Raw genomic sequence first — 57,671 nt, 5'->3', positions numbered from 1 at the left:
AGAAAAAATTGTAAACCGAAGATTGGTAACGTTTGGTTTGTTAATTGCCTTTTGTGGAGGAATTTGGGTAACCACCAAAAGTTTACCAGGAGGGTTTATTCCAGCGGAAGATCAGGGAATGATTTATGCTATTATTCAGACACCTCCAGGATCTACTTTAGAACGTACCAATGATATTGCTAGAGAGCTACAAGAAATAGCAGAACATGTAGAGGGTATTCAATCGGTATCTGCTTTAGCAGGGTATGAAGTACTTACAGAAGGTAGAGGGTCTAATGCAGGTACGTGTTTAATTAACCTTAAAAACTGGGATGATAGAAAACATACGGCAGTTCAAATTATTGAAGAACTTGAAGAGAAAGCAGGAGAGATACCAGGGGCTACTATAGAATTTTTTCAACCACCGGCAGTACCTGGTTATGGAGCAGCAGGAGGTTTTAGTTTACGTTTGTTAGATAAAACTAACTCTGGCGATTACAAAGCTTTTGAGAAAGTAAACGATAACTTCATGGATGCTTTGAGAGAAAGAAAAGAGTTATCAGGTTTATTTACCTTCTTTGCTGCAGATTACCCTCAGTACGAATTAGAGATTGACAACCAAGCTGCCATGCAAAAAGGGGTATCTATTGCCAAAGCAATGGACAACCTTTCTATTTTAATAGGTAGTACCTACGAGCTCGGTTTTATAAAATTTGGTAGTTTTTATAAAGTATATGTGCAGGCTGCACCAGAATACAGAAGGCTGCCAGATGATATTATGAAGCTATATGTTAAGAATGCTCATGATGAAATGGTACCTTATTCTGCCTTTATGAAAATTCATAAAACACAAGGATTAAATGAGATTACACGCTATAATATGTATACCTCTTCCGCTATTAATGGTTCTCCTTCTGAAGGATACAGTAGTGGTGAGGCTATTAAGGTAATACAGGAAGTGGCAGAGCAAACTTTACCTAGAGGATATGATATAGACTGGTTAGGATTGTCTAAAGATGAAGTTTCTCGTGGTAATGAAGCTATTTACATTTTCTTAATTGTATTAGGCTTTGTTTATATCGTATTGGCAGCACAGTATGAAAGCTTTATACTTCCTTTAGCGGTTATATGTTCATTACCTGCGGGTATTTTTGGATCGTTTTTGTTGCTTAAAATTATGGGCTTAGCTAATGATATTTATGCGCAAGTAGGTTTGGTAATGCTCGTTGGGTTGTTAGGTAAAAATGCAGTTTTAATTGTTGAGTTTGCTGTGCAAAAACGGCAAGAAGGATTATCTATTTTAGAAGCTGCTGTAGAAGGTGCAAAAGTAAGATTTAGACCTATTTTAATGACTTCATTTGCTTTTATTGCCGGATTAATTCCATTAGTAATAGCAACAGGTCCTGGAGCTATTGGTAATAAAACCATTGGAGCTTCTGCAGCAGGAGGGATGTTATTAGGAACCCTATTTGGAGTAATTATAGTACCAGGCTTATATTACATTTTTGGTAGTATAGCAGATGGTAGACATTTAATTAAAGATGAACACGAAAGTCCATTAACTGAAGAAAAAGAATATGAAAACAACTAAAAGATTATATACATACCTTTTTATTCTTGGGGTTGCTACACAATTTACTTCTTGTAAGTTACCGGAAGTAGTTCAAAGAGAAGAGCAAATAAACTTGCCAGAGCAATATGCTGGTAATACTTCAGATACAACAAATGCCTCTGTAGTAAATTGGAAAGATTATTTTAAAGACCCTGATTTAGCAGCTTTAATAAATGTAGCTCTTGAAAATAATCAGGAACTTAATATGACTTTGCAAGAAATTAGAATTGCACAGAGTGAGGTAAAAGCGAAAAAAGGTGAATATTTACCATTTGTTGGTTTGAAAGCTGGAGCAGGGGTAGATAAAAAAGCTAGATATACTAGCCTTGGTGCAAGCGAGGCTACAACTGACATAAGACCTGGAGAAGAAATGCCAGAACCTTTACAAGATTATATGTTTGGTGCGTATGCCTCTTGGGAAGTTGATATTTGGAAAAAATTGAGAAATTCTAAAAAAGCCGCGGTAAGCAGATACTTAGGTTCTGTAGAAGGTAAAAACTTTGTAGTGACTAATTTAATTGCGGAGATAGCTAACTCTTATTATGAATTGTTGGCGTTAGATAATCAATTAGATATTGTAAATCAGAACATATCAATTCAGTCTAATGCTTTGCGCATTGTAAAATTACAAAAAGAAGCGGCTCAGGTTACTGAGTTAGCAGTGCAAAAATTTGAGGCCGAATTGTTAAATAGTAAAAGCTTACAATTTGCTATTAAGCAGTCTATTGTAGAAACCGAAAATAAGATTAATTATTTATTGGGTAGATATCCGCAACACATTCAAAGAAATTCGGATATGTTTTTAGCTTCAGTTCCAGAAACTTTACAGAAAGGAGTTCCGTCTGATTTATTACAAAATCGTCCGGATGTAAGACAAGCAGAGTTTGAGTTGGCAGCATCAAAATTAGATGTAAAAGTAGCTAAAGCTCGTTTTTATCCTTCTTTAGGAATTTCAGCTGGGATAGGTTATCAGGCTTTTAATACGAAGTATCTCTTAAATACACCAGAGTCTCTACTGTATTCTATAGGAGGTGATATTTTAGCTCCGTTAATTAATAGAAATGAGATAAAAGCTACCTATAGTGCTGCAAATGCAAAGCAATTACAAGCAGTTTATAATTATGAGCAAACGGTTTTAAACGCTTACATAGAGGTGGCAAATCAGCTTTCCAAAATTGATAATTTAGAGCAGCGTTATAATTTGAAATCTCAACAAGTAGCTGCATTGACTAAGTCCATTAAAATTTCCAATGATTTATTTAAATCGGCTAGGGCAGATTATATGGAGGTTTTAATGACGCAACGTGATGCCTTAGAGACAAAATTAGAACTTGTTGAAACCAAAATGCAACAATTAAACGCTTCTGTAAACGTATATAGAGCACTAGGAGGGGGATGGCAATAAAAGTTTAAAAGTTAAGTTGTAGTAGTAATATGTAAAGTGGGGCTGTTATCTTATGATAGCAGTCCCACTTTTTTAATTAAATAATTTAAAATAAATAAGTGTGTAATATACATTTATAAAATAATTATTAAATTGCAACTTATTAGCTAATCAAATTTTAATAAATGAAAAAAATAGTATCAGTTATTTTTTTATTTGCAGTATCTCTTGCTATTCTAAGTTGTAATGAAACTGCCAAAAAAGTACAATCAGAAGAATTGAAATATAGTGGTAACCCATTATTTAAAAGTCCACTAACAGCTGACCCTTGTGTAATGGCTTATAAGGACACTTTGTATCTTTTTGCGGGAAGTGACCAAACGCCAGAGGGAAAAGAAGGTTTTAAAATGCATGATTGGTATATTTTTTCTACTACAGATATGGTTAATTGGACGAATCATGGTGTAAAACTCTCAGTAGACAGTTTTGATTGGGCTTCACATAATGCATTTGCTGGTCATTGTGTAGAAAATCATGGTAAATTTTGGTGGTATGTACCAATGGTTCATAAAGATTCTTTAACACGAGTTCATGAGGGGTTTGCAATTGGTGTTGCTGTTGCAGATCATCCTTTAGGACCGTATTCTGATCCCATAGGTAAAGCCATTGTAGTTGATAGCACTAAAAATACAATACCTTTAGATATAGATCCTGCTGTATATGTAGATGATGATGGTGAAGTATATATGTTTTGGGGTTCGTGGGGAGAAGTTAGAATGGTTAAGTTAAAAGATAATATGGTTGAATTAGATGGTCCTATTGAAAATGTAGAAGGATTAACCAATTTCTTTGAAGCACCATTTATTCATAAAAAAGGAGATACTTATTATATGTCATATGCGGCAGCTTATCCATCTAGAACAGATTATGCTACAGCTAAAAGTATAAAAGGCCCATGGACCTATAGGGGAGTTTTAAATGATACATTACCCAATTCTCCTACAAACCACCAGGCTATAGTTAACTTTAAAGGAAACGATTACTTTTTTTATCATAATGCAGGATTGCCTAATGGAGGTCCTTTTAGAAGAAGTGTTTGTGTAGATAAATTGGAATATGATGAAAATGGATTACTAAAAAAAGTAGTAAGAACTGAAAAAGGAGTACCTCAGATTCAATAAACAAATTTAGAGTCGTACATTAAAGCCTTCTTACCAGCGTAAGAAGGCTTTTTTAATTTTTGAATAAGTAAAATTTTGTTAAATTATAAGCTTAAACAACTTGTGGATATGAAATTTTTTTATTTTTACAAATAATTGGAGTTTAGTTATTTATGAAATCGGTTTATTTATCTATATTATTTTTACTTGTATGTATTTCTGTATCAGTTGCTCAGGTAACTGATGGTACTAAGTCTGGTAATTTAAATATTAAAGCTGAAGAGAATACCACTACAACTACAACAGTGGCCCCTAAAGTCAATTTGTCTTTGTTACCTGGCAAACAGCCCACTACACAATCTAATTTTGGAGAAGAAAAGAAGGAAATTTCAATGCTTCCACAAGAAGAGTTTTTAAAAAATACGGGAGATAAGGTAGTAAATAAAGTAAACAAGTCTTTAACAGAAGGCAACGTTGATTTATCGCAGTTTAAAAGAGACCAGTTTTTAGGAGATGTGAGAACTAGTGCTAAAAAACTTAAAATAGTTTGTAGAGACTATCAATACGTTGATGGCGATAGAATAGAAATAGCTTTAAACGATACTGTTGTAAATGCTAATATGCTTTTAGAAGGTAAGTTTAAAGGAGTAGTAGTAGATTTACCTGTTGGTTTAAATAGAATTGATTTTACTGCACTTAATATGGGGTCATCATTTCCTAATACAGCAGAATTGATAATTTTTGATGATAATGAGAATGTACTCTCATCAACCCAATGGAATTTGTACACAGGTTTTAAGGCAACCATTGTTGTTGTTAAAGATTAAACTTGTAAGCATTTTTATTTGAATTGATATTAAATAGGTAGACATTAATTATAATTTTTGCAAAATTAAAGGTTTATAATTACTTTTAAACAAATAAAACAGATAGCATTATCACCCAGTGTTATTTTATTCGATACCCTAATTATATATGCAAAAAAAGCTTGATCAAATTGTGGTGGCACTAGGTGCCAGTGCAGGAGGTTTAGAGTCTTTAAATTCTTTTTTTTCAAACATTGATGATGAATGTCCGTTTACTTTTATAGTCATTCAGCATCTTTCTCCAGATCACAAGAGCTTAATGAATGAGCTTCTTGCCAAAAACACCAATATTCCAATTAAAGAAATTGAAAATAGTACGGCAGTAGAGGTTAATACAATTTATTTAATACCACCAAAGAATAATTTAATTATTGAAGATGGTTTCTTTAAATTGATTGATAAGCCTGAAACGCATGGCGTAAACTTGCCTATAGATATGCTTTTTGAGTCGGCATCAGCTTATTATAAAAATAGATTTGTTGGTGTTATTTTAAGTGGTACTGGAGCAGACGGGTCTAAAGGAATTGTATCGGTAAAAAAACATGGTGGTTTAGTGGTGGCGCAGCAACCTGCACAGGCTAAGTTTGATGGAATGCCTCAAAGTGCCATTAATACTGGGTTAGTAGATTTTATTTTACCTACCGAAGAAATAAGTAAAGAAATTGATGATTATTTCAATACTCAAGATTGTGATAGTCCAGATGTTCATCAAATTTTAGATAGTAATGTTTTATCAGAGATTACGAGTCTTCTAAAAAATTCTACAGACCTTGATTTTGAACTTTATAAGAAGCCTACACTTATTCGTAGAATTAATAAAAGAATTAATATTCTTAAATTTCATACGATAGAGGAGTATTATGATTATATTCTAAAAAATCCAAGAGAGATACCTATTCTTTATGAAGAAATATTGATAGGGGTAACTAAATTTTTTAGAGATGAAAATGCTTGGCAAACCATAGAACATAAAGTTATTCCAGAAATTGTTTCTTCTAAATCAGATGGTGATATTATAAAAATTTGGGATGTAGGCTGTAGTACCGGAGAAGAGACCTACAGCTTAGCAATGCTGTTTTATGAAGAAATTGAAAGACAAAATAAAGAGATAGACCTTAAAATATTTGCTACCGATATATCTTTAAACCATATTGATATTGCGAGTAAGGGAGAATATAGTAATGCAATTACTAATGATATACCGTCTGATAAATTGCATAAATATTTTCAAGATATCGGGAATGGATTTAAGGTAAAGGAGTTCTTAAGATCTAATGTCATTTTTTCAAGACACAACATTATTAAAGATCCTCCTTTTAAGGGTATCGATTTAGCAGTATGTAGAAATTTATTAATTTACTTGCAAAGTTTAGTGCAACAAAGGGCTCTTCATGTGCTACATTATTCATTAACGGAAAGAGGTGTACTATTTTTAGGAAGTAGTGAGAATTTAGGATTGGTTGGAGATAATTTTGAAGAAATTGATAGAAAATGGAAAATCTTTAGAAATATTCAAACTTCTAACCGATTGAAAACGGAGGTTTTAAAATCTACAAGTGATAGAAATATGGTATATCACGAATTAAAGAATTCAAATAAAATAGAAACAAAAAGAATAGAAAATAACAAGTTTACAGATATTATAGGAGCGGCTATATTAGAACAGTTTGGTGCTGCAAGTGTTCATGTAAATAGTCAGTATAATATAATAGAAGCACAGGGGGAACTTAAGAAGTATGTAGAGCTTCCTGATAGAGGTTTTACTACAAACCTTTTAAAAATGTTACCGGAAGAACTCAAAATTCCAGTAACTACCTCTGTAAATAAGTCAAAAAGATCTCAAGAAAAATTTTCATACCAAAATATATTATATCAGAAGGGAGATGAGTCTTTATTAGTTTCATTAATAATCAAACCAATAGAGAAAGGCGATGATTATGAATATATTATCACTTTTGTAGATACTGAACCTTCTGAAAGTACTATTACAGAAATAGCATCGGTGTCTGAAAGTGCTGCCAAGCGCATCAAAGATTTAGAAGAGGAGCTTGACGAAACTAAACAACATCTTAAAAAATCGATTGAAGAAACTGAAACTAGCAATGAAGAATTACAAGCTACTAACGAAGAATTATTAGCAGCAAATGAAGAGTTACAAAGTACCAATGAAGAACTGCAGAGTGTTAATGAAGAGTTACATACTGTAAATTCTGAAAATCTTCAGAAAATGGAGGACTTGGCATTATTAAATGCTGATATTAATAACTTATTGAATAGTACTAATATTGGTTCTTTGTTTTTGGATAAAGATTTGAATATAAGGAAGTTTACGCCGTCTATTAAAGAGCATTTTAACTTATTACCTCAAGATTTAGGTAGACATATAAGCAACTTTATTTCTAATTTTAATGAGGAGCAAGATTTCATAGTAAAAAATGCTAAGGTAGTTATGGAATCTTCTAAAGTATTTGAAAGAAATGTTGTTAGTAGAAGTGGAAAACATTTTATAAAAAGAATTTCACCTTTTATTTCTTTAAAAGATAGTATTGAAGGGGTGGTAATTAGTTTTATTGATGTTGAAAAAATGTATCAGTCTCAATTAAAGCTGAAACGAAGCGAAGAAAAATTTAAGTCGTTTTATAATGATGACCCTGTAATGCACGTAAGTGTTAATATAGATACAGGTATTATTATGGAATGTAATAAGTTGTTTTTATTTAGAATGGGCTTTGCTTCTAAAGAAGAGGCTATAGGTTCACCAATACTAGATTTATATCCTGATAATCAAAAAATTGTAGGGATAAAGTTAATGGATGAACTTAGAAAAGAGAAAAAGTTACGTAATGTTGAGGTTACCTATAAAACCAAAAAAGGTACAGAGATTCAAACCATTTTAAATACTAATTTGGTAGAGGATGAGATGTCTAATTTAACGTTGTCTAAATCTACTTTACTAGATGTTACAGAGCTAAAATTAGTTCAGAAACAATTAAATGTTGAGAAAGAGAATTTGCAACAAGCTAATAAAGAGTTAGAACAATTTGTATCTATTTGTTCTCATGACTTACAAGAACCACTGGGAACCATAAGATTTGGTAGTGAATTAATATTAAAGAAATTCAGCGACAATTTAGAAGATAAGGGGAAAGAGTATCTAGAATACATTTTTGATGCTGCTGGGCGTTTAAGTAAGCAAATTAGAGCTCTTTTAGAGCATAGTAGAATTGGACAGAATAAGGTAAAGGAAAATGTTAATGTTAAGGAGCTGGTAAATGTAGTATTATACGATTTAAGTAAAAGAATTAGAGAGTGTGATGCAACCGTGCATGTAGGACAAATGCCAAAGATAGATGCATATAAAACAGAACTTCGTTTATTGTTCCAAAACCTTATTGGTAATGCACTGAAATATAGAAAGAAAAATGAGAAACCTATCATAAAGGTTTCTTCCTTTAGAGATGATGATTACTATGTGTTTTCTATAGCAGATAATGGTATAGGTATTAAAGAAGAAGATATAGATTCTATTTTCACAATTTTCAAGAGAGTACCAACAGAAGAGAAATATGAGGGGACAGGTGTTGGATTAGCACATTGCGAGAAAATTGTAAAATTACACGAAGGTAAGTTATGGGTAGATTCACAATACGGATACGGAAGTACCTTTTATTTTAAAATAAAAATAGATGAGTAATGGCAACACCTTCTAATTTATATCCGCAAAAAGTAGACCTTACAAATTGCGATAAGGAACCAATACATAAGTTAAATAGAGTTCAGTTATTTGGTTTTATTCTTGTAGTAGATATTAAGAATTTCACCATTTCACAATACAGTACTAATATATCTGATTTTATAAGTTTTGATAAAACCTATTTAAATGAAGATGTTAGTGCTATTATAGGAGAAAAGCTTTCTAATTTAATTATGGAAGGTCTTAATAATAACGATTTAGGACCTTATGAATATGTTAGTGAGAAGGGGGAACATTTTTTAATAAATCCGAATGTTTCTAACGAACATTTGATTTTAGAATTTGAGCCCATTAAAGAAAGTATAGATGCTATAGCTCAGCAACAACAGCTTACACAGATTATTACCAAGCTTGATAATGCAAAGGATGAAATGGAGATGTGCGACATGACAGCACAGATGGTTAAAGATTTTCTTGGTTATGATAGGGTAATGATTTATCAATTTGATGAAAACTGGAATGGTCAAGTTGTTTCTGAAGCCAGAGAACCTCATTTAGAAAGTTGGTTAGGATTGCATTATCCTGCTACAGATATACCTCAGCAAGCTCGAAAGCTATTTATGAGTCAAGGGGTGAGGCTTATTTCTGAAGTTACAAGAGAAGCTGCTACCTTTGAGCCAGAATTATCTCCTTTGTCCAATGATATTCTTGATATGTCTAAAAGTGAATTAAGAGCACCTTCTTTAATTCACGTGGAATATTTAGAGAATATGAAAGTAAAAGGTACACTAACTGCTGCAATTGTATATAACAATACGTTATGGGGGCTTATTGCTTGTCATCATTATTCTCCAAAAATTTTAAGTTATCATAAGCGACTTTCTGTAAAGTTTTTAACACAGGTATTTTCTACTCAATTAGGGTTAAGATCATTCAATAGCTCTTTAAAAAAGGTTAATGAATCGTCTATTATCAGGTCTAAGTTGGTAAAGCAAATGAGTATCAACTGGAATATAGTAGAAGGGTTATCTGGATATGATACTAATTTAATTGGGTTAACAGAAGCTAAGGGTGCGGCAATTATAATGGATGGAGAAACTACCTTAATAGGGCAAACGCCTTCTGTTATCCAAATTGAAAATTTAAAGCAATGGCTTTTAAGTGAAATTTCTGAAAATGATATTTTTTATACCAATAAACTTTCAAGTATGTATGCTGAAGGTTTTGAGTATAAAGAAGTGGCTTCTGGTGTTTTAGCTTTGTTACTAAATAAAGGTACTAATGCTTTATTTTGGTTTAAACCAGAACAATTACAGGTGGTAGATTGGGGAGGAAACCCTAACAAACCAGCGGAGATAGGTAGTGAAGCAAGGTTGTCACCTCGTAAGTCTTTTGAAAAGTGGTCAGAAAATGTTGAGGGAGAATCTTTACCGTGGTTAGACTATGAAATTTCTGCCGCTAAAGCATTAAAAGATAGTATTTCTGAAATTATTATTCAGAAGTATGACGAAGTAATGCGTTTAAATCAAAAATTAGAGAAAGCTTATAAAGAGTTAGAATCATTTAGTTATAGTGTATCTCATGATTTACGAGCACCATTAAGAGGTATTGATGGATTTGCTCAGATTATTAAGGAAGATTATTATGATTCATTAGATGATTTTGGAAAATCTGCACTCGAAACTATTATTACCTCTACGGAGAAAATGAATGTTTTGATAGATGATATTCTTAATTTTTCAGGATTACACCAAAAGGAATTAAGAGCGGGAGAAATAGATGTTAACTTAATGATTAACGAAATAATGAAGCTTAATCGAGTTGCAACATTTTATCCAGATACAAAAATCATTATACAAGATAATTTACCTTCAATTTATGGTGATAGGTCTATGATTGCTCAGTTATTTAGTAATTTAATTAATAATGCGCTTAAATATTCTTCTGAGAAACAGCATCCTGTTATAGAAATAGGCAGCCATAACAACCAAGCACCTGTAGTGTATTACATAACCGATAATGGAATAGGTATTGATATGAAATTTAAAGATGCCATATTTGGTGTTTTTAATAGGTTGGTAGATGAAAGTTATGCAGGTTCTGGAATAGGGTTAGCAATTGTAAAAAGAGTAGTAGAAAAACACAAAGGAAATATTTGGGTTGATAGCGAAATAGGTGTAGGTACTACTTTTAATTTTTGTCTTAATATTAATGATAGTGTTATAAATGAGTAAGTATATTCTTTCTATAGAAGATAATGCTAATGATATTCAACTGATGAGAAGGATATTCAATAAAGATATTCCTAATGTTGAAATTAGACATATTAATAATGGAGAAGAAGCTTTAAAAATAATGAAAGAGAGAAACTTTTTGGCTGACGCTCCTTCATTAGTTCTTTTAGATATTAAGATGTCTGGAATAAATGGATTAGATTTGTTAAAACAAATAAAGAATAATGATAGTTTAAGAGCTATCCCAATCGTAATTTTTAGCTCTTCTGTTCAATTATCAGATTTACAAAGGGCTTATGAGCTATCTGTAAATAGTTATATTGAAAAACCCAAAGATTTTCAACAATTAAAAGAAACGTTGAAGACTATTACTAAATATTGGTTAGACCTTAATAAGAATTAGTATGAAGAAGTCCCCCATTAGGGTTTTATTGGTTGAAGACAATAAAACAGATGCCCAATTAATAGAAAGACAGATAGAAAAGGCAGAGTCTCATGTAGATTTACGAGTAGTTCAAGATTTAGATGCGGTTGCAAATAATTTGAGAGAGTTTAAGCCACATTTAATAATTAGTGATTACCGATTACCAACGTGTAGTGGTTTAGAAGTTTTAGAAAAGGCTGAAAATATTTGTCCAGGAACTACTTTTATATTTTTAACAGGAGCTATTAATGATGAAGAGTTAGCTGCTAATACCATACTTAGCGGAGCATCGGGTTATTTCTTAAAGAAAAATTTAGGTACATTTCATATGAAGCTAGTACCGTTTTTTAATGCTATTAAAAACAATAGACCTCTAACCAAAAAGACAAGAGATTTAGTAGCTTCAAGTAAGGAGACAATACATAAAATAGAACAATTTTTAGGTACATTTGATTCTGTGAATGCTTCTCATATTGATGATATTAGAAAAATGAGAGAGGAACTTAGTAAATTAAGAAAAGACTATGATTTTTGATCATTTAAAAAAGAGTACACAAGAATTACATAATGAGGCAGAGGCATACAATGATGCTTCAAAGGTTTTAGATAATTCTATCACAGTAGAAGAATATAAAGATTTATTAATAACCAATTATGGTTCTTATAAGCCATTAGAAAATTTTATTGCAGATAATAATGATGTTTTAAATAATGGATTCAGTTCTTTTGCAGAATTTCATAAATCTAAAAGAATTGAAAAAGATTTGAAATGTTTAGGTATTATTAGTGCTGATCTAGAATTACCAATTTTTAAACCTAATATGGTTAATCTAAGTTATTTATTAGGTATTATCTATGTTATGGAGGGTTCTATGATGGGAGGCTTAATGATTAGTAAACAAATGCAAAAATGTGAACATCTTACTACCTTACCAGATCAAAAGTTTTTTAACAGAGAAGTTACCCAAACTTTAGAACGTTGGAATGGTTTTAAAGAAAAGGTTGAAGATATTGAAAATCAAATTAATACAGAAGAAATTACTTCAGGAGCAAATGATGCATTTGCTTTTTTTAAAAAAGCCCATATTTTCTATTCAGAAAAAAAGTTTCTTTTTAGTTAGTATTTCCTTGGGAAAATGATATTTATCAGCTCGCTGTAAAAAAGTTTCCAATACTTTTGAAGTGTAATAAGTAAAACTCTTTAACCAGTTTTAAAGGGATTGGGGTTAAGTTGTAATATGCTTACTAATTATTTGGTTTTGGTAAAATCGCCAGTAATACATAATTATTGGCGATTTTTTGTTTTCTGATTTTATATTATTTTTCTTACCTTAAGAAAAAAATGTAGCTATGTTTTTTTCTAAGTTTAATAAATTAATACTTCTTATGATAACATCTTTTAGCTTATCCTGCACTCAGGAAGTGAAAAAGGATGCTCCTCAAAACTATTATCAATCTGAATTTTTTAAGGAAGTACAAATGAGTATGATCTTTAAAGATTCTAAGACGTTTGTAGATATGAAGCCTAAAATATCTAAAGCTAAAATTTTACAATTTTATGAGGAGCAACGTCATAAAAAAGATTTTGATTTAGAGTCTTTTGTTCATAATTACTTTTTAATGACAAAGTCTATACAAAAGGACTTTATTACAGATACCACAAAAAATATGTACGAGCATATAAGTGGTATGTGGCCGGTGCTAACACGTCACGCAGATAAATATCATCCATTTAGTTCTAGAATACCGTTACCAGAGCCTTACGTTGTTCCAGGAGGAAGGTTCAGAGAGATTTACTATTGGGATAGTTACTTTACAATGCAAGGTCTTCTAGCTGATGGACAAACAGAATTAGCTAAGGATATGGTAGATAATTTTGCCTTTTTAGTGGATACTTTAGGCTTTGTACCAAATGGTAATAGAAATTATTATTTATCTAGATCTCAACCTCCTTTTTTTGGTTTAATGGTTCATGCCCTTGCTAAAGGAGATAGTAATGTATTGAAGCGGTATGGTCCTTACATTTTAAAAGAGTATAATTACTGGATGAAGGGTACAGATGATATATCAAGCCCCTTTAAGCCTATTAATGCTGTTTTAACTACAAATAATGGAACCTTATTAAATAGATATTGGGATTATAAGAACACCCCTAGAGAAGAGTCTTATAGAGAAGATGTAGAACTAGCCGAAAACTTAGACAAGAATCAGAAGGAAAAGGTATACAGAAACATAAGAGCTGCGGCTGCATCTGGTTGGGATTTTAGTAGCAGATGGTATCAAAAAGAGAATGATTTTAGTTCAACAGCTACCATAGATATAGCACCTGTTGATTTGAATTGTCTTTTATTTTTTATGGAACATCAAATAGCTAATTACTTTGGTGAGCAAAAGGATACTATTAGTAAGCGTATTTATTTAAAGAAAGCGTTAAAAAGAAACGAATTTATTAGAAATAATTTCTGGAATAAAGAAGCGGAGTTCTTTACCGATTATATAATTTCTGAACAACAATGTTCTCATAAATTAACCATGGCAGGGGTGTATCCATTATTTTTTAGAATAGCCACCAAAGAGCAGGCAGAGCACGTAAAGGATAGGCTTATGCAAGATTTCTTAAAAGCAGGAGGACTTGTTACTACCTTAACACATACAGAGCAACAATGGGATGCACCAAATGGCTGGGCACCTTTACAATATATGGCTGTGAGAGGATTGCTAAATTATGGTTACCGAGATGAGGCGAAAGAAATTATAGAAAAATGGCTCAGTTTAAATGAGCGGGTATATGCCAACACCGGTAAAATGATGGAAAAGTATAATGTAGAGAACCTAGAATTGCTTTCTGGAGGAGGAGAATATGAAACACAAGATGGCTTTGGTTGGACTAATGGAGTGGCTCTTAGTTTTAAAAAGATGCTAGATACTATTCCGTCTTCCATAAAAAAACGGTAAAAGTGAATCCACCTTACCGTTTTAATAAAAATATATAAGAAAATTGGTTAAATAGCGCTTTTAAGCAGAAAATTCCTTGTTGTTAGAAAAAAGTTTAGCTTGACTGCTGATATATTCAATATCAATTTGTTTAGGTAAAAAAGAAACTACTTTTGAAATAGTTTTTTTATCTTCTTTCGGCAAATGTGTAAGCTGCTCATAAGTAAAAATACCATTATCATTAAACCTTTTTTCAATTGCTGGTCCAACTCCTTCTATTAGTTGTAAGTCATCTTTCTGACTCAATTGTTCGTTAATTTCTTGATTATTATAAATTTTAGAATGATCGGAATCTTTAATAAAAACACCTCGATCATATGTTTTTACAGCTCTTATCTGCCCAGGTACTCCAAAATTAGAAACTCTGTAATCATTAACTATGTCATGATCGTCACTTTTAGTCGTATTTTCTTTGTTTACTAATCTAGCTTTAAAACTAAAATATCCTAGGGCTAAAAAGAATAGGGTAAGTGTTACTATAATAATATAATCAAAAGAACTCATGAGGGGGGAAAATAAAAACATCATTAAGTCTAAATATCTTTAAAGGTTCAACAATTGTTTCAGCAATCAATGGTCTTAAAGTACTAATAATTTTTTGTTAATAAAAACTTAAAAGCTTAAATTTTAGATATTTGTAAAAAAAACACTTTTTTTTACTTACGATTCTTTTATTTTTAAAAAAGTTACTTTAAATTTGAACATTACAAAATAGGTAATAAGCCAAAATAATGAATTTTAACCATTTACATCATCACTATTATTCTTCAGCTCAAATGAGGTGATAGTTTTGTTGTATCTGTATTTATAATAAAGTCTACTAAGCCCGTTTGAGAAATCAAACGGGCTTTTTTAATTTTTAAATGTGATGTGAAATGTTAAAGATTGCGATTCAAAAATCCGGTAGGTTAAATGAAGATTCTTTAAAGATATTAAAGGATTCTGGAATTTCTATTGATAATGGTATAGACCAATTAAAGGCTTCTGCAAGAAACTTTCCTATTGAAGTTTTATATTTAAGAAATGGTGATATACCACAATATTTAAGAGATGGAGTTGTGGATATTGCCATTATAGGTGAAAATTTGTTAGTTGAAAAAGGACAAGATTTGCCGATTGTTGAAAAGTTAGGTTTTTCTAAATGTAGAGTATGTGTAGCTATTCCGAAAAATGGAGTTTATAATTCTATTAAAGATTTAGAAGGGAAAAAAATAGCCACTTCTTATCCTAATACGGTTAAAAACTTTTTGGCTGATAAAGGTGTTAATGCAGATATTCACCTTATTAATGGTTCAGTAGAAATAGCTCCTAATATTGGTTTGGCAGATGCTATAGTAGATATTGTTTCTAGTGGAAGTACACTCTTTAAAAATAACTTGAAAGAGGTAGAGGAGATACTAAAAAGTGAAGCAGTTTTAACCGTATCACCAAAAATATCAAAGGAGTCTAAAGAAATTTTAGAGAAGCTTCAATTTAGAATTCAATCTGTTCTTAAAGCCAGAAAATCTAAATATGTGCTTTTGAATGCTCCTAATGATAAAGTAGATAATATCATTAAAATTTTACCGGGTATGCGTAGTCCTACAGTATTGCCTTTGGCAGAAGAAGGATGGTCTTCTATACACTCGGTAATTAACGAGGAAACGTTTTGGGAAGTAATTGATGAATTAAAAAATAACGGTGCAGAAGGTATATTAATATGTCCTATTGAAAAAATGGTATTGTAATGGAAAAACTAGTAAATCCGCCTATAAACACTTGGGATAATTTAGTAATTAGACCCACACAGAATGTTGAAGACATAGAAGAAACAGTAAATGAAATATTTACAGAGGTTTCTCATAAAGGAGATGCAGCATTAAAAAAGTATACCGAATTATTTGATGGTGTTGAAATCAATAGCTTTGAAGTTAGCCAAGATGAAATAGATGAAGCATTTCAAGTGGTTAGCCAAGAATTAAAGAAGGCTATTCAACTTGCTAAGAGTAATATTGAAACATTTCATGCCGCACAGAAGACTGAAAAGGTAGAAGTAAATACAAGAGAAGGAGTATTGTGTTGGCAGCAGAAAAAGGCCATTCAAAAAGTGGGCTTATATATACCGGGAGGGTCAGCACCTTTGTTCTCTACCATATTAATGTTAGCCGTACCTGCACGTATAGCAGGCTGTGAAGAAATAGTACTTTGTACACCACCTAATAAAGAAGGGAAAGTGAATCCGGCTATATTATACACAGCACAACTATGCGGAGTTACTAAAATTTTAAAAGTAGGAGGTATACAAGCAATTGCTGGGTTAACCTTTGGCACAGAGAGTATTCCTAAAGTATATAAGATTTTTGGTCCAGGCAATCAGTTTGTTACCGTAGCAAAACAATTAGCTACTAAATTTGGTGTAGCTATAGATATGCCTGCTGGTCCTTCTGAATTACTTGTTTTTGCAGACGAATCTTCAAATCCTGAATTTGTGGCAGCAGATTTGCTTTCGCAAGCTGAACACGGACCCGATAGTCAAGTAATTTTAGTTTCTACAGATATAACTACAGTAGAAGCAGTTGAAGAGGCTCTAAAAAAACAATTAGAAAAACTACCAAGAAAAGAAATTGCATCGCTTGCTATTGAGCATGCAAAGCTTATTTCTTTTACAAATGAAGAAAAAGCGTTAGCGTTTATTAATGCCTACGGACCAGAACACTTTATTGTAGTTGCTGAAAAGGAAGAAATTTTTGTAGAGGGTATTATAAACGCAGGTTCTGTTTTTATAGGTTCATATACTCCTGAAAGTGCAGGAGATTATGCTTCAGGAACAAACCATACATTACCTACTAATGGCTATGCTAAGCAATATAGTGGCGTTAATTTAGATAGCTTTTTAAAAAGCATGACGTTTCAAAAAATAACCAAAAAAGGCATACAGAATATAGGAAACGCTATTGAATTAATGGCAGAAGCAGAAGGACTTTTTGCGCACAAAAATGCTGTTACACTACGTTTAAAAAGTTTGGAAAATGAGTAAGCAGTTTAACCTCTATACTTTAGTTAGAAAAAATATAGCCTCTCTAAAGGCGTATTCGTCAGCAAGAGATGAATATACCGCTACAGGAAGTGATATGATTTTTTTAGATGCTAATGAGAATCCGTTTGAAAATGGCGTGAATAGGTATCCTGATCCATACCAACGTACCCTAAAAAAAGCTATAGGAGAACTAAAGCAATGTACTGAGGAGCAAATATTATTAGGAAATGGAAGTGATGAAGTTTTAGATTTAATATTTAGAGCCTTTTGCGAACCTGGTACCGATAGTATTATTACATTACCACCTACTTACGGTATGTACAAAGTATTGGCAGATTTGAATGATGTAAAGAATAAGGAAGTTTTGCTAACCCATAACTTTCAGCCTAATGTATCGGCCATGCTAGAGGCAACTGATAGTACTACAAAACTACTTTTCATTTGCTCTCCTAACAACCCTACAGGCAATAGTTTTACTAAAGAAAATATACAGGAAATCTTAGAGAGTTTTCCGGGTATTGTAGTAGTAGATGAAGCGTATATTGATTTTTCTAAAGATAAAAGTTGGATAACACAATTAGCCAACTATCCTAATTTGATTGTAACCCAAACTTTATCTAAAGCCTACGGTATGGCGGGTATACGATTAGGAATATGCTTTGCATCTAAAGAGATTATTTCTTTACTGAATAAAATAAAACCCCCTTACAACGTAAATGAACTTACACAGAAGAAAGCTTTACAACAAGTATTAAATGATGTGGAAGTTCAAAAGCAAATTCAAGTATTACTTAACGAACGATTTTATCTAGAAGAGGAACTTAGAAAACTTGATTTTGTAAAAGAGGTATTTAAAACCGACGCTAATTTTATATTGGTAAGAGTTGATAATGCAGAAGCACGCTACAATCAATTTTTAGAAAGAGGTATAGTTATTAGAAATAGAACAACGCAACCCTTATGTGAAAATACGCTTAGAATAACTGTGGGTACCCCAGAAGAGAATAAGAAAGTATTGAACATTTTAAAAGAATTGAAATAAATGAAAAAGGTATTATTTATAGACAGAGATGGTACATTAGTGTATGAACCTTATGACTATCAGTTAGATAGTTTAGATAAGTTAGAGTTTTATCCTAAGGTATTTCAATATTTAGTAAAAATAGTAAAGGAACTAGATTATGAGTTGGCAATGGTTACGAACCAAGATGGGTTAGGAACAGACTCATTTCCTGAAGATACTTTTTGGCCTACTCAGAATTTTATAGTTAAGGCTTTTGAAAATGAAGGAATCCGATTTGATGAAATATTTATAGATAGAACATTTGCTCATGAAAATGCTCCTACACGTAAGCCAGGTACAGGGTTGTTAACTAAGTATATTAATAATCAGGAATACGATCTTGAAAATTCTTTTGTTTTAGGAGATCGTTTAACTGATATGGAGCTGGCTAAAAACTTAGGAGCTAAGGGAATTTTTATTTCTGACCATGAAGACTTAGGTGCGGACGAGTTAACAGATGATAAAACTAAAATATTAGAGAGCATTGTTCTTAAAACTACTGATTGGAAAGAGATATACGAGCTTTTAAAGTTAAAAGATCGTACGGCTGAAATTTCTAGAAAAACCAATGAAACAGATATCTACATTCATTTAAATTTAGATGGTACAGGTAAAAGTACCATTGAAACCGGATTGGCATTTTTTGATCATATGCTAGATCAATTAGCCAGACACGGCCAAATGGATTTAGAGATTAAAGTAAATGGAGATTTAGAAGTAGATGAACACCATACTATTGAAGATACAGCTATAGCTTTAGGGGAAGCTTTTAGTAAGGCATTGGGGAATAAGTTAGGAATAGAACGTTATGGCTTTTGTTTACCAATGGATGATTGTTTAGCCCAGGTAGCTATTGATTTTGGTGGTAGAAATTGGTTGGTATGGGATGCTGAATTTAATAGAGAAATGGTGGGTAAAATGCCTACTGAAATGTTTTTACATTTCTTTAAATCATTCTCAGACGGAGCCAAAGCCAATTTAAACGTAAAAGCTGAAGGTACCAATGAGCATCATAAAATAGAGGCCATATTTAAAGCATTTGCAAAAGCTATTAAGATGGCAGTAAAAAGAGATTCAGAAAAAATGATACTACCTTCTACCAAGGGTATGTTATAAAGCTAATAAGATATTTAGACTATGAATATAGCTATTATAGATTACGGAGCCGGAAACATAAAAAATGTTCAATTTGCGGTGAAAAGGTTAGGGTATGAAGCTGTGTTAACCAATAATGAAGATTTTATAAGAACTGCCGATAAAGTTATTTTTCCTGGAGTGGGTGAGGCTAGTAGTGCCATGAATAAATTGCTTGATACCGGATTAGACAAGGTTATTCCAACCCTTACGCAACCAGTTTTAGGTATTTGTTTAGGCATGCAATTAATGTGTAAACATACAGAAGAAGGCAATACTAAAGGTTTAGGGATTTTTGATGTAGAGGTGTTTAAATTTAAAGGAGAAGAAAAGGTGCCTCAAATAGGATGGAATCAAATAGAAGCTTTAGAAGGAGCTTTATTTAAAGCTATTAAAGAGAAAGAATTTATGTATTTAGTGCATAGCTACTATGCGCCATTATGTAAAGAAACCATTGCTAAAACATTTTACGGAGATTGGTATAGTACCGCTCTGCATAAGAATAACTTTTATGGAGTTCAATTTCACCCTGAAAAAAGTAGTACTGCCGGAGAAGCGATCTTAAATAACTTTTTAAAAATTTAGACATGAGAATTATACCTGCAATTGATATTATTGATGGAAAATGTGTAAGACTTTCTAAGGGAGATTACAATACTAAGAAGGTGTATAATGAAAACCCTTTAGAAGTTGCCAAGCAATTTGAAGCAGCTGGTATTAAGCACTTACATGTGGTAGATTTAGATGGAGCTAAGAGTAAGCATATTGTAAACTATAAAGTGCTAGAACAAATTGCCACCAAAACGAGTTTGCACATTGACTTTGGAGGTGGGTTAAAATCAGATGAAGATTTAAAAATAGCTTTTGAAAGTGGTGCTGAACAAATAACTGGAGGTAGTATTGCTGTAAGTGAACCTACTAAGTTTATGAGTTGGTTAGAAACATACGGAGCCAATAAAATTATTTTAGGAGCCGATGCAAAAGATAGAAAGATAGCCATTAATGGTTGGCAAGAAGATTCTGAAAGGGCTATTTTACCATTTATTAAAAGTTATTTAGAGCAAGGCGTATCTTATGTTATTTGCACAGATATAAGTAAAGACGGAATGTTACAAGGTCCTTCTTTTGATTTATATCAGGAGATATTAGAAAATTCTGAAGGTATTAAACTTATAGCTTCTGGAGGTATTTCAAAGTTTGAAGAGTTACCACAGTTAGCCTTGTTAGGTTGTGAAGGTACCATTATAGGAAAAGCTATTTACGAAGGTAATATCACCTTAAAGCAACTAGAGGATTTTATACTAGAAACCAACTGATAATTAAGTAGCATGTTAACAAAACGTATTATACCTTGTTTAGATATAAAAAATGGAAGAACCGTAAAAGGGATTAATTTTTTAGATCTGCAAGATGCAGGAGATCCTGTTGAATTAGCTGAATTTTATGCTCAAAATGGAGCAGATGAATTGGTGTTTCTTGATATTTCTGCAACTGAAGAAAGAAGAAAAACATTAGCTCAGTTGGTTGAACACGTTGCAGAACGTGTGAATATACCTTTTACAGTAGGTGGAGGGATATCTTCTGTAGCAGATGTAGATGTACTTTTACATAGCGGAGCCGATAAAGTATCTATTAATTCTTCTGCGGTTAAACGTCCGGAATTAATAAATGAATTATCAGCAAAGTTTGGTAGTCAATGTGTGGTAGTGGCTATAGATGCAAAACAAGTAGATGGACAATGGAAGGTTCATTTAGTAGGGGGAAAAGTACCTACAGAATTAGACCTATTTGAGTGGGCTAAAGAAGCAGAGGAAAGAGGAGCTGGTGAAATTTTATTTACTTCCATGAATAATGATGGTACTAAAAATGGTTTTGCAAATGATGCCTTAGCTAAATTATCTAAAGAGTTAACAATTCCTGTTATTGCATCGGGTGGAGCAGGTAATATGCAACATTTTTTAGATACCTTTACAGAAGGATTTGCAGATGCTGCCTTGGCAGCTAGTGTATTTCATTATAAAGAAATTGCAATATCAGATTTAAAAAAATATTTATCTGATAAAGGTGTTTTAATGAGAATTTAATTAATATACAATGAAACATATATGTAGTGCATTGCTATTTTTTGTAGTATGCAGTTTAACAGCTCAAGAGGCTATTTTTAGTGCAGCGGCAGTTAACTCACCAAAAGTAAATGCAGATAACACGGTAACTTTTTATTTGAAAAATAATACCGCTTCAAAAATTCAGTTAGTTGGAGATTGGCTACCAAAAACCGATAATGTAACTATTCCTGTAGATTTGGTTAAAACCAATGATTTGTGGAAATATACAACCAAAGCACTATCACCAGAATTACACACGTATAATTTTGTTATTGATGGAGTGAAAACTACCGACCCGGGGAACCCATTTGTAATTAGAGATGTATCTTCTTTAATGAATGTTTTTTTTATTAAAGGTGGAAATGCAGATTATTATGTGGTAAATGATGTACCCCATGGTACTATTACTAAACAATGGTATTATTCTGAGAGTTTAGATATGAACAGAAGACTTTCTGTATATACACCACCAGGGTATGAAAACTCTAAAAATGACTATCCGGTTTTATATTTATTACATGGAGCAGGAGGAGATGAAGAAGCTTGGTTGGCATTAGGGCGTGCTTCTCAAATATTAGATAACCTTATTGCAGAAGGAAAAGTGAAGCCTATGGTGGTAGTAATGCCTAATGGTAATGTAATTCAGCAAGCAGCTCCTGGAGAAGGTGTTAAAGGCTATTATACACCTCAGTTTATGATGCCTAAAACCATGGAGGGTACTTTTGAAGCTTCTTTTAAAGATATAATGGCTTTTATAGAGGCTAATTACCGTATTAAGAAAGGAAAGAAAAATACGGGTATCGCTGGGCTATCAATGGGTGGATATCATTCTCTTCACATTTCTAGATATTATGAGAATACTTTTGATTATGTAGGTTTATTTTCTCCTGCAACACTACCTACTAAAGATAAACATTCTGATGTGTATAATAATATAGAAGAAACATTAAAGACTCAGAAAGAAAATAAGTATCAATTATATTGGATTGGTATTGGTAAAGAAGATTTCTTATTTAAAAATGTGATTGATTTTAGGAATACTTTAGATAGTATTGGTATGACCTATGAATATCATGAAAGTGAAGGGGGACATGAATGGAAAAATTGGAGAGATTATTTAGTACTGTTTCTACCAAAATTATTTTAAATTATTTAGGAAAATATTACAATGAACATAGATTTTAATAAAAATAAAGACGGTTTAGTTCCTGCTATCATCCAAGATGCAATTACTAAAAATGTATTAATGTTGGGCTATATGAATGAAGAGGCCTATAATAAAACCGTACAAACAGAAAAAGTTACTTTTTATAGCAGAACTAAAGAGCGCTTGTGGACAAAGGGTGAAGAAAGTGGAAACTTTTTGAATTTAGTGGATATAAAAAATGATTGCGATAATGATACCTTACTAGTATCCGTAAATCCAGTAGGACCTACATGTCATACTGGTACAGCAACTTGTTGGGGAGAAGAAAATAAAACTAATTTTGGTTTTTTGAGTAATTTAGAAGCTGTTATTACCGATAGAAAATTAAATGCTGATAAAGAAAAAAGTTATGTAGCATCTTTATTTGAAAAAGGAATTAATAAAATTGCACAAAAAGTTGGTGAAGAAGCTGTTGAGGTAGTTATAGAAGCTAAAGATGCAAATGATGATTTATTTTTAAATGAAAGTGCCGATTTATTATTTCATTATTTAATATTGTTACAGGCAAAGAATTATACGTTAGATGATGTTGTAAAAGTTTTAAAAAATAGACATAAATAAAGAATGCAAACTATAACTGCTGAAAACCTTCATGAGAAGGATGTATTACTTTTTATAAACGGACTACCTCCTGAAATTTTACCAGATGTATCTTTATACAAGCGTATTTATTGTACTGATGGTGCTTATACTTATTTGGTAGAAAAAGGAATTCAGCCAGATGTAGTTTCAGGAGATTTTGATTCTTTAGATATTGATACAATAGCTAAAGGAACTTCTGTTGTGTACACTCCAGATCAAGATAAAACAGATTTTGAAAAAGCTATAGCACTTATAAAAAATGATGGTTTTAAAAGTGTAGCAGTTTATGGTTGTAGTGGATTAGAACAAGATCATTTTCTTGGGAATATTAATTCTATGGTTAAAAGTAAAGACGTAATTGAAATTTGTTGTTTTGACGACTATGGATTTTATTTTTTTGCTAAAAACACAACTATCATTTCTGGGTTTGTAAACCATATTATTTCGCTAGTGCCATTTGCGGAGGTTACTGGTATTATCTCTGAAGGAGTTAAGTATCCTTTGCATAAGGAAACTTTAACCCTTACAAATAGAATTGGGACTAGAAATACCATTGTAGAAGATACTGTAAAAATAGCTCATGAAACTGGTAATCTTTTACTTTTTGTTCAAAGAAAACATTGATAATGTAGAATAGTTGTTATAATCTTAGGTTTTTATTAAGTAGTAAAATGGAATAAACTTCTTATTTTTAAAATTATTCAAAAGTGTAGTAACATTATGGCTAAGAAAAGGATTAGATTAAAAAGACCCTCTAAAGCAAAAAAGAAAATAGGTTTAGCACCGGGAACGGTAACCTATATGGGAGATAAGGAAGATGTAAGTTTACATTTGGAGGTGATAGATTATAATAAAGACCGTTATAGCCTTGAGAATTATAGTGATGTTACTCAAACCTATGACATTGGTACCGAAGATTCTGTAACGTGGACCAACCTTACCGGAATAAATAATGTAGAAGATATTAAGAAACTTGGGCTACATTATAATATTCATCCGTTAATATTAGAAGATATTGTAGATCCACACCAACGGCCTAAAATTGATGAGTTTGAAGAATATGTTTTTGTGGTAGCCAAAATGCTTTATTATAAAAATGAAGAATTGGTGGTAGAGCATATTTCTATTATAATGGGAGAAAATTATGTACTTACTTTTCAAGAATCTGAACATGATGTTTTTGATGGATTAAGAAAACGATTAGAGGCCGGTAAGGGGAGAATAAGAACAGAAAAATCTGATTATTTACTGTTTTGTATATTAGATTCTATTATTGATAATTACTTCTTAATTATAGAATCGTTAAGCGAGAAGATAGAAGATATGGAGGATCAATTATTTCGAGATCCGGAGGAAACATCTTCTCAACAAATTCAAGATTTAAAAAGGGAAGCTCTACGTATTCGAAAGTCTATTTTTCCTTTACGTGAAGTACTTAATAGATTAGAAAAAGTAGATGCTAATTTCATTTATCCACAAACCAATAATTATTTTAAAGATTTATATGATAACATTGTTCAGGTAATTGAAACTATAGAATTGTATAGAGAGATGATATGGGGGCTTATAGACATGTATATGAGTACTATAAGTAACAAAATGAACAATGTAATGAAAGTGCTAACCATTATAGCAACCATCTTTATACCATTAACCTTTATAGCAGGTATATACGGAATGAACTTTGACAATATGCCAGAGTTACATTATAAATATGGTTACCATGTAGTTTGGGGTGTAATGTTGCTCATATTCATATTAATGATATATTACTTTAAACGAAAAAAATGGCTTTAAAAGCCATTTTTTTATATAATTTTTTAATTATTTCTGATGTTATTTAGTCAAATAAATCAGAAGATAAATATCTATCTCCGCGGTCACAAACAATAGAGACAATTGTACCGCTTTCTATAGTTTTACTAAGTTTAACTGCAGCTGCTGCTGCGCCACCACTACTCATACCAGCAAAAATTCCTTCTTCTATGGCCAATTTTTTGGTCATGGCTCTTGCTTCTTCTTCGGTTACATCAATAATCTGATCTACTTTACTAGGAGTAAAAATAGTTGGTAAATACTCCTTAGGCCATCTTCTAATGCCAGGTATTTTAGCACCTTCACCAGGTTGTACACCTACTATTTGTACATTACTATTTTTTTCTTTTAAGTAAGTTGAGGTTCCCATAATGGTACCTGTAGTACCCATAGAAGAAACAAAATGTGTAATAGTACCTTCTGTATCTCTCCAAATTTCTGGTCCGGTTGTTTTGTAATGTGCTAACCAGTTATCATCATTTCCAAATTGATTTAAAGAAATAAAGCCCTCTTCTTTTACCTTTTTTTCTGCATAATCTCTAGACCCTTCAATACCAACATCACTAGGGGTAAGGGTTACCTTTGCACCGTATGCACGCATGGTTTGTACACGTTCTTTGGTAGAGTTTTCTGGCATTACCAATTCAATGTCTAAACCAAATAGACTAGCAATCATAGCAAGTGCTATACCTGTATTACCACTAGTAGCTTCTATAAGTTTAGAGTTTTTATCTATAGTACCTCTTTCTAAAGCACTTTGAATCATATTATAAGCTGCTCTGTCTTTTACACTACCTCCAGGATTGTTACCTTCTAGCTTAAAGTATAAAGATATATTAGTATTACTGATAAGGTTTTGTGATTTCACTAATGGAGTATTTCCAATTAGGTCTAATAATGTGTTCTTTTTCATTTCAATTCTTTTACTTTTATTTCAGGAGAGTGGTATACAAGTGAGTTGGAAGGTATTGAGTTTGTAACCCAAACATTTCCTCCAATAATACTATTTTCTCCTATAACGGTATCTCCACCTAAAATGGTTGCATTTGCATATATAGTAACGTTACTCTCAACTGTGGGATGCCTTTTTTTATTTTTCAATTCTTTATCTACATAAAGGGCACCTAAAGTTACCCCTTGATAAATTTTCACGTTGTCTTTGATTACCGTAGTTTCACCAATAACTACACCTGTAGCATGGTCTATAAAAAATGATTTTCCAATTTGTGCTCCTGGATGAATATCTACCCCGGTAACTTTATGGGCAAATTCGGTCATTAATCTTGGAACCAATGGAAAACCAAGCTTATAAAGCTCATGACTAATTCTGTATACAGCAATAGCATAAAATCCTGGGTATGCCAAGTAAACTTCTTCTAAAGACTCAGCGGCCGGATCATTCATTTCAATGGAAGAAGCATCTTCATTTAAAGAAGCTAATAGTTGTGGTAATTTATAAACAAATTGGTCCCATATTTTGGTGCAATTTTTGGCTTCATCCCAACAAACAATTTCTGCAAGCGTAATAAACTCATCTAACAGTACATCTAAATGAGATTCTAAATCGGTAGAAACATCAAAAAGACATTTAAAAAGTGTATCTGTAAATTGTTCAACTCTTTTTTTTAAATCAAAATTTATGGCAGGTTGTAAATTTTTAATTTGTTCTATGAGCTCTTTTTTGTTCATTCTTTTAGTCATTGCAATTCATATCAAAAATATTAATTTAATATGTATCTTGGACCATATTTAAGAAAGTATTAAACTTCAATAAAGCTATGATTACAATTCCGAACGAGTTATTTGAATTTCTGGAAGAATTAAAAGAAAATAATAATAGAGAATGGTTTGCGGATAATAAAAAACGCTTCAAAGATTTAGAGAAAAAGGTAAAACTGTTTAACGAAGAAGTGTTAGCAAATCTAAAAACACATGACGAGGTAGACTCTTTAAAAATGTTTAGAATTTATAGAGATGTTCGTTTTTCTAAAAATAAAGCTCCTTATAAAATTAATTTGGGATGTTCTTTCCATAGAATAAAACCAAGATTAAGAGGCGGTTACTATGTACATTTAGAACCTAATAATTCATTTTTAGCGTGCGGATTTTGGGCTCCTGAAAAAGATGATTTGATGAGAATACGAAAAGAGTTAGAAATGGATGCCGAGGAGTTTAAAGAGGTTATAAATCTTGACGAAATCAAGAATGTTTGGGGGGCTATAGAAGGAGAAGAATTAAAAACTGCACCTAAAGGATTTGATAAAACACATGCTGATATAGCCTTAATTAGAAAGAAACAATATGTTTTTACCAAAAAGCTAACCAATAAAGAGGTTGTATCTAATAACTTTCTTCATTTAGTTTCAGACAGTTTTAAAGCCATTCGCCCATTTTTTGATTTAATGAGCGATATATTAACCACTGACTTAAACGGAGAAAGTATTTTATCTGATAGTTAATGTAGCTGTTTAAGCTACATTTTCGTTATCAAATAATTGTACTTGGTCTTTAATTCGTTCTATAACCATATTCATCATGCGTTTATTTAGGGCAGATGAATTTTCTATGTAAGTACAATATTCTTCCACGGTAAACTGACCTATAATCATGCCTTTCAAAGAGTTTCTGAATTTTATATCTCTTTGCAAAGCATTTTCTACATAGTTTAATTTTTTCGGAAGTGAAAGGGTGTAAAATAATCCTTTGTGTTTGTTTACATAGTTCCTGAAAGCTTCTACTAATAAATCGTTCTGAAGTTTAATAACCGGGCGTAATGTTTTGTTCTGAAATTTTTCATCACGGCTCATAAACTCGGTAATTTTAGCTGAGGGAATTTCAGGACGGATAGCAAGTAATTCTTTTGTACGTGTGTCCATAATTAGTAGTTTTCTTAAAGATACCTAATTAAATAACGCTTAAACAATAGTTTAGGTATAGTTTTCAACGTGTTTATAAACAAATAACATTATTTTAAGAAACGGGCTCTCTTTGAAATTTTAATTTTATATAAAAAATTAATGTATGATACAATCAATAAATCCATATAACGGGGAAGTTGTTTATGAGTTTAAAGAACTTACTGAAGAAGAAGTGAATGAAACTATAGACCATGTAAATAACACTTACTTAGAATGGAAAAAAACTTCGTTTGAAGAACGTAAGCAGCTTATGGAAAAGGCTGCAGAAGTATTAAAGTCTAATGCAAAAGAGTATGCAAAGGTGATGTCTCTAGAAATGGGAAAACCAATTACTCAGGCAATTGCAGAAGTTGAAAAATGTGCTTGGGTTTGTACTTATTATGCACATAACGCCGAAGACTTTTTGACTAAAGAATTTATTAAAACAGACGCTTTTAAAAGTTACGTTAGCTATGAGCCTTTGGGGGTTATATTGGCTGTAATGCCTTGGAATTATCCGTTTTGGCAAGTATTTAGATTTGCTGCACCTTCTTTAATGGCTGGTAATACAGCGGTTTTAAAACATGCCTCTAATGTGATGAAATGTGCTGAATTAATAGAAGACGTTTTTACAAAGGCAGGTTTTCCTAAAAATGTTTTTAAGAGCTTATATATTAAAAGTGATAAGGTAGAAAATGTTATTAAAAACCCTAAGGTAAAAGCAGTAACCTTAACGGGTAGTAAACCCGCAGGTAGTAAAGTGGCAAGTTTAGCTGCTTCTGAAATTAAAAAATCGGTTTTAGAATTAGGGGGTAACAATGCTTTTATAGTATTAAAAGATGCCGATATTGAAGAAGCTGTGAAAACAGCGGTTAATGCGAGGTATCAGAATACCGGACAAAGTTGTATAGCAGCAAAGAGATTATTATTGCATGAAGATATAGCTACAGATTTTTTAGCTAAGTATAAAGAAGCTGTTAGTGATAAAAAGTCTGGTGATCCCTTAGATGAAGATACCTATATTGGTGTTATGGCAAGAGAAGATTTAGCAGAGGAATTGGAAGGGCAGGTAAATAAATCTGTAGAAATGGGAGCCACTATTTTTTTAGGAGGTAAACGGAAAGGAGCGTATTATGAACCTACTATAGTTACCGATATAACTTTTGATATGCCTGTTTTTAAAGAAGAAACCTTTGGTCCTGTGATATCAGTGGTAACATTTAAAACTGTAGAAGAAGCTATTAAAATTTCTAATAATTCTGATTTTGGACTAGGGGTCTCAGTTTTCACAAAAGATTTTAAACAAATAGAAAAGTACTTACCAGAATTTGATGAAGGGGCTGTATTTATAAATGAAATGGTGAAATCAGATCCTAGGCTACCTTTTGGAGGAATCAAAATTTCAGGATATGGTAGAGAGCTAAGTCATCATGGTATAAAAGAGTTTGTAAATACAAAAACTGTATACCTTAAATAAGTGGGTGGTGGGTATAAAGTAAAAAAGGGATTCATAAGTGAATCCCTCTCTAACCAGTAATCAATTTAAACAAACAAATATTTAAGTCAGACTTTAATTAAAGCGCAATGTCTTTAGTAAAAGTCATGTCATCATATTTAATAACGAAAGTGTAGTTTGAAGAGAATGCTTTCTTTAAAGCAAATTGCTTAGAGAAATTTAACTCTCCTTCAAATTTTTGAGTGAAAAGTAAGTTATCGTTTACATCATAGATAGCTACTTGCACAGGAGATTTTTCTAAATTTAAAAGTTGTAACATAACTTTATCATCTTTAGAAAAAACAATTGGCTTGTAAATTTCACTAGCTACTTTATTCACTGTAGTGTTTTCTGCCAATGCAATTTTATAAGAAACAATTTTAGTTTCAGTTTCTACATTTAAAGAGTAAACCCCGTTTGGTAAATAGTTTAAATCATATTGTCTATTTAATTTACCATTTTTGGTAGCTACATTTTCAGAGTAAACTGGTACTCCGTTTTCATTTTTTAATACAACTCTAACATCGTCAGCATTCTCTAATCTGAAACTAACTGTTTTAGTTTGGTTTTTTACAACCGATAAAGAAATGTTTACTACTTCAGCAGCATAAGTTCCAAAACTTAACAACAACATTCCTATTACTAGACCGAATTTTAAAAACTTTTTCATAAGTATTTTTTAGTGTTTTAATTACAGTGCTAAAGTAGGCTGCATTTATTACATGAAAAAAGCGAAAATTTTCATATTTCTATGCTAAATTAACATTCGAGCTATACTTTTTTAGGTGATGGGGTAAAATGTTACCAGTTAAGGGTAATATTGCATATATTTGTAATATATAAGGTTTTCTATTAACATTTAATTTAGAGTGTATTATGATTAAAAATCTGAAACCTTCGTTTGAAGTTATACAACCTTCTTTTGGGAGTTCGTTTTCTTACAGTAGGTTTAAAGAAAACACGAACAATAAAACACACGTTTGGCACCATCATCCTGAAATAGAATTAGTTTATGTAAATGAGGGGAGTGGTAAAAGGCAAATAGGTAGTCATATATCTTATTTTACAGATGGAGATTTGATATTAATAGGTAGTAATTTACCCCACTGTGGCTTTACAGATAAAGATACAGGTAATAAAAATGAAACTGTAATACATATTAAACCTGATTTTTTAGGGACTGATTTTTTTAGCTTACCCGAAATGAAATCTATTTATACAATGCTAGATCAGGCATCAGGTGGAATTGTATTTTATGATGAAACAAAACAATTAATTGGAGAACAAATAGAAGCAATGCAGTTTATGTCTCCATTTGATAGGCTATTAAGTATGCTTAAGGTATTGCAAAACCTTTCTGTAAGTCAGAAGTTCAAAATATTAAATGCAAAAGGTTTTGCTATGGAAACCCAAATGCAGGATAATGAACGTATTAATATGGTGTTTAATTACGTGAAAGATAACTTTCAAGAGCAGATAGCTCTAGAAGAAGTGGCTATGTTAACAAGTATGACGGTGCCTTCGTTTTGCAGATACTTTAAAAAGGTAACCAATAAAACATTTACGCAATTTGTAAATGAGTATCGTTTGGTACATGCATCAAAGTTATTGGCAGAAAAACCTATGAGTATAGCGGAGGTTAGTTTTGAAAGTGGATTTAATAATTTTAGTCATTTTAATAAATCCTTTAAGTCTTTTACCGGTAAGAGTGCATCTCAATACCGACAAGAGATTAAAAAGGTCATAAATTAAAAAAGGAACCTATTTTATTTATAGGTTCCTTATATAATGCTTATAAAATGCTACCTAAATAGCATTTGCAATTATTTGCTCATATAGTTCTTGCTTTCCACTTAATGGTTGTGGTTCGCCTTTTGTATTGGCAATTTCAGCAAGGGTTTCCAAGGTAAGGTTACCTTTTTCAAATTCAGCACCTTTACCAGTATCAAAAGTTTTATATCTTTCTTGTCGTAACTCTTTATATTTTGTTTTTTCTAAAATAGCGTTAGCAGTAATAAGTCCTCTAGCAAAGGTATCCATACCTGCTATATGGGCTATAAACTTATCTTCTAAATCTGTTGAGTTTCTTCTAACCTTGGCATCAAAATTAATACCTCCGCCTTGTATACCACCCCCTTCTAGTATAATTAACATGGCTTGTGTTACCTCATAGATATCTATAGGAAACTGGTCTGTATCCCATCCGTTAAGATAATCACCTCTGTTAGCATCTATACTGCCTAACATGCCTGCATCTATAGCTACTTGAAGTTCGTGTTCAAAGGTGTGGCCTGCTAGTGTAGCATGGTTTACTTCTAAGTTTAGTTTAAAATCATTTTCTAAACCATATGTATGCATAAAACCTAAACACGTGGCAGCATCAAAATCATATTGATGTTTGGTAGGCTCCATTGGTTTTGGTTCAATAAGAAAAGTACCTTTAAAACCTTCCTTACGAGCGTAGTCTTTACAAATAGTTAAAAATTGAGCAAGATGGTCTTGTTCTCTTTTCATGTTAGTATTTAAAAGACTCATATATCCTTCGCGGCCTCCCCAGAATACATAGTTTTCTCCTCCTAGTGCTATGGTAGCATCTAAGGCAATTTTTGCTTGTGCACCTGCATAGGCAACAACATCAAAATTAGGGTTTGTTGCAGCACCATTCATATACCGAGGATTGGTAAATAGGTTAGAAGTACCCCATAACAATTTAATACCAGTATCTTCTTGCTTTTGTTTGGCATAATCAACCATAGTCTGAATCCTTTTCTCAAACTCAACTAGGGTAGGAGCCTCATCTACAATATCAACATCATGGAAACAATAATAAGGTACGCCTAATTTGCTCCCAAATTCAAAAGCAGCATCCATCTTGTCTTTAGCTCTATCAATTACATCATCTTTAGCATCCCAAGCAAAAGTTTCAGTAGCTGCACCAAAAGGATCTCCACCTTTATTGTTAAATGTGTGCCAGTATGCCATGGCAAAACGCAAATGTTCTTTTAAAGTTTTGCCCGCAATTATTTTATTTTCATCGTACCATTTAAAAGCTAATGGATTATCACTTTCTCTACCTTCAAATTTTATAGGGTCTATTTTATTAAAAAATGTCTTTGTATTACTCATAATCAAATATCTGTATTAATATAAGTTTTCCAATGTTGATATATTTCGGTGTATTCGTCGGTTAATTTAGTAGTAGGGTTAATGGTTTTTAAAAGTTCTAAGTTGGTAAAGGCTTCTTCTAAAGATGAATAATAACCACTACCAAAAGCTGCACCTCTTGCTGCTCCTTCTGCGCCTGAGGTATTATAAATTTCTAAAGAGGTATTAGTGGTATTCACAAAGATTTCTCTAAATACGGGGCTTAAAAATAAATTAGCATTTCCAGCTTTAACTACTGAGCCAGATACACCCACTTCTTTCATCACATCAAAGCCGTAGTTCATTCCAAAAACAATTCCTTCGCACGCGGCTCTTACCAATTCTTCGGCACCGTGCATATTAAAGTTTAAAAATTGTATTCCAGAAGTAACTTCTTTATTATTAAAAATTCTTTCTACACCATTCCCAAATGGGTAAAAGCGCAGGCCTTTACTTCCTGCTATGGTATTACTAGCTAATTGGTTTAGTCTGTTATATGATATTTTTTCGGTTTTCCCCGTAGACAATATTTTTCTAAGCCATTGATATAATATACCTGAACCATTAATACACACCATTACACCATTTCTTTTGAGTTCTGGTGTATTATTAATATGTAAAAAAGTGTTTATTCTGTTTTCTTTGTCAAAAGTATTTTGGTTGCTAACTGCATATATAACGGCAGAAGTACCAGCTGTAGTGGCAATTTCCCCTGGGTTTAATGTGTTTAGAGATAAAGCATTGTTAGGTTGGTCTCCCCCTCGATAGGAAATTATAACATTCTTACTAAGTCCTAAGTCTTCTGCAATTTTAGGAAGTATTTTGGCTTGCTCTCCAAAATTTGGTACAATCTCAGGAACGATTTCCGTAGGTAATTCCATAGCGTCTAAAACTTCTGTAGCAAGGCGTTGTTCTTTAAAGTTCCATAGCGTAGCTTCTGAAAGTCCTGAAGTAGCTATTTGAGCAATACCAGTAAGTTTAGCGGCTATAAAGTCTCCTGGAAGCATCATATACTTAGCTTTTTTTAAGGTATGTGGCTCATTTTCTTTAACCCATTTTAATTTAGATGCCGTAAAATTTCCTGGGCTTCCCAGCAGCATTTCGTTACAATTAGTTTTTCCTATTTTATGGTAAGTAGCATCACCGTATTTAACTGCTCTACTGTCACACCAAATAATTGCTGGTCTAACAGGGTGCATATCATTATCAGTTAATACTAAGCCATGCATTTGGTAGGCTATACCTATTGCTTCTATCTTTTTTAAATCAATGTTGTATGCTGTTTTAAGACGTTTAATTGCGTCCTTAGTGTATTGCCACCAATCATTAGGGTTTTGTTCGGCAAAACCATGTTGCGGAGCATCAATTTTCATTTCAGACTCAGGCATGGTAACCGAGCCCATGATATGCTGTTTTTCGGCGTTAAATACAGAAATTTTAACAGAAGAGCTGCCTAAATCAATACCTAAAAAGTACATAACTATTATGATTAATTTTGCTTATAGTTTATTTGACTACAAGATAGTTTTTTTTTCGAAATAATTAATCTTTTTAGTGTCTAATTTATGTAATGAATGCAATTCAATGGTATTAAGCTGATCCTGATAGGATGTTATTCTTAATGTTTTAGATAGATTATTTAAAGATTTTGAAAAGCATGATTAGAGTAGGGGTGAGCGATAATTCTGAAGTATGTTAATTAAAACGAAATAGTTACAATTTCTTTAAAGTTTCATAAAATATGGCACATACTTATAGTGGATTTGCAACATTACTTTTGCTTTCAGAAGAACCAACTCTAGTTTATGTCTTTACTGTTTGATTTTAAGAACGGAAACAAAAAAGCACTTGAACGTATTTATAATAAATATCACAAAAGGCTTTTTCATCTTGCCTATACTTTTACCTCTAATGAAGAAGAAGCTAAGGATTTGGTGCACGATATTATATTAAAATTTTATCTTGGACGGAACAAACTTTCAGAAGATGTGACTATTGAGGCTCAGTTAATTAGGATAGCTAAATTTTATATTTTAGATTATCTAAAGAGTAAAAGAAATATCACATCAGATATGGTAGATACTCTTGTAGAAGCTGAGTCTACAGGTGATATTGATAAAGTTAAAGAACAAAAAGTATATCTCCTTAAAGCTGTAGAGCAATTACCCTTAGAATGTAAAGAAATCTTTAAGTTGCACAAGTTTGAGGGACTTAGTCACAAAGAAATTTCAGAATTTAAAGGGGTGGCTGTTAAAACGGTTGAAAATCAGGTTTCTAAAGCACTTAAAATTCTAAAATCGGTACTCTCAAGTCAATAATAGCATCTTTTTTTAGATTAATTAAAAGTAAACAAAATGTAATGCAGTAGGGGTTTCAATTTTGTAAATCGAATTATAGTTGTACGCTTTTAAAATTGAAATGAAGAGAATTGACCCTAAAATTTCTGATAATACAAAACAGAAATTAGAAAATAGAATATATGAGATTTGGAATCAGGATATCAATTTTGATGATTATCAAGATTCTGATACGCACAAGTCTTTATGGAGAAAAATAGTTAGGTCTATATATAAACATGAAGCTTTAGTCTTTACCAAAGTCGCAGCCGTATTAATTATTTTAATAACATCGTCTGTATTATTATACAATCAATTTACGGTAATAGAAGAGTACTATGTTTTTAATAATGAGAGTACACCTAAAACAGTTGCTTTAAATGATGGCTCTGAAGTTATTTTAAACAGAAACTCATCTTTGTATTACACTGATAAAAAAGATAGAGAAGTAACACTTAAAGGAGAAGCTTTTTTTAAAATAGTAAAGGACAGTATACATCCTTTTAAAGTAAAAACAGATTCATTAAATGTTATGGTGTACGGAACACAGTTTAATGTGTATGCATATCAGTATACTAATGAAATAAATGTTTCATTGTTTTCAGGGAAAGTTGCTATTCAAATGGAAAATGGGATTGAGGAGTATATTGTCCCAAATGAGGAGTTTGTATATAATTTTCAGAACGCTCAACACACAAAAAAACCTTTTAATCATGAAGCAACTGCAACATGGAGAAATTCCAAAATTGTATGTGAAAATGAGAGTTTAGAGGAATTGTTACAAAAACTAGAGAATTACTACAATGTTTCTTTCTCCTATAATTCATCGGATTTAAAAGATCAAGTTATCACAGGTGTTTTTGACATAGATAAAGATTTGAGTAGAATATTTAAAGTTATAGAATTTTCACAAAATATAAAGTTTAATTCAATTCAAGCCAATGAGTATAAAGTAACAGTAGAATAATTACAAAAAAGAAAGAGAGATAATCCGGCCCGATTATCCCCCCTAGAATTTATTAAGTAATAATAAAAAACAAATAAACGATTATTTATGTAATACTACAACCCAATTTGTAGGTAAAATTTTTCCTGCACTATTTAAAACATAGAATTCTTAAACTAAATGTTATAAAAACGGCCCTTTTTATAGCATTGCATACCAAACACTTTAACACAAGTAATAATAATGAAGAATAAGATAACCTTGTTAAAAAAGGGATCGATATATACCCTTATAGCATGTCTTTTTATAAATATATCTTTTGCATCAGAAGGATATTTAAAACAACAAGAATTAAAATCTATATTAACTATTTTACAAGGTAAGTATAGAGATGTTGATTTTGTGTATAACCCAAAAACATTTGATGGAATTATAGTATCTAACTTCGAATTTAAAGAAGGAGAAAAACTAGAATCTAATTTAAAGAACTTAGAAAAAGTAGCTCCTATATCTTATATGATTGATGGTAACACTGTTGCCTTAAGAAAAAAGAACACAACAACCTTTCAACAATCAAGCATTCAAGGATTTATTTATGATGAAGTTCATGTTCCTATTTGGGGTGCTACCATTGTGGTTCGAGGAAGCAGTAATGGAGTAGTAACTGATGAGAGTGGAGGATTTACAATTACGCCAGAGACCTATCCTACAACTTTACAAGTTTCGTTTTTAGGTTATAAATCAAAAGAGATAACCATTAGTGAACCTACAGAAATGTTAGAAATTACCTTAGATCCTAATATGGAGAGTTTAAATGAGGTAGTAGTAACAGGACAGGGAGCAGATGTACGAAAAAAACGATTACCAACTAAAGTAACATCTATTAAAGGAGAAGATTTAGAAAAAATATCTGCACAACGTATAGACCAACAATTAGCAGCACAATTACCCAACGCTCAAATTAATTTTACAGGCGGGCAAGCAGGGGCAACTTCTATTATACGTGCAAGAGGTGTTAACTCTGCTATGTTAAGTTCTACACCTATTATTTATTTAGATGGAGTGCGTTTAGATAATTTGAATACGCAAGCACAATTGGGAGGTTCTGCTTCAGGAGCTTCTATGAGTGCATTAGCAGATATTCCAATGGATAATATTGCTAAGATTGAATATATTAACGGGGGTGCAGCTACAACTTTATATGGTTCTGATGCAGCTAACGGCGTCATTCAAATTTTTACTAAAAAGGGCGGTAAAGCAGGTACACATCTTTCTGTTATAGCCGAAGGCGGCGTAGAAACTCCAACTACTGATTATTTACACTTTGACAGAACTAAAGATTTATTATTTAGAACGGGTGAGTATCAAAAATATACACTTAATTTAAATGGTAGTACTGACAATGATTTTGGATATAACTTTTCAGGGAGTTTTCAAAATAGTTCGGGTGTTCAAATACACGATCAGAATGCTAGTTTAAAGGCTAACATTGGTACAGGTTTTAAAGCTAAGCTAATAGATGGATTAAATTATGAAAGTTCTTTTAACTATGTATATAATAAGTATAAAAGAAACCGTAATGGTAATCAAGGTGGTTACACAGGTTTATGGTTTGCTGAAGACGGAGCGTCTAGTATAACTGGTCCAGGGTTTAATAATCGTTTAGATGAATTAACCGATGAAGAATTTGCTGAAATTAAGGCCTTTGTAGACAATGCTGAGCGCTTACAAGATAACCAGATTGTGGTAAATAGATTTACTACTTCTCAAGTCTTTAAATACCAACCAATAGACAATTTAGTATTTAGGTTTACCGGAGGATTGGATTTTAGAAATCAGGAACAAATTAATATACAAACAAACGAGTATTTATCAGCTACAAGAGGTCAGGATATTATAGATCAAGGAAGTATTCAAAATATTCAAAGAACTTACTTAGGGATTACTTTAGAACTTAATGGACAGTATACTTACAATACGGATGATTTTTCATTTATAACTACTTTAGGTGGTCAGTTTTTTAGAAATAGAGATCATCAGGTATTATATTCAGGAACTAACATTAGAGATGGAGCGTTGAGTATAAGTGATGCAGCAGTAAAAAGTGCAGACGAATACTTAGTTGAAGTTTTAAATTATGGTATCTATTTACAAGAGAATATAGGGTTTAAAGATAAATTATTCTTAGACTTAGGAGTTAGAGGTGATAGAAACCCTTCGTTTGGTGAAGATATAGGAACACAATACTATCCAAAAGCAGGTCTTTCTTATTTATTATCATCAGAACCTTGGTTTACATCAGAATTGGTGAACTCACTACGTTTAAGAGGTAGTTATGGTTTAGCAGGAAATTTACCGCCAGCATGGGCACAAGACAGAACCATTGATTTTACTGGATACTTAGGAGATCAAGCTGCCTTTTTTGGTAATCTAGGAAACGATAATTTAAAACCAGAGAAGACTACAACAGTAGAAGGAGGTTTTGATGTTACTTTATTCAACAATAGATTTAACTTTTCTGCTGGTTATTACAGATCGTTAACAAAAGATGCATTATTTAATGTACCATTAGCACCGTCTTATGGTTATGATGGTAGTCAACTTTATAATATTGGAGAAATTGAGAATTATGGTTTTGAATTAAGTGCTCAAGTAATTGCAATTCAAACTCAAGACCTTACTTTAAGTTTTAATGCTTCATTTAACACCTTACATAACGAAGTTCTTGACTCTAATGGAGCTCCGGCTTTTAATATTAATGGTTTTAGCGCTAGAACATTACAAACAGTTGTTCAAGAAGGATATCCTATCGGTTTTATACGTGGTGGCTATGGTATTTTTGATGAGAATGGTGTTTTAGAATCTACAGTAGCACAATCTTATTTAGGTTCTACCATACCTAAAACCTTTGGTAATTTAGGGTTTAATTTAGATTATAAGAACTTTAATTTATTTGCAACAGGATCTTACCAAACAGGTGCTTACGGTGCTAACTGGGATGCACAGTTCCGTTATTATTATGGAGCGTCAGATGATTATATTCCTGCAGGAGAAATTGAAGCTAATGGTCGTAGTAACTGGTTGGCATTTACCAATAGATTTGTTGAAAAAACCGATTTCTTAAAAATTAGAACTATAGGTCTTTCTTATAATCTAAAATCTAAAAATAGTGGTTTCTATGATAATATGTTATTCTCTTTTACAGCAGTAAACCCATTTAATTTTGTTTCCTCTTCATTTGACCCTGAGGCTACTATTAGTGGTGCAGCTCAAGGACAAGGCGGGGCTAGTACAGGTGGTATTTCGTATGCTACGTATTCTATGCCAAGACAATTTTTATTAGGTGTTAAGATTAACTTATAAAAAACGTAAAAATGAAAAATAGACTTATATATATTATAGCCATAGTTTTAATGGCAGTTGCAACTTCTTGTGTAGAAAACCCTAATGTTACAGAAGATGTTTACATACAGAACCCTAATGCAGTTAAAAGTTGGGTTGTAGGTTTACAAAGACAACTTGCACTTACTACTAATACAGTGAATATTAATGTAGCCATTACTTCAGATAATTATTTTAATAATTACTCTCAGTACAGTAAGGTATTTGATATGTTACAGATAGATTATTTTGATACTGATGTAAATAATATTCAGGGAGATGTACAAGCGCTTAGAGAAATGGCTATTTATGGTATTGAAACTGTTTTTCCATCTGATGAAGATGGTACTAATGAAGATTTAGCCTTTATGTATTTCTGTTTAGGATACTCTAATATTTTAGGAGGAGAGTTATTTACAGGCTTACCAGCTACTACCTTAGGAGAAGTATTAGATTCTGAGCAAACTTTAATGCTTGCTATAGATCAATTAGATGAAGCGTTAAGTTATGAGAGCGATGCTCAATTAATGGCTACTTATCACTTATTAAAAGCAAGAGTTTATTATGATTTAGGAGACGCGTCTAATGCAATCATAGAAGCTAACCAAGCGTTAAGTGTTCCAGAACTATTATTTCAGGTAGAATTTGATGGAACCAATGCTTTGGCAAACGAGATGCAAAATGCAACTTTTGACGCATTGCCTAACCGTTTAGCGCCACTTCCTAGATTAGATTTTCTAGATCCTAAGTATTATTCTGTAGGTACTATTAGTACAGATCAAAAGTCAGTTACATTAGTAAAAGCTGAAGAGGCATATCTAATTTTAGCTGAAGCTGCTTTAGCTAATAATAATATAAGTAATGCTAAGAACTACTTATTAGATTTATTAAATCTTGTAAATGCGAGGTCTACAGCTTTTGTAGATGATAGTGGTGAAACTAGAAATGGTGGTGTTAGAACAGATTATCCATTAACAGCAGTACAAGTTAGATTTGATGCAATGAGTGAATTTAGAGATGGCTTTGTATTAGACAGACAAGCAGGTGATGTTGTTGTGCATACAATTTCTGGTACTAGTGTAAATGCTACAATGATAAATAATACTACAACCGTAGAAGAAGTATTGTACTTAACATATTTAATGAGACAAGAAATTTTTATGAGCGAAGGAAGAAGATTAACAGACTTAGGAATTAAATACCCTATATCACAAACTGAGCAGGATAATAACCCTAATGTTTCAGATGCTTTTACTACTGCTCAGATACCATCATACATTCCTGTTGATGACATAGATGATTTTACTGTTGATGCAAATGGAAATGTAACTATGAGTGTTGATATGAATAGAGTAATTATAGAAAACAGAGCCACTACCACTACGGTACCTTTCTTTTAATAAAATTAGATATGAATAAATTTTTTAAAGTAACATGTGCAGTTTTTCTGCTAAGTATTTTTGCAAGTGCCACTGCTCAAGAGGTTAAGCACGTTGTACTTATTAGTGTAGATGGGTTTAGATCTGATTTTTACAAAGAAGAAAAATGGCCCACAGCAAATATGAAAATGTTGGCAGAAAAAGGTGTTTCTGCAGAGCATGTACGAACCATTTTTCCATCGGTAACATATCCTTCTCATACCACGTTGTCTACAGGTGTATTTCCTGCAGAACACGGTGTATATTATAACACGTATGTTGGGGAAAATGGACAGCCAAAGGGATGGATTTATAATTTTGATCAGGTAAAAGCAAAAACCATTTGGCAGTATGCTAAAGAACAAGGATTAACAACAGCTTCGGTTTCATGGCCTGTAACAGTTAACAACCCTTATATCGATTATAATATTCCAGAAATTTGGTCTTTTGAAGATGGTTCTGATAGGAGAGGTGCTACTGCAGAATATGCTAATCCTAAAGGTTTATATGACGAGGTAACTAAAAATGTTACAGGAGCAATGGAGAAAGGTGCATTCAATTTATCTTCATACCGCATGGATGAAAACTTAGGGAGAATGGCAGCTTATATTTTAGAAAAGTATAAGCCTAACTTATTAACCATTCATCTACCAAATACAGATGGAGCTCAGCATAAATCAGGAAGAGAATCAGAAGAAGTACACAGAGCCATTTCTGGTGCAGACCATGCTATTAGTAATATTTATGATGCTTTACAAAGAGCAGGTATTTTAGATAATACAGCCATAATTATTACAGGAGATCATGGTTTTGTTACTACGCACACTTGTATTTCTCCTAACCTTTGGTTAAAGGCAAATAATTTATTTGATAAGGCATTTTTCTTTTCAACAGGTGGGTCTGCGTTTTTACATTTAAGAAATAAGAAAGACAAAACCACTTTAGCTAAAGTAAAAAGGATGTTAGATGAATTGCCTTATGCACAAAAACAAATGTTCAAGATTATTGATGAACAAACAATGCGTATTATGAAGAGTGATCCTACAGTAGACCTAGCAATATCGGCTATGGAAGGGTATTCTTTTGATAATGCTAATGAAGGGAATTTATTAAAAAGTAAAACAGGTGGTAAACATGGTTATTTTCCGGATTTTGAACATATCTATACAGGTTTTATAGGTTCTGGTGCCGGATTTAAAAAAGGTGTGACTATTCCTATGATTCACTTAGAGGATATTACCCCAATAATTGCAGAATTATTAAAGTTAGATATAAGAAATGTTGATGGAATAGCGCCCCCAGGCCTTTTCGAGAAATGATTCTTTCATTGTTGTAGTTTATTAAAAGCTGTCTTGTTTAAGACAGCTTTTTTCTGTTAGAGGTGATTACTATAAAAATGAATTATACTCTATTTAATGTTATAATCAGTCCAATCACTATTTATATTATTATAGACATTTTTTTAAAGATCAACTATTCATTTCACTTTCATCTTTCACAAAATAATAGACATAAATGATAACTAAAATAGGAACTAGAACTAAACCACTGATAAAATTTAATAATGAAGCCCAATCACTAAGTTCAGTTCCGCCTTTTAAGGTAAGCACTACTTCACCCAAAGGTCCTTTTGAAAAAATGGTATTATAAAAGAAATTCCATCCTAAATGTAGTCCGAAAGGCAGCATTATTGATTTTGTCTTTGAAAATGCCCAAGCCCAAGCATAGCCCATTAAACCAGTTCCTATAAAGACTAAAATCATAGCCAATAGATTACCTAAAACTCCGTATGAAAACCAATGATAAATACCGAAAGCTATGGCAGAAATTAGGATACTTTTTCTGGAGCCCATTTTTTGAATGAATATATAAAGCAATGCCCCTCTAAAAATAAGTTCCTCTGTCAATACTGATTTTACATCCCACCAAAATGACCGTAATATAATGTTACCGGTTATGTGCTCATTCAAATTCCAATTAGCAGATTTCAGGTAAGCTTCTAAATATTGGGTAAGTATGCACAGTATTCCTGTGATTAAAAAACCTATGAAGAATTGTATCAATCTTTTACCAAAGGGTAGCAACCCTAACACCAGAATTTGCTTTTTTTCAATTAGATACAAAAGTAACCAAGAGAGAGTAATTATTACTAAAATTCCTATCATTTATTAGGGTGGTTTTAAAGAGTATACAACTAGTAATGTTAGGAACAAGATACAACTTTTCGATTTTATCTCTTTTTAGAAGAAGCTCTTACCAGTAAGGTACCTTCAATAATTTCATTTTTATGGGTAATATCAGTGGTTTCTTTATTTGTTTGTTCTAAAAAAAATTTAGCAGCTTTTGTTCCCATTAGTTCCGGATTCTGAAATACGGTTGTTATAGGTATTTCAATGTATTTAGTAAAAATTTCATTACTAAAACCCACCAATGCTATTTCTTCAGGAACTTTAATATTATAATTCTTTATTTCTTGGTAGGCGCCTAGAATAGCATGGTCATTAGGCGAAAAAATAGCATCTAAAGAAATATTAGCATTGTACAACTCATTAAAAGCTCTTTTTCCTTCTTCAATAGAACTTTTGCATGATATAATTAAATCAGGATCTACTGGTATCTTATAATCTTTTAAAGCCTTTAGATATCCATCATAGCGATTTCTGTAAATCTCCAAATTCTGATTTCCTTTAAAGTGGGCTATACGCTTACACCCTTGTTCAATTAAATGTTCGGTAGCTTTATAAGCAGATTTAAAATCATTTAAAATAACAGAACTTACATTTTCTATATCGGCTTTTCTATCAAAAAAGATGAGAGGGATTCCAGCACTAGTTACCTTTTTAAAATGATCATAGTTGATAGTCTCCATTGTTACCGAAACAAAAATGCATTCTACTTGGTTGGTTAAAAGACTTTGAATATGTTTTATCTCATTAACTGTTTTTTCGTAAGTCTGGCATATTAGAATTATATAGCCCAATGGTGCAAGAATTTCTTCAATAACTTGAATTATAGCTGAAAATATGCTGTGGTTTATATAGGGTACAATAATTCCAACAGTATTATTTTTGCCGGTTTTTAATCTGGAAGCTGTTTTATTATGAAAATAGTTAAGTTGTTTAGCTACTTCAATAATTTTTTCTTTAGTTTTAGTTTTAACACTGGGGGAGTCATTAAGAGCTCTTGAAACTGTAGATGGACTTATATTAAGTATTTCTGAAATATCATAAATGGTTACCCTTTTCATTATTTTTCGTTTAAATAAAATGAAATTATCAAATAGTAAAATTTTGGGGGAGTAACTAGAATTAGTAGTACTAATTGAATACCTCTAAGGTATTTTGTAAATATAATTTCTGTATCCTGTACTGTTATGAAATAAATTAATTTTTACCCTAAAATACACTTACTGAATAGATTCTCTAATATTAGGTGTTAGTATTTTTACAAAAGCACGTAAGTACAGGATACAAGGTTTTCGTTGGTTATATAAATTAGTTGCTTGAATGAATAATGTAACCAGATTTTATAACAATATTATGAAACATCTTTGTATAGGTCTACTTTGGCTATTTTCTACTTTGGCTTTTAGTCAGACAGAAGTATGGGTTTCTGCTAGTGGTAATGACTTTAATAAAGGGACAAAATCTGAGCCATTAAAAAGTATTGATATAGCTATTAGAAAAGTAAGAGATCTCAGAAGGGTTAATGATGCTGCTGTAAATGATGATGCAATTATTTATTTAACCGGAGGAACCTATTTTCTCAATAGTACACTCAAATTGCGTTCTGAAGATGCAGGTACAGAAAATAGTATGACTATAATTAAGGGAGTTGAGGATGAAAAGGTGGTCGTTTCTGGGGGAACTTCAATTACAGGCTGGAAAAAGCTTTCTAAAAATGTAAAAGGATTATCTAAGATAGCATCTAAGAATGTTTGGGTAGCTAATATTCCAATAATAGACGGAACTTATTTAAATTTTCGTCAATTATGGGTTAATAATAAGAAAGCGGTTCGTGCTAGTAATTTAGATGCAGCTAAACTAGATAGAATTTTAGGAGTAGATAAGCAGAACCGAAAGTTAATAGTACCTAATCTAAAGTATAATTTTAGCAATATAGATGATGTAGAGTTTGTAATTCATCAATGGTGGGCAATAGCAAATCTAAAAATGCAATCGATTGTAAAAAATAAAAATGGAATAGAATTGACCTTTAAGGAGCCGGCAAGTCAGGTTGAATTTGAGCATCCTTGGCCTGCTCCTTTTATTGATGAAAAAAAAGAATATAACGGAAATTCTGCTTTTTATTGGGTAGGAGCTATAGAGTTATTAGACCATGCAGGAGAATGGTACGCAGATTTTAGAAATGGGTTAATTTATTATTGGCCTAGAAATGGAGAAGATCTAAAAAAAGATCAAGTTATTGTACCCGTGTTAGAATCTCTAGTAGAGGTTAAGGGAAGTTTAGATGCACCAGTAGCTTACGTAAAGTTTGAAAATATTTCATTTGAACATGCCACTTGGCTACGTCCGTCTAAAGTAGGTCATGTTCCTTTACAAGCAGGGTTTTATATGGAAGAAGCATATAGCTTAAGTGTACCTGGAACCCCTGACAAAGCAGGGTTAGAAAATCAAGCATGGTTGGGGAGACAGGGGGCAGCGTTTAAAATACAAAATGCTCACCATATTTTTGTAACCAATTGTGTGGTAAAGCATGTAGCGGCTACTGGAATAGATATAGATACGGGTGTACAAAATGTAGAAGTAATAGGAAACGTTTTTACAGATGTAGGTGGTACAGCTATACAGGCAGGTTTTTTTGGAAATTCTTCTTTTGAAGCACACCTGCCATACAATCCCACTGATAGTAGAGAAGTAGTTTCAAATATTCGTATAGCTAACAACATTATTCAAGATGCAACTAATGAAGATTGGGGGTGTGTGGGTATTGGTATTGGTTATGCTAAGAATGTTAGTATTTCGCATAACGATATTAGCGAAGTTAATTATTCAGCTATATCCTTAGGCTGGGGATGGACAAAAACGCTTAATTGTATGAAAAACAATATAGTTGAAGGAAACAGAATACATAAGTTCGCCTATCAAATGTATGACGTGGCTGGGATATATACATTATCGGCTCAGCCTGGAACTGTGATTAAGGAGAATGCTATTTATGATTTAATGAAAGCACCGTATGCTCATATGCCACATCACAAACAATACATTTACCTAGATGAAGGCTCTGCTTATATGCGAATTGAAAATAACTGGACAGAAATAGATAAGTTTTTTTGTAATGCCAATGGCCCAGGTAATATGTGGGAAAATAATGGAGTAGAAGTATCTGAGACCATTAAAAATAATGCCGGTTTAGAACCTAAATACCAATACTTGTTTGATAAATTAACAGATGAAAAAACAAAATAAATTATTTTTCTTAATCATTTTTATATGTACTATTTATGTACATGGTTTGTTTGCACAAAATACCAATAACAATGCTACTTGGATATGGTATCCAGGAGATTATGAAATATGGTTAAACAATGAAATGCAGGCCAGAAGAACGGAAAGAGGCGCATTTTTTCCACCTTTATGGAGGTATTATAGTCCGTATTCTTTAGTGACTTTTACGAAAGATTTTAATCTTGCGAAACCTGATGTTGTAAACATAAAAGTAGAAGGGCAAGCAAAAGTTCAGTTAGATGGACAAATGTATTATGGAGCTCTTGAAAACATGGAAATACCATCAGGAAAACATACCATTACTATAAAGGTATACAATCAAAAAGGAGTACCTACATTATTTGTTGAAGGTAATAATTTGGTTAGTGATTCATCTTGGCTAGTTACTTATGAAGATAAGGAATGGATTGATGAATCTGGCTTGGCATCAGGCGTATCTGGAACTGAATGGGAGCAAGTAGGGAGTTGGAATTTTAATTCTGTAACAGCATTACCTTCTGAATATAAGTTAGAAACCACGCCTTGGTACGTTCAGAATCAAGAAACCTATAAGAATGGCTTTGTAGCCGATTTTGGCAAAGAAACTTTTGGTTACATAAAATTACACGGATTAAAAGGTGTAGGTTCTGTTACAGTGTATTATGGTGAATCAATGGAGGAGGCTAAATCAGAACAATTTTGTGAAACATTAGATAGAGTTCAAGTAACTGAAAATACTGATTCTGAGTATGTCATAGAAAGTAGTAAAGCCTTTCGTTACGTAAATGTTCAAACAGAGGGAGAGGTTAAGTTAGATTCGGTTAGTATGCTTTATGAGTATCTTCCTTTAGATTATAAAGGGAGTTTTAAATGTTCTGATGAGCAATTGAATAAGATATGGGATGTTTCTGCATACACTATGCACCTTACTACTAGAGAGTTTTTTATAGACGGAATAAAAAGAGATAGATGGGTGTGGAGTGGTGATGCTTATCAGAGTTATTTGATGAATTATTATCTGTTTTTTGATAATCCTTCAGTTAAAAGAACCATGTATGCTTTAAGAGGTAAAGAACCTGTTAATACGCATATAAACACCATTATGGACTATTCATTATATTGGTTTTTAGGTGTGTATGATTATTATAAATTTTCAGGAGATAAAGAGTTTGTAAAACAAATTTATCCAAGAATGAAAACCTTGATGGATTTCTGTTTGAAACGTAGAAATACCAATGGTATGATGGAAGGTTTAACAGGAGATTGGGTATTTATTGATTGGGCAGATGGTTTAAGCAAGCAAGGAGAAGTTAGTTTTGAGCAATTGTTATTGGCTAGAAGTTTAGAAACTATGGCATTGTGTGCTAAGATTAATGAAGATATTGAGAATGAAAAATTTTATAAAACCGAAGCGGGAACTTTAAAGAAAAAGATTTTTGAACAGTTTTGGTCTAAAGACAAAGGAGCTTTTTTACATAACAGCGTACATGATACTACTGAAGATAAAGTAACCAGGTATACCAACATGTTTGCTATTTTCTTTAATTATTTAAGTGAAGAGAAGAAAGAGGCTGTTAAAACCAATGTATTACTAAACGATAATGTACAGCAGATTACCACACCTTATATGCGCTTTTATGAATTAGAGGCTTTATGCCAGTTAGGAGAACAGAAATATGTGTTAAACGAAATAAGAAATTATTGGGGTGGAATGCTTCAGTTAGGTGCTACTTCTTTTTGGGAAAAATATGATCCTAATGAAAAAGGAGAGAAGCAACTGGCTATGTACGGAAGACCTTATGGTAAAAGTCTTTGTCATGCTTGGGGTGCCAGTCCGGTGTATTTATTTGGTAAGTATTACCTAGGAGTGCAACCCCTTACACCAGGGTACGAAACCTATAAAATAGAGCCCGTATTAGGAGGTTTACAGTGGATGGAGGGTACCGTACCAACTCCTTATGGAAACATTAGTATATATACCACTACAAAAGAAATTAAAGTATCTGCTAAGGGTGGTATTGGTACATTACTATTTAAAAGTGTTAGAAAACCATCTGTTACTAATGGAACTATTGAAAAAATAGGTCATCAGCAATATCAATTAACTATACAACCCAACACAAACTACCGTATTAAATATAAAGCGGTTGAATAAGCATATGAAAAAAAGAAGTAATTATATATTAGGTCTGCTACTTTTAACTTCTGTTTTTGTAAAAGCACAAGAAACAGAAAGAGTCTATTTATCCGGTAAAGGTTATCAAGATACTAAGCAATGGGATTTTAAAGTTTCCGATGGACGAAATAGTGGAGAATGGGGCGTTATTAATGTACCTTCTGTTTGGGAACAGGAAGGCTATGGTACGTATCAGTACGGTATTAGATTCTATGGCAAACCACACCCTGAAGGTATTGCAGATGAAGTAGGAGAATACAAATACGAGTTTGAAGTACCTAAGGCTTGGGAAAACAAAAAAATAAAGATTGTATTTGATGGTTCTATGACCGATACCGAAGTTAGAATTAACGGACGTTCTGCAGGAAATAAACATCAAGGAGCTTTTTACCGATTTAGTTACGATATTACCAACTTGCTAAAATTTGGTAAAAGAAACTTGTTGGAAGTTAAGGTTAGTAAAGAATCGGAAAATGGTAGTGTTAACCTTGCGGAGCGAAGAGCTGATTACTGGAATTTCGGAGGAATATTTCGTCCTGTTTTTTTGGAGGTTTTACCATCAGTGTTTATAGATAGAACTTCCATAGATGCTAATCACTTAGGGGAATTTAATGCCAACATCTTTATTGGTAGTGGGGAAGAAAATTTAATGGTAGAGGCTGTTGTTACAGATTCAAATGCTAAAAAGATACAAACCTTAATAGGTGATTTGCCTGAGGGAAGCGACTTAATTCATGTGTCTGGAAAGTTTACTAACATTCATCAGTGGACAGCGGAAACTCCTAATTTGTATAATGTTGAATTCAAATTATATAAAAAAGTAGATGGTAAGAAAGAGCTATTACATATAGTTAAAGATCGTTTTGGTTTTAGAACCATTGAAATTGTTGAAGGTGATGGTATTTATGTGAACGGACAACGTGTTTTAATGAAGGGAGTGAACAGACACAGTTTTTGGCCAGAGTCTGGCAGAACATTAAACAAGGAGTTGAATTATGCAGATGTGAAATTAATAAAGGAAATGAATATGAATGCCGTTAGGCTTTCGCATTACCCGCCTGATCCTGATTTTTTAAATGCTTGTGATGAATTAGGCTTGTATGTAATGGATGAATTGGGTGGTTGGCATGGGCATTATGATGATGCTATTGGTCGTAAACTGGTAAAAGAAATGGTTACAAGAGACTTGAATCATCCCAGTATAATTTTTTGGTCTAATGGTAACGAAGGTGGTTGGAACACGCATTTAGATAATCAGTTTGTTGTTTGGGATTTACAGAATAGACCCGTGTTACATCCGCAACAAGATTTAAATGGTGTAGAAACAATGCACTATCGTTCCTATGGCGAAACACAAGAATACCAAAGGGGTAAAAACATATTTATGCCAACAGAATTTTTACATGGTTTATACGATGGTGGTCATGGAGCTGGTTTAGATGACTACTGGGAAATCATGCGCAAGCATCCTAGAAGTGGTGGTGGTTATTTATGGGTATTTGCAGATGAAGGTATTGCAAGAACAGACCGTAACGGACAAATAGATAATCAGGGCAATTATGGAGCCGATGGTATTGTGGGGCCTCACCATGAAAAGGAAGGTAGTTTTTTTACCATTAAAGAGGTATGGTCTCCGGTAATGCTTATGAATGACTCCCATCTTTCAAAAGATTTTGACGGTACATTCATTGTAGAAAACAGGTATGATTTCACCAATTTGAAAGATTGTTCTTTTTCATGGGAATTGGCTGAATTTGAAAGTATTCAAGCCAAAGGAAATAAACATAAAACAATTAAAACAGGAACCATTAAAGCTCCTGATGTAAAGCCTCAAGAATCTGGAAAAATGAATGTAAAACTTCCAAACAATTGGCAAGAGTCAGATGTTTTGTACATAACAGCTAAGAATAAGAATGGTAACGAATTATGGAAATGGGAGTATACATGGGACAAAGAAAATCAATACTTGGTACCTGAAAATAAAGGAAGTATTTCTTCAGAAGAAACAGAAGATATTATTAAAATAGCTGCGTTGTCTGCAAATTATGAGTTTTCAAAGAAAACAGGAAAATTGGTCAATGTCTCTACATCGGGTAAAAATATAAGTTTTTCTAATGGACCTAGATTAATTGTAGCCCGCAGAGGAGATAGAACCTTGGATGGTACGGTAAATCCGGATTTTGAAAAAGGAGAGGATCGTATTTATAAAGAAATACAAGTGGTTGATGATGCTGTAGATGTAGCTGAATCAATTAAACAGTTGGATATCAAAAAGGAGGAGGATAAAATTATAATCACTGTATTGTATCACGGAATCTTGCAAAAAGTGGTATGGACAATTTATAACGATGGTTTATTACAATTAGATTACAGCTATGAGTATAATGGAGTAGTTGATTTGGCAGGCATTTGCTTTGATTATCCAGAAGAAAAAGTGAAAGCAAAAGAATGGTTGGGCGATGGTCCGTATAGAGTATGGCAAAACCGCATAAAGGGAAATACCCTTGACGTATGGAAAAATGCGTATAATGACCCTATTCCTGGAGAATCATTTAATTACCCAGAGTTTAAAGGTTATTTTAATAATTGGAGGTGGGCAACTTTCACTACAGAAGAAGGTAAAATATCCATTGCTAATGAAAAGCCTACTACCTATTTAGGGGTATTTACCCCAAGAGATGGTAGAGACGAATTGTTATACCGTTTGCCGCATACTGGCATCTCTATTTTAGATGTAATACCTCCAGTTAGAAATAAAGTAAATGCAACAGATTTGGTGGGGCCTTCTTCTCAACCTAAATGGTTGAACGGAATACAATCTCATACAATCTATCTAAAATTCGATAATTAAAATATAAGTCAGTTTAACATGAAATTTAAGAGTATACACAACGTATATATTTTAGCACTGAGTGTAACAATGCTATTCTCTTGTTCAGGAACTAATGAAAATAAAGAGGTAAAACCTGAAAAACTAAAGAAAAGAGAAATAACAGATGCGGTTATGCAAGAAATTTATGAGGAAATAAGTACACCTTATAAATATGGTTTGGTAATGGTACCAGAAGATAATAGCTATAAAATGGACTGTCCAAGTGTATTTAAAAAAGATGGAAAATGGTACATGACCTATTTAATATATGCTGGTAGAGGATACGAAACTTGGTTAGCAGAAAGTAATGATTTACTACACTGGGAGCATTTAGGAAAGGTAATGTCTTTTTCAAAAGACACAACCGACTGGGATGTGAACCAAAAGGCTGGATATATAGACTTGCAAGACCCTACTTGGGGAGGTAGTTATGAATGGCAAAAATACGATGATAAGTATTGGATGAGTTATTTTGGAGGTAATAGTACAGGGTATGAAGCCGGAGTACTTTCTATAGGAATGGCGTATACAGATAAAGACCCAACCAAACCTCATGAGTTTAAAAGGCTAGAGCAGCCAGTGCTATCTCCAAAAGATGAAGATGTAAAATGGTGGGATAATAGTACCATGTATAAGAATACCGTTATAAGAGATGTAGATAAAGAAACGGGACATGATTTTATAATGTACTACAATGCTCGTGGAGATAGTATTAACCCAGGTAGAGGTGCAGAACGTATTGCAATGGCGGTATCTGACGATATGAAAAATTGGCAACGATATGGTGATGAACCGCTTATAAATCATCACAAAGGTATTTCGGGAGACCCTTATATTCAGAGAATTAATGATACTTGGGTAATGTTTTATTTTGGTGCTTTCTGGAAAGAGGGAGCGTTTAATCGTTTTGCAGTATCTAATGATTTAATTCATTGGAAAGATTGGGAAGGTGAAGATTTAATTAAGTCGTCTGAACCTTATGATGAGGTTTTTGCTCATAAATCTTTTGTAGTGAAAGAAAATGGAGTAGTTTATCATTTTTATTGTGCTGTTAATAAACAATTTCAGCGTGGTATAGCAGTAGCAACATCTAAAGATTTAGGTACAAGTAATTTACAATTTGTTGAAATTGAAGATGGGCAAAAAAAATAACTTTAAAATTTGTTGTTTGTTAATATCCTTGTGTTGTTTGTCTCCTTCTTTAAAGGGGCAAACAGTTACAGGGGAGCCAGCAGGGGTACCTTTAGTACCTGGTAAATATGTATTTGCACCATGGGAAGATCCGCAAACAACGGCTATCAATAGAGAAGCGGCTAGAACTACAGCCTACTCTTATAAAACAATAGAAGATGCTTTAGAAGGAGATAGAAATAAAAGTAGAATTCAATTTTTGAACGGAGAATGGTCTTTTAATTTTGCCTTTAACTCCTCAGATGCTCCTAAAGATTTTTATAAAAGCAAAGTTACCGGATGGGATACCATAGAAGTTCCTTCTAACTGGGAATTAAAAGGCTATGATATTCCTATTTATAAAAGCGCAGTATATCCTTTTAGACCTGTGAATCCACCCTTTGTACCAAAGGATTACAACGGAGTAGGTTCTTACCAAAAAACATTTACAATACCCGATGATTGGCAGGATAAAGTAGTTACTCTTCATTTCGGAGCAGTAAGTTCGGCATTTCAAGTATGGATAAACGGTGCTTTTTTGGGGTATGGAGAAGATTCTTTTCTTCCGTCTGAATTTAATATAACACCTTATCTTCAACAGGGAGAAAATATAGTTTCGGTTCAGGTTCTCCGTTGGAGTGATGGTTCGTATTTAGAAGATCAGGATCATTGGAGAATGAGTGGTATACAAAGGGAGGTATTTATTATGGCTGAACCTAAGCTCCACATTGAAGATTTTTTCTACCAGACAAAATTAGATAAAGAATATAAAGATGCTCTTTTTCAGCTACGTCCTGAGATGGACAACTTAACAGGAGATACCATTGCAGGGTACCATTTAGAAGTGCAGCTTTATGATGCTCATCATAAGCCAGTTTTTGAGAAGGCACTAGACACAGCGGTAATCAATTTAATTAATGAAAGTTATCCACGATTGGACAATGTACGTTTCGGTTTTTTTCAAAAAACAGTTATAAATCCTAAAAAGTGGAGTACTGAAGCCCCCAATTTATATACTTTATTGTTAATCCTAAAAGATTCGGTAGGTACTATAACCGAAGTAAAATCTTGCCAAGTAGGTTTTAGATCAATTGAATTTTCAAAAGAAAACAGCAAACTATTAATCAATGGTAAGGAAACGTATGTGTATGGTGTTAATAGGCACGATCATCATCCCACAAGAGGGAAGGCTCTAACACGAGATGATATAGAGGAAGATATAAAAACGATTAAAAAATTCAACTTCAATTTTATTAGAACAAGTCATTATCCTAACGACCCGTATTTTTATGAATTATGTGATAAGTATGGACTTATGGTGATGGATGAGGCAAATCAGGAAACTCATGGTATTGGAGGAAAGTTAAGTAATGACCCTAGATGGATAAATGCTTATATGGAGCGAGTGACCAGAATGGTAGAACGAGATAAAAATCATCCAAGTATCGTTTTCTGGAGTTTGGGAAATGAAGGGGGGAGTGGCCCAAATCATGCAGCTATGGCAGGTTGGGTTCATGAATTTGATATCACCCGCCCAGTACATTATGAACCTGCTCAGGGCGATCCTAGATTAGAAGGATATTTGGCTCCAACGGATGCAGCTTATCCAAAAGAACATGCCTATCGATTTGAAAACCCAAAAGATGCCCCTTATGTAGATATGGTGAGTCGTTTCTATCCCGGAGTTTTTACTCCTAAATTTTTGGTGGAGAAACATGCTGATACACGTCCAATTATTTTTGTAGAATATTCACATTCTATGGGCAACTCCACAGGTAATTTAAAAGAACTATGGGATGAGTTTAGAACTTTACCCCGAGTTATAGGAGGATGTATTTGGGATTTTAAAGATCAAGGTTTATTAAAAAAAGATACAGTAACTGGTAAAGAGTTTTATGCTTATGGGGGTGATTTTGGTGAAAAATTACATGATGGTAATTTTAATATAAATGGTCTTGTAGCATCAGATGGTAGACCCAAAGCGGCTATGTACGAGAATAAGTGGGTATATCAACCCGTAGTTGCTAAGTTAGAAAATGACAATGCCTTACGCATTACCAATCGTCAATCTATCAAATCTTTATCAGATTATATTCCTGTAATAGAATTAATGAAAAATGGTAAAGTAGCCTTTAAAAAAGAATTAAAACCATTACACGTAGAAGCGGGTAAAGACACTTTGTTGCTATTAAATAAACTAGTACCAAAGTTAAAATCAAACACAGAATACCTTTTAACCATTCGTTTTCTTTTAGCAAAATCGCAAGAATGGGCTCCTGCAGGTTATGAAATAGCACATGACCAATTTGAGTTGCAAACTAAGAATAGTATAGTTCCAGAAGTAGAAAAAGAAAAGAGTGTTGTGGTAGAAGATATGAATGGTACAATAACGTTAAAAGGAAAGTCATTTCATATTCAGTTTAATAGCGATAATGGAGCATTAACATCATATAAAATTAAAGATACAGAGCAGTTATTTGCACCATTGCTACCAAACTTTACCAGACCATTAACTGATAACGATCGTAAAGGGTGGAAACCTCATAAAATTTTAAAATCTTGGTATGAAGCTACTCCTAAGTTATTGGAGTTTGAATATACCAAAGAAGACAACCAAATAACGGTAATTAGTACTTACGAAGTAATAAAAGATAGTGCTACTGTTAGTATTAAATATAGGGTGTTTAATAATGGTTTAGTGCAAGTAAATTATCATTTAAGAGCATCAAACAAGTTACCGAATATACCTAAAGTTGGTATGCAAATGGGAATTGATAACTCCTTTAATGATATCAATTGGTATGGTAAAGGCCCTAATGAAAATTATATAGATCGTAATCATGGATTTTTATCTGGTATTTATTCATTACCCCTAAAAGATTTTACAGAACCTTATGTAATGCCACAAGAAAATGCAAACCGTACAGATGTACGTTGGATGGGGCTTACCAATTCAGGTAAAAATAAAGGATTGTTAGTTGTTTCTGCTAAAGACAAGTTGAGCATGAGTGCTTGGCCATATACACAGCAAAATTTAAATGAAGCTAAACATACCTATGACTTACAGGATGCAGGTTTTATTACAGTAAACATTGATATGATTCAGATGGGCGTAGGTGGCAACGATAGCTGGTCTCATGTAGGGGCACCACTAGATAAATATCAGATTCCGGCAAAAGATTATGAATATAGTTTCTATTTAATGCCATTTGAATACACTAGGAATGGTTTAGATAAAACACTAAAAAGGTTCGGTTATTAATGAAAGCAAAGATTTTAATTATTTTACTTATAACACTTTTCATAGGGGCTTGTTCAGATGAGAGTACACCTACTAAAACCTATTTTGAACCCACAGAAAAAAGTTCACAACCATGGGTATATTGGTATTGGATGCAAAGTGCTTATACTAAAGAAGGCATAACCGCCGATTTAGAAGCCATGAAAGAGGCTGGTATTGGAGGAGCTTATTTAATGTCTATTAAGGGACCAACTGACCCTCCATTGATTCATCCTCCAATTTTACAACTTAGTAAAGAGTGGTGGGATTTGGTAGGTTTCGCTATCCAAGAAGCAGATAGACTAGGACTAGAAATAGCCATGCATGCCGCTGATGGTTTTGCGGTTGCTGGTGGACCTTGGATTAAACCTGAACAATCCATGCAAAAAGTGGTTTGGGCAGATACAATTTTTACCGGTGGGAGCACTATAGAATGTATGTTACCAAAACCCGATACTTATGAAGGATACTATAAAGATATAGCTACCTATGCTATACCACTAAAAACAAAAGAAACATCGTCCAAAGAATTAACACCATTGGTAACTACCTCATTGGTAGGTTTAGATGCTAGTTTTTTGTCAGATATTCATAATGAAGGAAAGATTAAATTATCAGAACCTGGTTATATTCAATATGAATTTAAAGAACCATTTACTTGTAAGTCAGTTGAAATAGAAACAGCAGGTAATAATTACCAAGCTCAAAGGTTAACAATTGAGGTGAGTAATAATGGAACAGATTTTAAAAAGATTCATCAATTTACAGCACCTCGTCATGGTTGGCAAGATACTGATGCTAATCATACGTTTTCAATACCCGTAACAACAGCAAAATATTTTCGTTTTGTGTATAATCCAGAAGGGTCAGAACCCGGTTCAGAGGATTTAGATGCTGCTAAGTGGAAACAATCTTTAAAAATTAAGGGTATTTATGTAAGTAATGTTCCTTTGGTAGATAATTATGAAGGTAAAAATGGTTCAGTATGGAGGGTGAGTCCTGAAACTACAGAAGTTCAAATACCGTTAGAAGATTGTATTGCAAAAAGTGATTTAATCAATATTTCTGAATTTCTAAATTCCGATGGAAAACTTAAGTGGAATGCTCCTGAAGGAAATTGGAAAATTATTCGTTTTGGGCATACCTCAACAGGGCATATGAATGCTACGGGTGGTGCGGGGAAAGGCTTGGAAGTAGATAAGTTTAATAAAGAAGCTATTAAATTTCAATTTGATCACTGGTACGGTAAGTCAGCACAAGTAGCAGGACCTGAATTGACTGGTAAGGTGTTAAGTGTTTTACATTTAGATAGTTGGGAATGTGGTAGCCAAAATTGGTCACCAGTTTTCAGGGAAGAGTTTAAAAAAAGAAGGGGCTACGATTTATTAGAATATTTACCAGTGATGGCAGGTATACCTGTAGATAATATTACGGTTACAGAACAAATTTTACACGACGTACGTAAAACAATATCTGAATTAATAACAGATAATTTTTATGGTACGCTAAGAGAAGAAGCTGATAAATTAGGAGTAACTTTTAGTTCGGAAAATGTGGCGCCAACCATGGTTAGTGATGCTTTATTACATTTTAAAACTGTTGATTTACCAGGAGGAGAGTTTTGGTTGCGAAGTCCAACGCATGATAAACCGAATGATATGTTAGATGCCATTTCTGGAGGACATATTTATGGAAAACCTATTATTCAAGCTGAGGCATTTACTCAATTACGAATGGATTGGGATGAGCATCCTGGCAATATAAAAACATTGGCAGACCGAAACTATGCCTTAGGCATTAACCGTTTCTTTTATCATGTGTTTGTACATAACCCATG

44 protein-coding genes (2 of these 44 running past the window's edge) are annotated in these 57,671 nt (G+C 32.7%); 35 read left to right on the top strand and 9 right to left on the bottom strand.

Annotated elements, in window-relative coordinates:
* From Y10_RS10265 to treF, 10 genes are all read left to right on the top strand, one after another.
* Nucleotides 1-1,570 carry the end of an efflux RND transporter permease subunit gene (locus Y10_RS10265; RefSeq protein WP_281765294.1) on the top strand. 1,601 nt of this gene lie to the left of the window's left edge, so the window shows 1,570 of its 3,171 coding nt (coding positions 1,602-3,171); its start codon lies off the left edge, out of view; the stop codon is at nucleotides 1,568-1,570.
* Nucleotides 1,557-2,996 carry a TolC family protein gene (locus Y10_RS10260; protein ID WP_281765293.1) on the top strand — a complete coding sequence of 480 codons (1,440 nt, stop codon included), beginning with the start codon at nucleotides 1,557-1,559 and terminating at the stop codon, nucleotides 2,994-2,996. The genes Y10_RS10265 and Y10_RS10260 overlap by 14 nt, the downstream gene beginning before the upstream one ends.
* 164 nt (nucleotides 2,997-3,160) lie before the next feature.
* Nucleotides 3,161-4,156: a glycoside hydrolase family 43 protein gene (locus Y10_RS10255; RefSeq protein WP_281765292.1), complete on the top strand. Its 996-nt coding sequence runs from the start codon at nucleotides 3,161-3,163 to the stop codon at nucleotides 4,154-4,156.
* A 152-nt stretch (nucleotides 4,157-4,308) separates the two neighbouring features.
* Nucleotides 4,309-4,962, top strand: coding sequence for a hypothetical protein (locus Y10_RS10250; protein WP_281765291.1), 654 nt, complete (start codon nucleotides 4,309-4,311; stop codon nucleotides 4,960-4,962).
* 148 nt (nucleotides 4,963-5,110) lie between these two features.
* Nucleotides 5,111-8,695, top strand: coding sequence for a chemotaxis protein CheB (locus Y10_RS10245; protein ID WP_281765290.1), 3,585 nt, complete (start codon nucleotides 5,111-5,113; stop codon nucleotides 8,693-8,695).
* Nucleotides 8,695-10,929, top strand: coding sequence for an ATP-binding protein (locus Y10_RS10240; RefSeq protein ID WP_281765289.1), 2,235 nt, complete (start codon nucleotides 8,695-8,697; stop codon nucleotides 10,927-10,929). Before Y10_RS10245 ends, Y10_RS10240 begins: the two co-directional genes overlap by 1 nt.
* Nucleotides 10,922-11,332, top strand: coding sequence for a response regulator (locus Y10_RS10235; RefSeq protein WP_281765288.1), 411 nt, complete (start codon nucleotides 10,922-10,924; stop codon nucleotides 11,330-11,332). Before Y10_RS10240 ends, Y10_RS10235 begins: the two co-directional genes overlap by 8 nt.
* Nucleotide 11,333: 1 nt before the next feature.
* On the top strand, nucleotides 11,334-11,888 hold the full coding sequence (locus Y10_RS10230) for a response regulator (RefSeq protein WP_281765287.1): 555 nt from the start codon (nucleotides 11,334-11,336) through the stop codon (nucleotides 11,886-11,888).
* Complete coding sequence (locus Y10_RS10225; RefSeq protein WP_281765286.1) at nucleotides 11,878-12,474, top strand: biliverdin-producing heme oxygenase; 597 nt, start codon at nucleotides 11,878-11,880, stop codon at nucleotides 12,472-12,474. Before Y10_RS10230 ends, Y10_RS10225 begins: the two co-directional genes overlap by 11 nt.
* A gap of 265 nt (nucleotides 12,475-12,739) precedes the next feature.
* Entirely contained in the window at nucleotides 12,740-14,308 is a 1,569-nt protein-coding gene (gene treF, locus Y10_RS10220; protein WP_281765285.1) for an alpha,alpha-trehalase TreF, read from the top strand.
* A 60-nt stretch (nucleotides 14,309-14,368) separates the two neighbouring features.
* On the opposite strand, the gene Y10_RS10215 is transcribed toward treF, so the two are convergent.
* Nucleotides 14,369-14,875: a hypothetical protein gene (locus Y10_RS10215; protein WP_281765284.1), complete on the bottom strand. Its 507-nt coding sequence runs from the start codon at nucleotides 14,873-14,875 to the stop codon at nucleotides 14,369-14,371.
* Nucleotides 14,876-15,222: 347 nt separating this feature from the next.
* Here Y10_RS10215 and hisG point away from each other — a divergent pair, with 347 nt between their 5' ends.
* From hisG to corA, 11 genes are all read left to right on the top strand, one after another.
* On the top strand, nucleotides 15,223-16,074 hold the full coding sequence (hisG, locus tag Y10_RS10210; RefSeq protein ID WP_281765283.1) for an ATP phosphoribosyltransferase: 852 nt from the start codon (nucleotides 15,223-15,225) through the stop codon (nucleotides 16,072-16,074).
* Nucleotides 16,074-17,363 (top strand): histidinol dehydrogenase, encoded by a 1,290-nt coding sequence (gene hisD / locus Y10_RS10205; RefSeq protein ID WP_281765282.1) that lies wholly within the window; start codon nucleotides 16,074-16,076, stop codon nucleotides 17,361-17,363. Before hisG ends, hisD begins: the two co-directional genes overlap by 1 nt.
* Entirely contained in the window at nucleotides 17,356-18,405 is a 1,050-nt protein-coding gene (gene hisC / locus Y10_RS10200) for a histidinol-phosphate transaminase (protein WP_281765281.1), read from the top strand. The genes hisD and hisC overlap by 8 nt, the downstream gene beginning before the upstream one ends.
* Nucleotides 18,406-19,542, top strand: coding sequence for a bifunctional histidinol-phosphatase/imidazoleglycerol-phosphate dehydratase HisB (hisB, locus tag Y10_RS10195; protein ID WP_281765280.1), 1,137 nt, complete (start codon nucleotides 18,406-18,408; stop codon nucleotides 19,540-19,542).
* Nucleotides 19,543-19,563: 21 nt separating this feature from the next.
* The gene (gene hisH / locus Y10_RS10190) at nucleotides 19,564-20,145 is read left to right on the top strand and encodes an imidazole glycerol phosphate synthase subunit HisH (RefSeq protein ID WP_281765279.1); all 582 of its coding nucleotides are present in this window, start codon (nucleotides 19,564-19,566) and stop codon (nucleotides 20,143-20,145) included.
* A 2-nt stretch (nucleotides 20,146-20,147) separates the two neighbouring features.
* Complete coding sequence (gene hisA / locus Y10_RS10185; protein ID WP_281765278.1) at nucleotides 20,148-20,876, top strand: 1-(5-phosphoribosyl)-5-[(5-phosphoribosylamino)methylideneamino]imidazole-4-carboxamide isomerase; 729 nt, start codon at nucleotides 20,148-20,150, stop codon at nucleotides 20,874-20,876.
* Between the two features lie 12 nt (nucleotides 20,877-20,888).
* A complete protein-coding gene (gene hisF / locus Y10_RS10180; protein WP_281765277.1) occupies nucleotides 20,889-21,644 on the top strand; it encodes an imidazole glycerol phosphate synthase subunit HisF in 756 nt (251 codons plus the stop codon).
* A gap of 10 nt (nucleotides 21,645-21,654) precedes the next feature.
* Entirely contained in the window at nucleotides 21,655-22,812 is a 1,158-nt protein-coding gene (locus tag Y10_RS10175; protein ID WP_281765276.1) for an esterase, read from the top strand.
* 21 nt (nucleotides 22,813-22,833) lie between these two features.
* Entirely contained in the window at nucleotides 22,834-23,433 is a 600-nt protein-coding gene (hisIE, locus tag Y10_RS10170; protein ID WP_281765275.1) for a bifunctional phosphoribosyl-AMP cyclohydrolase/phosphoribosyl-ATP diphosphatase HisIE, read from the top strand.
* 3 nt (nucleotides 23,434-23,436) lie between these two features.
* A complete protein-coding gene (locus Y10_RS10165) occupies nucleotides 23,437-24,078 on the top strand; it encodes a thiamine diphosphokinase (RefSeq protein WP_281765274.1) in 642 nt (213 codons plus the stop codon).
* A 96-nt stretch (nucleotides 24,079-24,174) separates the two neighbouring features.
* Nucleotides 24,175-25,251, top strand: coding sequence for a magnesium/cobalt transporter CorA (corA, locus tag Y10_RS10160; protein WP_281765273.1), 1,077 nt, complete (start codon nucleotides 24,175-24,177; stop codon nucleotides 25,249-25,251).
* Between the two features lie 43 nt (nucleotides 25,252-25,294).
* Here the strand turns inward: corA and cysM are convergent, their stop codons facing one another.
* Together cysM and epsC are read right to left on the bottom strand one after the other, a co-directional pair.
* Nucleotides 25,295-26,182 (bottom strand): cysteine synthase CysM, encoded by an 888-nt coding sequence (gene cysM / locus Y10_RS10155; RefSeq protein WP_281765272.1) that lies wholly within the window; start codon nucleotides 26,180-26,182, stop codon nucleotides 25,295-25,297.
* The gene (gene epsC, locus Y10_RS10150) at nucleotides 26,179-26,958 is read right to left on the bottom strand and encodes a serine O-acetyltransferase EpsC (protein WP_281765271.1); all 780 of its coding nucleotides are present in this window, start codon (nucleotides 26,956-26,958) and stop codon (nucleotides 26,179-26,181) included. Before epsC ends, cysM begins: the two co-directional genes overlap by 4 nt.
* An 89-nt stretch (nucleotides 26,959-27,047) precedes the next feature.
* Between epsC and Y10_RS10145 the strand changes: the two genes are divergently transcribed.
* Complete coding sequence (locus Y10_RS10145; protein WP_281765270.1) at nucleotides 27,048-27,728, top strand: DUF2461 domain-containing protein; 681 nt, start codon at nucleotides 27,048-27,050, stop codon at nucleotides 27,726-27,728.
* 9 nt (nucleotides 27,729-27,737) lie between these two features.
* Here Y10_RS10145 and Y10_RS10140 read toward each other — a convergent pair whose 3' ends face one another.
* The gene (locus Y10_RS10140; RefSeq protein WP_281765269.1) at nucleotides 27,738-28,145 is read right to left on the bottom strand and encodes a glyoxalase; all 408 of its coding nucleotides are present in this window, start codon (nucleotides 28,143-28,145) and stop codon (nucleotides 27,738-27,740) included.
* Nucleotides 28,146-28,290: 145 nt separating this feature from the next.
* Here Y10_RS10140 and Y10_RS10135 point away from each other — a divergent pair, with 145 nt between their 5' ends.
* Nucleotides 28,291-29,643 carry an NAD-dependent succinate-semialdehyde dehydrogenase gene (locus Y10_RS10135; RefSeq protein ID WP_281765268.1) on the top strand — a complete coding sequence of 451 codons (1,353 nt, stop codon included), beginning with the start codon at nucleotides 28,291-28,293 and terminating at the stop codon, nucleotides 29,641-29,643.
* A gap of 97 nt (nucleotides 29,644-29,740) precedes the next feature.
* Here Y10_RS10135 and Y10_RS10130 read toward each other — a convergent pair whose 3' ends face one another.
* Nucleotides 29,741-30,331, bottom strand: a complete 591-nt coding sequence (locus Y10_RS10130; RefSeq protein ID WP_281765267.1) for a hypothetical protein — start codon at nucleotides 30,329-30,331, stop codon at nucleotides 29,741-29,743.
* A 209-nt stretch (nucleotides 30,332-30,540) separates the two neighbouring features.
* On the opposite strand from Y10_RS10130, the gene Y10_RS10125 reads away from it, so the two are divergent.
* Nucleotides 30,541-31,413 (top strand): AraC family transcriptional regulator, encoded by an 873-nt coding sequence (locus Y10_RS10125; protein WP_281765701.1) that lies wholly within the window; start codon nucleotides 30,541-30,543, stop codon nucleotides 31,411-31,413.
* A gap of 54 nt (nucleotides 31,414-31,467) precedes the next feature.
* Here the strand turns inward: Y10_RS10125 and xylA are convergent, their stop codons facing one another.
* Nucleotides 31,468-32,787 (bottom strand): xylose isomerase, encoded by a 1,320-nt coding sequence (gene xylA, locus Y10_RS10120; protein ID WP_281765266.1) that lies wholly within the window; start codon nucleotides 32,785-32,787, stop codon nucleotides 31,468-31,470.
* A gap of 2 nt (nucleotides 32,788-32,789) precedes the next feature.
* Nucleotides 32,790-34,283 carry a xylulokinase gene (locus Y10_RS10115; protein WP_281765265.1) on the bottom strand — a complete coding sequence of 498 codons (1,494 nt, stop codon included), beginning with the start codon at nucleotides 34,281-34,283 and terminating at the stop codon, nucleotides 32,790-32,792.
* A 327-nt stretch (nucleotides 34,284-34,610) separates the two neighbouring features.
* Between Y10_RS10115 and Y10_RS10110 the strand changes: the two genes are divergently transcribed.
* The 5 genes from Y10_RS10110 (at nucleotide 34,611) to Y10_RS10090 (ending at nucleotide 42,205) form a co-directional block, all read left to right on the top strand.
* A complete protein-coding gene (locus Y10_RS10110) occupies nucleotides 34,611-35,123 on the top strand; it encodes an RNA polymerase sigma factor (RefSeq protein WP_281765264.1) in 513 nt (170 codons plus the stop codon).
* Nucleotides 35,124-35,223: 100 nt separating this feature from the next.
* Complete coding sequence (locus tag Y10_RS10105; RefSeq protein ID WP_281765263.1) at nucleotides 35,224-36,108, top strand: FecR family protein; 885 nt, start codon at nucleotides 35,224-35,226, stop codon at nucleotides 36,106-36,108.
* A gap of 222 nt (nucleotides 36,109-36,330) precedes the next feature.
* A complete protein-coding gene (locus Y10_RS10100; protein WP_281765262.1) occupies nucleotides 36,331-39,450 on the top strand; it encodes a TonB-dependent receptor domain-containing protein in 3,120 nt (1,039 codons plus the stop codon).
* Between the two features lie 11 nt (nucleotides 39,451-39,461).
* Nucleotides 39,462-40,868, top strand: coding sequence for a tetratricopeptide repeat protein (locus Y10_RS10095; RefSeq protein ID WP_281765261.1), 1,407 nt, complete (start codon nucleotides 39,462-39,464; stop codon nucleotides 40,866-40,868).
* Nucleotides 40,869-40,879: 11 nt separating this feature from the next.
* Nucleotides 40,880-42,205 (top strand): alkaline phosphatase family protein, encoded by a 1,326-nt coding sequence (locus Y10_RS10090; RefSeq protein WP_281765260.1) that lies wholly within the window; start codon nucleotides 40,880-40,882, stop codon nucleotides 42,203-42,205.
* A 150-nt stretch (nucleotides 42,206-42,355) separates the two neighbouring features.
* On the opposite strand, the gene Y10_RS10085 is transcribed toward Y10_RS10090, so the two are convergent.
* Both Y10_RS10085 and Y10_RS10080 read right to left on the bottom strand, forming a co-directional pair.
* Nucleotides 42,356-43,051, bottom strand: coding sequence for a CPBP family intramembrane glutamic endopeptidase (locus Y10_RS10085; protein WP_281765259.1), 696 nt, complete (start codon nucleotides 43,049-43,051; stop codon nucleotides 42,356-42,358).
* 65 nt (nucleotides 43,052-43,116) lie between these two features.
* Nucleotides 43,117-44,133, bottom strand: a complete 1,017-nt coding sequence (locus tag Y10_RS10080) for a LacI family DNA-binding transcriptional regulator (RefSeq protein WP_281765258.1) — start codon at nucleotides 44,131-44,133, stop codon at nucleotides 43,117-43,119.
* A gap of 292 nt (nucleotides 44,134-44,425) precedes the next feature.
* Here Y10_RS10080 and Y10_RS10075 point away from each other — a divergent pair, with 292 nt between their 5' ends.
* The 6 genes in view from Y10_RS10075 to Y10_RS10050 are tightly spaced (at most 37 nt apart) and all read left to right on the top strand, a layout consistent with a single transcriptional unit that may run on beyond the window.
* Nucleotides 44,426-46,318, top strand: coding sequence for a right-handed parallel beta-helix repeat-containing protein (locus Y10_RS10075; RefSeq protein ID WP_281765257.1), 1,893 nt, complete (start codon nucleotides 44,426-44,428; stop codon nucleotides 46,316-46,318).
* Complete coding sequence (locus tag Y10_RS10070; RefSeq protein ID WP_281765256.1) at nucleotides 46,302-48,491, top strand: alpha-L-rhamnosidase-related protein; 2,190 nt, start codon at nucleotides 46,302-46,304, stop codon at nucleotides 48,489-48,491. The genes Y10_RS10075 and Y10_RS10070 overlap by 17 nt, the downstream gene beginning before the upstream one ends.
* A gap of 4 nt (nucleotides 48,492-48,495) precedes the next feature.
* Nucleotides 48,496-51,363: a glycoside hydrolase family 2 TIM barrel-domain containing protein gene (locus tag Y10_RS10065; protein WP_281765255.1), complete on the top strand. Its 2,868-nt coding sequence runs from the start codon at nucleotides 48,496-48,498 to the stop codon at nucleotides 51,361-51,363.
* Between the two features lie 18 nt (nucleotides 51,364-51,381).
* Entirely contained in the window at nucleotides 51,382-52,536 is a 1,155-nt protein-coding gene (locus Y10_RS10060) for a glycoside hydrolase family protein (protein WP_281765254.1), read from the top strand.
* A 37-nt stretch (nucleotides 52,537-52,573) separates the two neighbouring features.
* A complete protein-coding gene (locus Y10_RS10055; RefSeq protein WP_281765253.1) occupies nucleotides 52,574-55,816 on the top strand; it encodes a glycoside hydrolase family 2 TIM barrel-domain containing protein in 3,243 nt (1,080 codons plus the stop codon).
* Nucleotides 55,816-57,671, top strand: partial view of a glycosyl hydrolase gene (locus Y10_RS10050; RefSeq protein WP_281765252.1) — the 5' portion only. The gene runs 1,543 nt beyond the window's last position; 1,856 of the gene's 3,399 nt are visible here — the first part of the coding sequence; the start codon lies at nucleotides 55,816-55,818; its stop codon lies beyond the right edge, outside the window. The genes Y10_RS10055 and Y10_RS10050 overlap by 1 nt, the downstream gene beginning before the upstream one ends.

This window comes from Neptunitalea lumnitzerae (genome assembly GCF_027924185.1).
Lineage (GTDB): Bacteria > Bacteroidota > Bacteroidia > Flavobacteriales > Flavobacteriaceae > Neptunitalea > Neptunitalea lumnitzerae.
Note: the sequence above shows the minus strand (reverse complement) of the source record. Positions and strands in the feature narration are given on the sequence as shown.

Coding starts and splice junctions, on each gene's coding strand:
- Y10_RS10260 (WP_281765293.1), top strand. CDS start 1,557: ATGAAAACAACTAAAAGATTATATACATACCTTTTTATTCTTGGGGTT.
- Y10_RS10255 (WP_281765292.1), top strand. CDS start 3,161: ATGAAAAAAATAGTATCAGTTATTTTTTTATTTGCAGTATCTCTTGCT.
- Y10_RS10250 (WP_281765291.1), top strand. CDS start 4,309: ATGAAATCGGTTTATTTATCTATATTATTTTTACTTGTATGTATTTCT.
- Y10_RS10245 (WP_281765290.1), top strand. CDS start 5,111: ATGCAAAAAAAGCTTGATCAAATTGTGGTGGCACTAGGTGCCAGTGCA.
- Y10_RS10240 (WP_281765289.1), top strand. CDS start 8,695: ATGGCAACACCTTCTAATTTATATCCGCAAAAAGTAGACCTTACAAAT.
- Y10_RS10235 (WP_281765288.1), top strand. CDS start 10,922: ATGAGTAAGTATATTCTTTCTATAGAAGATAATGCTAATGATATTCAA.
- Y10_RS10230 (WP_281765287.1), top strand. CDS start 11,334: ATGAAGAAGTCCCCCATTAGGGTTTTATTGGTTGAAGACAATAAAACA.
- Y10_RS10225 (WP_281765286.1), top strand. CDS start 11,878: ATGATTTTTGATCATTTAAAAAAGAGTACACAAGAATTACATAATGAG.
- treF (WP_281765285.1), top strand. CDS start 12,740: ATGATAACATCTTTTAGCTTATCCTGCACTCAGGAAGTGAAAAAGGAT.
- Y10_RS10215 (WP_281765284.1), bottom strand. CDS start 14,875: ATGATGTTTTTATTTTCCCCCCTCATGAGTTCTTTTGATTATATTATT.
- hisG (WP_281765283.1), top strand. CDS start 15,223: ATGTTAAAGATTGCGATTCAAAAATCCGGTAGGTTAAATGAAGATTCT.
- hisD (WP_281765282.1), top strand. CDS start 16,074: ATGGAAAAACTAGTAAATCCGCCTATAAACACTTGGGATAATTTAGTA.
- hisC (WP_281765281.1), top strand. CDS start 17,356: ATGAGTAAGCAGTTTAACCTCTATACTTTAGTTAGAAAAAATATAGCC.
- hisB (WP_281765280.1), top strand. CDS start 18,406: ATGAAAAAGGTATTATTTATAGACAGAGATGGTACATTAGTGTATGAA.
- hisH (WP_281765279.1), top strand. CDS start 19,564: ATGAATATAGCTATTATAGATTACGGAGCCGGAAACATAAAAAATGTT.
- hisA (WP_281765278.1), top strand. CDS start 20,148: ATGAGAATTATACCTGCAATTGATATTATTGATGGAAAATGTGTAAGA.
- hisF (WP_281765277.1), top strand. CDS start 20,889: ATGTTAACAAAACGTATTATACCTTGTTTAGATATAAAAAATGGAAGA.
- Y10_RS10175 (WP_281765276.1), top strand. CDS start 21,655: ATGAAACATATATGTAGTGCATTGCTATTTTTTGTAGTATGCAGTTTA.
- hisIE (WP_281765275.1), top strand. CDS start 22,834: ATGAACATAGATTTTAATAAAAATAAAGACGGTTTAGTTCCTGCTATC.
- Y10_RS10165 (WP_281765274.1), top strand. CDS start 23,437: ATGCAAACTATAACTGCTGAAAACCTTCATGAGAAGGATGTATTACTT.
- corA (WP_281765273.1), top strand. CDS start 24,175: ATGGCTAAGAAAAGGATTAGATTAAAAAGACCCTCTAAAGCAAAAAAG.
- cysM (WP_281765272.1), bottom strand. CDS start 26,182: ATGAAAAAGAACACATTATTAGACCTAATTGGAAATACTCCATTAGTG.
- epsC (WP_281765271.1), bottom strand. CDS start 26,958: ATGAACAAAAAAGAGCTCATAGAACAAATTAAAAATTTACAACCTGCC.
- Y10_RS10145 (WP_281765270.1), top strand. CDS start 27,048: ATGATTACAATTCCGAACGAGTTATTTGAATTTCTGGAAGAATTAAAA.
- Y10_RS10140 (WP_281765269.1), bottom strand. CDS start 28,145: ATGGACACACGTACAAAAGAATTACTTGCTATCCGTCCTGAAATTCCC.
- Y10_RS10135 (WP_281765268.1), top strand. CDS start 28,291: ATGATACAATCAATAAATCCATATAACGGGGAAGTTGTTTATGAGTTT.
- Y10_RS10130 (WP_281765267.1), bottom strand. CDS start 30,331: ATGAAAAAGTTTTTAAAATTCGGTCTAGTAATAGGAATGTTGTTGTTA.
- xylA (WP_281765266.1), bottom strand. CDS start 32,787: ATGAGTAATACAAAGACATTTTTTAATAAAATAGACCCTATAAAATTT.
- Y10_RS10115 (WP_281765265.1), bottom strand. CDS start 34,283: ATGTACTTTTTAGGTATTGATTTAGGCAGCTCTTCTGTTAAAATTTCT.
- Y10_RS10110 (WP_281765264.1), top strand. CDS start 34,611: ATGTCTTTACTGTTTGATTTTAAGAACGGAAACAAAAAAGCACTTGAA.
- Y10_RS10105 (WP_281765263.1), top strand. CDS start 35,224: ATGAAGAGAATTGACCCTAAAATTTCTGATAATACAAAACAGAAATTA.
- Y10_RS10100 (WP_281765262.1), top strand. CDS start 36,331: ATGAAGAATAAGATAACCTTGTTAAAAAAGGGATCGATATATACCCTT.
- Y10_RS10095 (WP_281765261.1), top strand. CDS start 39,462: ATGAAAAATAGACTTATATATATTATAGCCATAGTTTTAATGGCAGTT.
- Y10_RS10090 (WP_281765260.1), top strand. CDS start 40,880: ATGAATAAATTTTTTAAAGTAACATGTGCAGTTTTTCTGCTAAGTATT.
- Y10_RS10085 (WP_281765259.1), bottom strand. CDS start 43,051: ATGATAGGAATTTTAGTAATAATTACTCTCTCTTGGTTACTTTTGTAT.
- Y10_RS10080 (WP_281765258.1), bottom strand. CDS start 44,133: ATGAAAAGGGTAACCATTTATGATATTTCAGAAATACTTAATATAAGT.
- Y10_RS10075 (WP_281765257.1), top strand. CDS start 44,426: ATGAAACATCTTTGTATAGGTCTACTTTGGCTATTTTCTACTTTGGCT.
- Y10_RS10070 (WP_281765256.1), top strand. CDS start 46,302: ATGAAAAAACAAAATAAATTATTTTTCTTAATCATTTTTATATGTACT.
- Y10_RS10065 (WP_281765255.1), top strand. CDS start 48,496: ATGAAAAAAAGAAGTAATTATATATTAGGTCTGCTACTTTTAACTTCT.
- Y10_RS10060 (WP_281765254.1), top strand. CDS start 51,382: ATGAAATTTAAGAGTATACACAACGTATATATTTTAGCACTGAGTGTA.